We start from the raw sequence: 54,235 nt of genomic DNA, 5'->3' as shown, positions 1-54,235 counted from the left end.
GACAGCACCTCGTCCACCCAGGGGCCGCCGGCATTGACCAGAAGCCGCGCCCTCACCGTTTCGACCGTCCCGCCCGCTTCCACCGTGACCGTCCACACGCCGTCGGCGCGCTCGGCATGGGTGACCTTGGCGCGCGTCCTGATCGTCGCGCCGCGGTCGGCTGCGTCGCGCGCATTGAGAACGACGAAACGCGCATCATTCACCCAGCAGTCGGAATATTCGAAGGCGCGGCGGAAGAGCGGCTTGAGCGGCCGGCCCGCCGGGTCGGAGTGCATATCGAGGGTGCGTGTCGGCGGCAAAAGCCTGCGCCCACCGAGATGGTCGTAGAGAAAAAGCCCCAGACGGAGCATCCAGGCGGGCCGCAGCCCCTTGTGATGCGGCAGCACGAAACGCATCGGCCAGATGATGTGCGGCGCGTTCTTCCAAAGAACCTCACGCTCCATCAGCGCCTCGCGCACGAGGCGGAACTCGTAATATTCCAGATAGCGCAACCCGCCATGGATCAGCTTGGTGGACCCGGATGAGGTCCCGCTGGCTAGGTCGTTCATTTCGGCGAGGAAGACGGAATAGCCGCGGCCGACCGCGTCACGGGCGATCCCGCAGCCATTGATTCCGCCGCCAATGACGAAAATGTCGTGGATTCGTTCGACGCCCAATCGGCCCTCCGAAACTTTCGCAATGCAATATGAACCGTGCAATACGAAAGGATTTCGGAATTATTTCGAAATGAGTTCGAATGTCAAACGAAAACGCGCACGGAATCGGCTTCGCCCCTCGCCGTCTCGACGAGCTCGACTTCGGACTCCTCGCAAATGCGGCGGATCGTTTCGATGTCGCAGCGGTCGGTAATGAAGGTGTCGACCTGCGAAAGCTGCGCGATGCGCACAGGTGCGGTGCGCTCGAATTTCGTCGAATCGGCGACCAGGATGACGTGCCGCGCATTGGCGAGGATCGCCTGGGCGACCTTGACCTCGCGAAAGTCGAAATCGAGCAGTGCCCCGTCGGCATCGATGGCCGAGGTTCCAATGACGGCGTAATCGACCTTGAACTGGCGGATGAAATCCACCGCCGCTTCGCCGACAATGCCTCCGTCGGACCCCCGCACGACGCCGCCGGCAATCACCACCTCGATCGAAGGATAGACGCGCATCCGGTTGGCAACATTGATGTTGTTGGTGATGACCATCAGCCCGTCATGGTCGAGCAGCGCCTTGCCGACGGCCTCTGTCGTGGTCCCTATATTGATGAAGAGCGAGGCGCCATCGGGGATCAGGCGCGCCGCCGCCTTGCCGATCGCGTCCTTTTCGCTCGCCGCGATCTCGCGCCGCGCCTCATATTCGACATTCTCGATTCCGGAGGGGAAGAGCGCCCCGCCATGAATGCGCGTCAGGAGCCGCTGCTGGCATAGATCGTTCAGATCCTTGCGGATCGTCTGCGGCGTGACGCCGAAATGGGCGGCAAGATCGTCGACCAGAACACGCCCCTCCCGCTTGGCGATCTGGATGATCTCGTTGTGCCGCGGCGACAGATACATTCCGGTGTCCCTGCTTTCGTTTTCATTTCCATTACAGGAAAACGAAATCGTGCGGAAGGCGCATGACCGCGGCTGTGCAACCGCGGCCTTGCCCGACAGGTCACTTGCCGGCCAGGGCGGCGGCCGCTTCGACGATCGCGTCATAGGCCGCATCGACGTCGGCCTCGCTCGTGTCGAACTGGCCGACCTGAAAGCGGATGGCGAGTTGGCCGTCGACGCGCGTCTGGGTGAGATAGATCTGCCCCGCATCGTTGATCGCATTGACCAGCGCGAGTGTGTGGTCGTCCGCCGGCCCTCCCTCGGGCGGTCGGTGGCGGAAGGAAAACAGCGACAGCATCGGCTGCGTGACGATCTCGAAACCGGGGGTTTTGGCGAGCCGGCGCGCCAGTTTCTGCGACCAGGCGACGTGGTTGCGGATCCGCTCGCGCAGGCCATCGAGCCCGTATGCGCGCATCAGGAACCACAGCTTCAGCGCCCGGAAGCGGCGGCCGAGCGGAACGGTCCATTCCGAATAGTTGATCACACCGTCGCGGCCATGAGTCTTGAGGAATTCCGGCTGGATCGCCAGCGTCTTCACCAGGCTGTCGGGATCGGCAAGGAAATGCACCGAGCAGTCGAACTGCGCGCCGAGCCATTTATGCGGGTTGAAGACGACCGAATCGGCCTCCTCGATGCCTTTCCAATAGCCGCGGAATTCTTCGCAGATCATCGCAGAGCCGGCCCAGGCCGCATCGACATGGACGTAAAGCCCGTGCTTCTTGGCCACCGCACAGACGGCCGCCACGTCGTCCGTTCCGCCGACGCTGGTGCCGCCAACAGATGCCACGATGCCGGCCGGCAGGCGACCGGCGTCCTTGTCGCGCCGAATGGCTGCCTCGAGTTCGGCCGGGTCCATGGCGCGCAACGGACCGGCCACGGGAATGCGGACAAGGTTCTGCTCGCCGATGCCGGCGACCCAGATGGCGCGGTCGATCGAAGTGTGCACCTGGTCCGAGCAATAGATGCGCACCGGCTTCTGACCGGCAAGGCCCTCGCGATTGCCCTGCCATCCAAGAGCGCGCTCACGCATGACGAGGACGGCGGCAAGCGTCGCCGAGGACGCCGAATCCTGGATGACGCCCGAGAAACGGCCAGGCAGGCCGAGCGCCTGGCGCAGCCAATCAATGACACGCGTTTCGAGCTCAGTTGCCGCCGGCGAGGTCTGCCACAGCATGCATTGGGCGGCCATGGCCGAAACCAGATATTCCGCCACCACAGAAGCCGGCGCGGCATTGGCGGGAAAATAGGCGAAGAAGCGCGGATGCTGCCAATGGGTCATTCCGGGCAGGATGGTCTCTTCGAAGTCGGCGAAGATCGCCTCCATCGGCTCGGCCGTTTCCGGCGCCGAGGAGGCAATGGCTGCCGCGACCGCGCCCGGCGTGGTTTGCGCACGCACGGGGCGCTCGCGCAGCGTGCGTCTATACTCCACGCCCCATTCGGCGGCCTTCATCGACCAGTCGCGAAAGCTCTCCTCGTCCATCCCGTCCTCCTTTGTCGGCCGCGCGCCGCAGATGCGATTAACATGTTAACCAGCGATCGGCAGCCCGATCAACGCCGGTCCGACATGGCAGCTTGCCTCGCACCTGACACCGGAGGCCTTCCGGGCACAGCTGCACCGCCGGCGCAGTTCAAAGGACCGGCAGATCGCCTTTCGTCCAGCCCTCGGTCGCCTCGGCGGCGAAGTCGGCAAACCGCCCGGCCTCGATTGCGTCGCGGATGCCCTGCATGAGGCTCTGGTAATAGGACAGGTTGTTCCAGGTCAAAAGCATGCCGCCCAGCGCCTCGCCCGACTTGACGAGGTGATGCAGATAGGCGCGCGAATAGTCGCGCGCGGCCGGACACCCGCTTTCCTCGTCGAGCGGGCGCGGATCCTCGGCATGGCGCGCATTGCGCAGATTGATCTTGCCGCGGCGCGTATAGGCCAGGCCGTGGCGGCCGGCGCGCGTCGGCATCACGCAGTCGAACATGTCGATGCCGCGGGCGACCGACTTGACGATGTCGTCGGGTGTGCCGACGCCCATCAGGTAGCGGGGCTTGTCCTGCGGCAGGACGGGACAGGTCGCCTCGAGCATGTCGAGCATGACCGCCTGCGGCTCGCCGACAGCCAGTCCGCCGACGGCATAGCCTTTCAGGTCCATCGCCTTGAGCACGCTCGCCGAGCGTTCGCGCAAGACGGGGTTGTCGCCGCCCTGGACGATGCCGAACATCGCCTTGCCCGGCTGATCGCCAAAGGCCGCCTTGCAGCGCTCGGCCCAGCGCAGGGACAGTTCCATCGCCTTCTCGATATCGCCGTCCTTGGCCGGCAGCGCCACGCATTCGTCGAGCTGCATCTGGATGTCGGAATCGAGCAGGCCCTGGATCTCGATCGAGCGTTCGGGCGTCATCTCATGGCGCGCCCCGTCGACATGCGACTTGAAGGTGACGCCCTTCTCGGTGAGCTTGCGCAGTTGCGCCAGCGACATGACCTGAAAACCGCCCGAATCGGTGAGGATCGGCCACGGCCAGCGGGCTAACTCATGCAGGCCGCCAAGCCGCGCCACGCGCTCGGCGCCCGGTCGCAGCATCATGTGATAGGTGTTGCCCAGGATGATGTCGCTGCCAAGCGCCCTCACCTGGTCCATATACATGGCCTTGACCGTGCCGCCCGTGCCGACCGGCATGAAGGCGGGCGTGCGCACCGTTCCGCGCGGCATCGTGATGTCGCCGCGCCGCGCCTTGCCGTCCGTGGCCAGCACGCGAAAGGTGAATTTTTCGGTCATTCGGCGTCGCTCCGGGCGAGCAGGCTGGCATCGCCATAGGAATAGAAGCGGTAGCCCGTCTTTATGGCATGAGTGTAAGCCGCCTTCATGCGTTCCAGTCCGCTGAAGGCGGCGACCAGCATGAACAACGTCGAGCGCGGCAGGTGAAAATTGGTCATCAGCATATCGACGGCACGGAAACGATAACCCGGCGTGATGAAGATGTCGGTCGCGCCCGACCATTCGGCGATCGCACCGTCCTTATCGGCCGCACTTTCGATCAATCGGAGCGATGTCGTGCCGACACAGACAATGCGCCCGCCGCGCGCCTTGACCGCGTTGAGGGCGGCTGCCGTCTTGGCATCGACATGGCCGATCTCGGCGTGCATCCGATGGTCCTTGGTATCGTCGGCCTTGACGGGCAGAAACGTGCCGGCGCCGACATGGAGCGTCACGAAATGGCGCTCGACACCTCGGGCGTCCAGCGCGTCGAAGAGCTCGGGCGTGAAATGCAGGCCGGCCGTCGGAGCCGCCACTGCTCCCTCCTCGCGCGCATAGACGGTCTGGTAGTCGGTCAGGTCGCGCGCGTCGTCGGGCCGCTTCGACGCGATATAGGGCGGCAGTGGAACATGGCCGACAGCGTGCAGCGCCTCGTCCAGCACCGGCCCGGAAAGATCGAAGACAAGCAGTGCCTCGCCGCCCTCGCCTTTTTCCGCCACCGTGGCGTCGAGCGACCCGACAAAGCAGGAATTGTTCGAATGGCCGAAGTGGATGCGATCGCCGACCGCCACGCGCTTGGCCGGGCGCAAGAAAGCCTTCCAGCGGTCGGCGGCCATGCGCATGTGCAGCGTCGCGTCGACCTGGGCGATCGCCTCGCCGCGCCGCCGGATGCCTTCAAGCTGGGCGGGAATAACCCTGGTGTCGTTGAAGACCACCGCGTCGCCCGGCCGGAGAAATACCGGCAGGTCGCGCACGACGCGGTCCTGAAAATCGCCGTGCGGCGGGACGACGAGCATGCGCGCCGCATCACGCGGGCTCGCCGGCCTCAGCGCGATCCGGTCTTCGGGGAGTTGAAAGTCAAAAAGATCGACACGCATGGCAATGGGTGGCGTGAATGGTGAATGGTGAATGGTGAATGGTGAAATTGTATTTCTATATCCGACTACAAAAGAAGTTCTTATTCCATATCAATATTCACCACTTCACCATTCAATGCTTCACTTCTCACGCGTCGGCGGCGACCTTCATCGACACGATCTTGTCGGGATCGGTGACCGGCTCGCCGCGCTTGATCTTGTCGACATTGTCCATCCCCTCGATGACCTGGCCCCAGGCCGTATATTGCCGGTTGAGGAAGGAAGCGTCGTCGAAGCAGATGAAGAACTGCGAATTGGCCGAATGCGGGTTCTGGGCGCGCGCCATCGAGCAGGTGCCGCGGCCGTGGTTCATGTTGGAGAATTCGGCCTTGAGGTCGGGCTTGTCCGAACCGCCCATGCCGGCGCGCGCCGGATTGAACGACGGGCCGTCCGACTTGCCGAACTTGACGTCGCCGGTCTGCGCCATGAAGCCGTCGATCACGCGATGGAAGACGACGCCGTCATAGGCGCCCTCGCGGGCCAGTTCCTTGATGCGCGCGACATGGCCGGGTGCCAGGTCGGGGAAAAGCTCGATGACGACGTTGCCCTGCGTGGTTTCCATCAGGATGGTGTTTTCCGGATCCTTGATCTCGGCCATGGTCTGATCCTTTCCGATCTCTAATTGTACCTGTCCAGCCGCCCAGGGCGGCGGTTTCGCTCAGCCGTCGGACGCGATGCGCGCCCTGACTATACGGTCGGGGTCGCTGACGACACCGTTCGAAGCCTGGTCGCCAAGCTTGATCGCGTCGACATGCTCCATGCCGCTTTCTACTTCGCCGACGACCGTGTAGGCGCCGTCGAGATGCGTTGCCGGCGCAAACATGATGAAGAATTGCGAGTTGGCCGAATCGGGGTTCTGCGAGCGGGCCATGCCGACCGCTCCGCGAACGAAATGGGCGTCGGAGAATTCGGCCGGCAGATCATCGAGCGCCGATCCACCCTTGCCGACCCGGGCCGTGTCGAACCCCTCCTCGAGGTCGCCGAACTGCACGTCGCCGGTCTGCGCCATGAAACCATCGATCACCCGGTGAAAGGCGACATTGTCGTAGGCGCCATCGCGCACCAGCGTCTTGATCTGCGCAACGTGCTTGGGCGCCAGATCGGGCCGCAGCGCGATGGTCACGTCTCCGTCCTTCAACGTCAGGACCAGCGTGTCTTCCGGGTCGGCGGCCAGTGCGCCGAAGGTCAGCCCGAACGTAATGATGCAAGCCGAAGCCAGCCTCGAAAGCAGCATCTTAACTCCTCCAGAAATCGTCAGGAATTGAACTTCTTCTTCAATGCGTCAGCCACGACCGCCGGGACGAACGACGTGACCTCTCCGCCCATCGACGCTATCTGGCGCACAAGTGTGGCAGTAATGGTGCGCACCGACGGGCTTGCCGGCAGGAAGACCGTCTGCAATTCGGGCGCCATCGTCTCGTTCATGCCGGCCATCTGCATCTCGTAGTCGAGGTCCGTGCCGTCGCGCAGGCCGCGGATGATGATGGAAACGCCGAGATTGCGCGCCGCGTCGATCACCAGCCCGTCAAACGACACCACCTTCACCCTTGCGGCATCGGCGCCGAGTTCGTCGCGGGTCGATTCCTCGATCAGGCGCACCCGGTCCTCGTAGGAAAAGACCGGCGTCTTGGATGCTTGAACGCCGATCCCGACATAGATCATGTCGGCCACCGCCAGCGCCGCCTTGAGAACGTCGAGATGGCCATTGGTCAACGGGTCGAAGGACCCCGCATAGATTGCTTTGCGCTCTTTCATGCCGCGCTTCTAGCCTTGCCGGCCGGCAAAGGCAATTCATCGCGGCATCGCCGCACATGTCAGGGCGCGGCAGCAGGCATGAACAGCGGCTGAATGACGCGCTTTAACCCCGTTCAGGCGTACCTATGTAAGAAATGCAACAGAAAGCCGAAACCATTTCTGGTTTGCTTCGTTGAAGGTGCAAGGAGACAGAACATGTTGATTGCGATGCTTGCAGCCGCCATGACGATCGCCATGCTGATCGCCACCGCCTTCGCCATTCACGGAGAAGGCCAGCGACGCAAACAGGAAATCCGCCCCGAGCGGCGGCATCCCTTTGTCGTCAGGCGGCACTGATTACCAATTTCCTCTGTCCCGGCCAAACCGCGCCAGCGGCGTTTCTCCTCCCAAACAGCCGCACCGGGACGCAAAAGGCCGCTGCGTTTCTCAACGCAGCGGCTTTTTGTTTGGGCCAGCAAATCGGATTGGCTTATTCGCCGTCTTCGGACAGTGAGGCCGAACCATCGGCGGCTGCGGCCACTTCGGCCTCGACATCGTCCTGTGGTTCGGAAATGCGTTCGACCGACACCACCTTTTCGCCTTCTGCCGTGTTGAAGATCGTCACGCCCTTGGTCGCGCGGCTGGCGAAGCGGATTCCGCTGACGGGGACACGAATGACCTGGCCGCCGTTCGAGACCAGCATGATCTGGTCCTCGTTGGCGACGGGGAACGTCGCCACAAGCCGCCCGATCTCGCCAGTTTTCGATACGTCGGTGGCGCGAATACCCTTGCCGCCGCGGCTCGTCAGCCTGAAATCATAGGATGAGGAGCGCTTGCCGTAGCCGAACTCGGTGACGGTCAGCACGAACTGCTCATGTGCCTTCAGGAACTCGTAACGCTCATCCGAAAGGGCTTCTTCCTCCGTCACATCCTCATTGGTCAGCGCAACGTCCTCTTCATTCTCCTCGTTGGCGAGCTTGCGCTCGGCCACCGAGCGCTTGAGATAGGCTGCGCGTTCTGCCGGCGTGGCCTCGACGTGCTCGAGGATGGCCATCGAAATGGCACGATCGTCCTCGGTCATCGCGACACCGCGCACGCCGATGGAATTGCGGCCCGCAAAGACACGCACATCGGCGACCGAGAAGCGGATGCACTGGCCGGTATCGGCCGTCAGCAACACATCGTCCCGCTCGGTGCAGGTGGCCACGTTGAGGATCGCATCGCCCTCGTCGAGCTTCATGGCGATCTTGCCATTGCGGTTGACCTGCACGAAATCCGACAGCTTGTTGCGGCGCACCGTGCCGCGCGTGGTGGCGAACATCACATCGAGTTCGCCCCAGCTATCCTCATCCTCCGGCAGCGGCATGATGGCGGTGATACGGTCGCCCTCGTCCAGCGGCAGCAGGTTGCGCAGGAACTTGCCGCGCGATTGCGGCGTGCCGACCGGCAGGCGCCAGACCTTCTCCTTGTAGACGATGCCACGCGAGGAGAAGAACAGGATCGGCGTATGGGTGTTGGCGACGAACAGCCGGGTAACGAAATCCGTATCCTTGGTCGACATGCCCGAGCGGCCCTTGCCGCCGCGCGCCTGGGCCCGGTAGATCGAAAGCGGCACGCGCTTGATGTAGCCCTCATGCGTGACCGTGACGACCATCTCCTCGCGCTGGATGAGATCCTCGTCGTCGAGGTCGCCGCCACCGTCGATGATCTCGGTGCGCCGCGGCGTGCCGAACTCCTCACGCACGGCAGCCAGCTCGTCCTTGACGATCTGCTGAATGCGCGCGCGCGAGGACAGGATGTCCAGATAATCTGTGATCTCGGCGCCGATCGTGTTCAGCTCATCGGCGATCTCGTCGCGCCCGAGCGCCGTCAGGCGCTGCAGCCTCAGCTCGAGAATGGCGCGCGCCTGCTCCTCGGACAGATTGTAGGTGCCGTCCTCGTTGATCCTGTGGCGCGGATCGTCGATCAGCCGGATCAGCTCTTCGACGTCCGAAGCCGGCCAGCGCCGCTCCATGAGCTGCTCGCGCGCCGTCTGCGGGTCGGGTGCGTGACGGATCAGCCGGATGACCTCATCGATGTTGGCTACCGCGATCGCCAGGCCGACCAGCACATGCGCCCGTTCGCGCGCTTTCCTGAGCAGATATTTGGTTCGTCGGCTGACAACGTCCTCGCGGAAGAAGACGAACGCCTTGAGGATATCGTGAAGGTTCAGCAGTTCCGGCTTGCCGCCGTTCAGCGCCACCATGTTGCAGCCGAAAGAGGTCTGCAGCGGCGTGAAGCGATAGAGCTGGTTGAGCACCACGTCGGCGACGGCGTCGCGCTTCAGTTCGACGACGACGCGATAGCCCTGACGGTCGCTCTCGTCGCGAATGTCGGAGATGCCCTCGATACGCTTGTCGCGCACCAGCTCGGCCATCTTCTCGATCATCGTCGCCTTGTTGACCTGATAGGGCACCTCGGTGATGATGATGGCCTCGCGGTCGTTGCGGATCTCCTCGATATCCACCTTGCCGCGCATGAGCACGGAGCCGCGTCCGCCCTGATAGGCGCTGTAAATGCCCGAGCGGCCGAGAATGATGCCGCCGGTCGGGAAGTCCGGGCCCGGAATGATCTCCATCAGAGACGGCAGGTCGATTGCCGGATCGTCGATGATGGCTATGGCCGCATCGATGACCTCGCCCAGATTGTGCGGCGGAATGTTGGTCGCCATGCCGACGGCGATGCCGCCAGAGCCATTGACCAGCAGATTGGGGAAGCGCGCCGGCAGGACGCGCGGTTCGGACGCCGTTCCGTCATAATTGTCCTGGAAGTCGACTGTATCCTTGTCGATATCTTCCAGAAGCTCGTGCGCCGCCTTGGTAAGCCGTGCCTCGGTGTAGCGCATGGCCGCCGGCGGGTCGCCGTCGATGGAGCCGAAATTGCCCTGCCCGTCGATCAGCGGCAGGCGCATGGACCAATGCTGGGCCAGGCGCACCAAGGCGTCATAGATGGAGGCGTCGCCATGGGGATGATATTTACCCATGACGTCGGAGACAGGACGCGCAGACTTCACATATCTGCGGTTCCAGTGATAGCCGCTCTCATGCGAGGCGTAGAGGATGCGCCGGTGCACCGGCTTCAGGCCGTCGCGCACGTCGGGCAGCGCGCGGCTCACGATCACGCTCATGGCGTAATCGAGATAGGAACGCTGCATCTCCTCGATGATGGAAATCGGTTCGATGCCGGAGGGGCCGTCTTCCGGCCCGGGCGGATTGGTCAGGTCAGACAAATTTGATCACGATCGCCTAAGGAATCACTGCGCTCCTTATATAGGAAGCCTGCGCAATTCTCCAATCCGCAAGGCATCTTTTCATGACCATTTTCCCTCACGGAATCAAACAGATATGAGAACCAACGAAAATGTCGCGGCGATGATCGAATGTTTGACGCACGAATGTCACGTTCGCCGGGCCAGCGTGGGTGAAGATCGATTCTCTGCCGCGTTGCACCCGCGCCCCGCACGCCAGGCCCCTGGGCTCTCGCCCATGATATTGCGAAACCGCCTGTTGAAGGTCGAAAGGTCGTTGAAGCCGGCCGCGAATGCCACCGACGACACAGGTTCCTCGCTTGTCCGCAGTCGTACCGCCGCGCGTTGCAGCCGCGTTCTCAAGAGGTATTGATAGGGCGTCGAACCGGTAACGGCTCGAAACACGCGCAAGAAATGATAGGGGCTGAGGCAGGCTTCGTCGGCCAGTTCGGCAAGGCCGAGCGGACTGTCGCTGTCGGCCTCGATCCGGCGGATGGCACGCCCGATGCGCCGCTCCTCACCGGACTTTGGAGCGGCGGGACGATGGCACCCAGCATCCAGCAAGAATGCGGCACCGGCGAGGCGCAGTGCCGTCTCGCCTATCGCTCGCGCGTCGCCTTCGGCACAGCAAACTTCGATGTCGGCCGCCAGCCTTATCGTCTCTGCAACCGCCGGCACGCGAGAGAGACGAAAGCGCTCCTTGCGCGCAGCGGGGCTGATGCCCTCGCCCAGTGCCGCGATGAAGTCGTCGTCGAAGTGAAAGGAAATGCATCGATCTCCCGGTGCGTGTTCGTGACCGCATTCGTAACAAGTGCCGGAATTGCCGAGCAGCAGCGACCCGGAGGACATAAACGCTTGACCCTGGGAACAGGCGTATCCGAACGTGCCCGCCGTCACCAGCGCAACGCAGGTCGCATCGTGGAATTCCTCGTAGGGACGGTCACCGGGGCCGGCAGTGCAGACGATTTCGCTTACCCGCCAGCCGCAGCCGTCCGTCAACAAGCCGGAGGTCACGGTCATGGCGTCAAAATAGCAATATTTCCCAAGCGCCGACAGCGCCCGGCGCGCTAGCCATGCGCTCTCCTGACACCTGTTGGAGGCGCATATGACACAAGGCGACCAATCCGCATTTCCGTCCATGCTCCACTATGCCGGCCCCGCACCGGATCTGGCTGAAAAGCTCGCGCTGTACGGCCGCTTCATCGGCGACTGGACCATGGACGTCCTGGCCTACGACACCGATGGCTCGACCCGCGAGGCGACCGGAAGCATCCATTTCGGATGGGTGCTCCAAGGACGCGCGATCCAGGACATCTGGCGTATTCCCGGGTACCGGCCAGGACAACCGGACGATACGGCGCAAAGCTACATGTTCGGCACCACCTTGCGCGTCTTCGATCCAGCGCTCGACGCCTGGCACATCATCTGGGCCGACCCTGTGCGACAGTTCTATTCAACCCAGATCGGACGCGCCGCCGGCCGGGACATCGTGCAGGAAGGCACGGACGGCAAGGGCGTGGCCAACCGCTGGAGCTTCACCGAAATCACCGATCACTCGTTTCACTGGATCGGCGAACACGCGCCCGGCGGCGAATGGTCGAAGACGGTCGAATTCTTCGTCCGCCGGGCCGGTCTTTCAGCATCCACAACAAAGGAAGGACGCAAGCATGCTTGACCACGTCTCCATTGGGGTCGCCGACCTCTCCCGGGCTAAGGCCTTTTACGATGTCGCCATGCCAGCACTCGGGCATCGCATGCTCTACGAGGACGCATCTTCGCTGGGATACGGGTCGGATTCCATCGGCCTTTGGGTCTTGCAGTCGGCACGGCCGGTGAAACCGGATCTGGCCTCGGGGCTGCATTTTTGCTTCGCCGCCCCGGATCGCGCCGGCGTCGACAGCTTCCATGCCGCGGCCCTGGCGGCGGGCGGAACCAGCAACGGCGCGCCGGGTCTGCGGGCCGACTATGGAGAAAACTATTACGCCGCCTTCGTGATCGACCCCGACGGCTACCGGCTGGAAGCCTACTTTCACAAGGCAGCGGATTGAGGAATGTCGGCTGGCCACATCCCCGGCGCGGCTGTAAGACTGCGGCCGTGACAAGGGGACAGCCATGCCGAGTTTCGACGCGGTCTTCAACGCCTTCGTGACCATACTGGTGACCATCGATCCGCCTGGCCTGGCGCCCGTCTTCCTGGCGTTGACGCGCGGCATGAACCGCGCGGAGCGCCGGCAGACCGGCATGCGCGCCTGCATCATCAGCTTCGGCGTGATTGCGCTGTTCGCGCTCGCCGGCGCGGCGATCCTGGCCGTTTTCGGCATCACCCTGCCCGCCTTCCGGGTCGCCGGCGGGCTTCTGCTCTTCTTCATCGCCTTCGAGATGGTCTTCGAGCGGCGCCAGGAGCGCAAGGAACGCAGCGCCGATGCGGCGATAACCAGGGACCACATCCACAACATCGCCGTCTTCCCGCTGGCCATCCCTCTTATTGCCGGTCCGGGCGCCATATCGGCGACGGTGCTGCTGTCGGGCTCGTTCGCGGGACCGGCCGGCCAGGCGACGCTGGTCGCGGTCATTCTCGCCGCCACCACGACAACCTATCTGGTCTTTCTGCTTGCCGAACGCCTCGACAAGTTCCTCGGCCAGACCGGCCGGTCTATCCTGACCCGTCTGCTGGGCGTCATCCTGGCCGCGCTTGCCGTGCAGTTCGTGGCCGACGGCATCAAGGCGCTGATGGCCGCCGCATAAAGGCCGCACAATGGTCTCCGATCTCAACCGGCATCGCCGCGCCTTCTGGGCCCAATTTGCCAGCGAGCAGCCGGCGCTGGCGGCGCGCATGGAGCGGGGCAGCGAATCGACCCGATGGCTGGCCGTGGGCAACCGCCCGCTGATCCTTGCGCATTACATCTCGGCGAACGCCGTGGGCCTGTTCGTGCGCGGCGATCGCGGCACCAGGACGGGCCACATCAGAGAGTTTCTGTTTCCGCATCACGATTTACTGGCCGCGGCCCTGGGCCAGCCCGATATCAGGCTCGGCGATCAATTCCTGCTCGTCAGCCGCCTGCGAACGGACATGCACGACAAGGCCAACTGGCCGAATGCCATCGACTGGCTGGCCGGCAATTCACCGATCTACGAGCGCGCGCTGCGCGACTTGCAGCGCCTGTGAATTCGACCATCCCGCCCGCGGGATTTCACCATCCACAAGTTGGCCCGTCGTCGGCCCTTCATCGCTCCGGCAGCGCGACGTCCAGTTCCTTGCCGCCGAGGCCGTGCACCTTGTCATGCGCGCGAACCGTCACCGTGTCGACGCCGTCGGGAATCTCGATGCCGCCCTGGCTGCGCGTGAACGGCTGCTCATCGACATGCGGATGCAGCAGCACGCGTTCACCGTAGACAGCGCCGTCCGCGCCGACGAGATCCCAGCGGTCGGCATAGTGATCCCACCCCTCGTCGGAATGGCGCACCGTCACATCGAAACGAAAGGTTCCGCCTGGCTCCGGCGTCACCTCCACCGCCACGACATCGGCTTCGCCGGCCGCCGCCGCGGCAACCGCACAAAGCGCCAGTGCGAGCGAGCCTATCGTTCCTCGGATCATGCGCGCCGCCTCCTTTGCCCGAAGAAGCCATTTCTTGCCGCAAAAGCGGGCAGGCATGTGGCGGCGCGCAAGATCGCGGCGGGGCCTCGCGGCGACTACGGCATCTCAGCCAGGATGGCCTTTACGACGGCGGCGGAATTGACCGAGGCGAGCGCCATGAAGGTTGCCATCTCGTTGGCGCCCTCACCGCCGCCGGCAAGGTCGGAGAGGCTGCGCACGGCGAGAAACGGCACGTCATTGGTATAGGTCACATGGGCGACGGCCGCGCTTTCCATGTCGAGCAGCCTGGCCCCAAAAGTGTCATGCGCATATTCGCGGAACGCAGCATTGTCGACGAAAGCCTGGCCGGAAACGCCGTTGCCGCCGACGACGATCTTCGGCGGGGTGGACAGGCACTTATTCTCTTCGGCGCAGTCGCGCAGGTCGAGGCTTGCAGCAACCTTGCGCGCCGCATTGAGAAGGTCCGGGTCGCTCGGAAACCAGAAGCGTTTCTCCAGTCCTTCGCCGCCCTTTTGCGTCACGCCGACCGATCGCGGCACGATCATGCCGAAGCCGGGAAACTCCGGTTTGCCGAAGAAGGGCGGGATGGCGAAGCCTTCATCCGTCTCGCGGGCGAAGATCGCCTCCAGATACTGGCCCCACTTTTCGGCGATCAGCACGTCGCCGATGTTGAATGCCGGATCGACGCCGCCGGCAATGCCCGAAAAGACGACAGAGGTGATGACGAACTGGTCAAGCGCGGACTGCGTCGTCATTGCCGCATTGACCATGCTCACACCGCTCAGAAACATCACCACGTCCTTTCCGGCAAGCGTGCCGGTCAGATAGGTGCGCCCGTTGATCGTATGTTCCTGGCGGTCGGAAAGATCCTCCTGCAGCGCGATCCATTCCGGCTCGAAGGCCGAAACGACGGCGATCCTCGGCGTGTCGTCGAGCACTTCGGCGGCACGCGCCGCGAGCCCGGAAATCAGGCCCAGCCCAATGGCAAGGCAAAGAATCGTGAAACGGATCCGCATGGTGTGACCTCCTGTCGGTTGCACGTGCCTCAGTCCAAGCAACGGCCGTGCCAATCACCCTCTCATAACCCAATATGCGCCGGTGCAATGCCGCGCATCCAGATCACCGCGATCATCGCTGAGGCGGCCGCCTCGCCTCAATCGATCGGGATCATCAGCCGCAGTTCCGGGGCGGCGTCGAAATCGGCGTCGCGCGGATATTCCTCGCGGTGATGATAGGATCCGGTGTCGCGCGTGTGGCCGAGCGATGCGATCCACTCGATCATGCGGCCGTAATGTCTCACCACGTCGCCGTCGCCCGCAGCATGCCAGGCGGTGGCGCAGGTCGTGGACGGCAGGGCAAGGCGCGTGTCGAAGGCCATCGCCGGATCGGCTTCCTCGGCCGCGATCCCGACGAAAGAGCAAAACCCGTCCGGCCGATCGTTCCAGGAAAGAGCGATTATGGGGCTCGCCCACAAGCCGTTTCCCTGGCCGACGCGCGCCTGGACACCGCTGAGAAGAGCACGAACCGCCCCGGCCCGCGCATCTGCGAAGCTCCCCGCCCACGCGATGCCAGCCAATTGCTCGGCCGGGCGGGTGACCACGCCGAAGCCGGCCGCACCCAATTCGCCGGTTTCACAAAGCTGGCACATATTCAGCGTTCACGCGGCAAGCGCGATCAGAACGGAATCTCGTCGTCGAGGTCGCGCGAGAACCCGCCGCCGGCCGCGCCCCTGTCATTGCCGCCACCGGAATTGTCGTTCGGCCCCGACGAACCGAAGTCCGAGCCGCGGCCGCCGCGGTCATAGCCGACCTGGCCCTCGCCGCCGCCCTGGCCGCGCGAATCGAGCATCTGCAGCTCGCCACGGAATTTTTGCAGCACCACCTCGGTCGAATACCGCTCCTGCCCGCTCTGGTCGGTCCATTTGCGGGTCTGGATCTGGCCCTCGATATAGACCTTCATGCCCTTCTTCAGATACTGCTCGGCCACCTTGGCCAGATTGTCGTTGAAGATCACCACCCTGTGCCATTCGGTGCGCTCCTGGCGCTCGCCGGAATTGCGGTCGCGCCACGATTCGGACGTGGCGACACGCAGATTGACGACCGGATCGCCCGAATTGAGGCGGCGGATCTCGGGATCAGCGCCCAGATTGCCCACCAGAATGACCTTGTTGACGCTGCCCGCCATGTTGCTTCTCCACGCTCGTCCTAAGTTTTACCGTTCTATCGCACACTCTGCCGGTGATTGAGACTCTTCTGTGTCGCGCTACGGCCGAATGCGCGGCACTGTCCACAAATCATTTTGTTCTATTTTTGTTCTTATCGCAACAGCGCTTCGTCGGCAAGCGCTTTCGATCGTATTCAGTCCGGCGCCGCGCCCCGCATTGCAATCACGACGGCGCCGGCTACGGTCGCAGCTTTCGCTAAAACATGTGCCTTTCGCTCAACGGAATCATTTGAGCGAAAGGCACATGTTCCAGCTTATTGATCTGGCGCGCATATCTTTGCTTCAAACGTTGCCGTTTGAAGCAAACGCGCGCTAAAGGGACACCCATGCGATTCTTGGCCATTTCCTCGCGACCATTGCTGCCTCTTGCCGTCGGCGCGCTTATCATTGCCTTGACCGCGTCCATCCTTCTGACCATGGGCCGCGTGCCGATTTGCACCTGCGGCGAGATCAAGTTCTGGGTCGGCGAGGTGAACTCCCCCGACAATTCACAGCATCTGGCCGACTGGTACTCCCTGTCGCACATCATCCACGGCTTCCTGTTCTACTGGGCCCTGGCCGCCGCCGCGCCAAGGCTTGCCGTCGGCTGGCGGGCGACGATCGCCATTCTTGTCGAAGCCGCCTGGGAGATCGTCGAAAACAGCCCCTTGATCATCAACCGCTACCGCGAGGCCACGATGGCCGTCGGCTATGCCGGCGACAGCGTCATCAACTCGGTTGCCGACATAGTGTGGATGCTCGTCGGCTTCTGGCTGGCGCGCGCGCTTCCCGTTTGGATGACGATCGCCCTGGCGATTGCCTTCGAAGTCGTGGCCGCCATTGTGATCAGGGATAATCTGACCTTGAACGTCGTCATGCTCATCTGGCCGATCGATGCGATCCGGGCGTGGCAGTCGGCATTGTAGCGGGAATTGCAACCGGCCAAAAAAACAGGCCTCGCCGCTACCTGTCTCGAGCGCGCGAGGCCTTTTTTGTTTGGACTCCGACCTCTCAGTTCGAAGTCCAATAGCCAGTTCGAACTGGCCGATCTTTGCTTCGCATCACAATGATGCGTGCTTCAAAATCTAGCGATGTCGATGATTAACGGCAGCCTCGGCGGTATCGCCTCAGGCGACCGGCCGGCTCGCCGTGGCCCCGATCAAGCGGAGCCTGGAGGGACTGTCCGGTGGGGTCATACCTCGCTCCATTGTTCGTTGCGTCCAGAATGCCGTTTCACGCTCGAACCTTCGCGTCTGCGGCGCCTCGCAAACGGTCATTCCGGTTGACCTCGAAGGCGATCGCGAAAGACACCGAAACTCTGCGCCGGCCCGGCGCCGCATGTCAACAGAAACCGGGCGCCGGGCCCAAAATGTGATCGCTGCACCGCTGCATGCACCCCCGCGACATGGCTTGTCAGGAACCTGTTTCCTCTTTGTTCTTTTGACTTGCCCTCCTCCCCCAAAGGGGTCTAACTCATGAACCGGATATTGACGCCGGACTCCACATTCCGGCACTGCAACCTATATGAGCGAGGCCGGTGACTGCGGCCGGCAACGCAACAGATTTCGATCACGAGGCGGCAATCCGGCCATGGCCGAGCACAAGTTCATTTCCGTTCGCGGTGCGCGCGAACACAATCTGAAGAATGTCGACATCGACCTGCCGCGCAACAGCCTGACGGTGATGACCGGGCTGTCGGGATCGGGCAAGTCGTCGCTCGCTTTCGACACGATCTATGCCGAGGGCCAGCGGCGCTACGTGGAGAGCCTGTCGTCCTATGCACGCCAGTTTCTCGACATGATGCAGAAGCCGGATGTCGACCAGATCGACGGCCTGTCGCCGGCCATCTCGATCGAGCAGAAGACCACGTCGAAGAACCCGCGCTCGACTGTCGGCACGGTGACGGAAATCTACGATTACATGCGGCTCTTGTTCGCCCGTGTCGGCGTGCCCTACTCGCCGGCAACCGGGCTGCCGATCGAAAGCCAGACGGTCTCGCAGATGGTCGACCGGGTCCTGGCGCTCGAGGAAGGCACCAGGCTCTACATCATGGCGCCGATCGTGCGCGGGCGCAAAGGCGAATACCGCAAGGAACTGGCGGAACTGCAGAAGAAGGGTTTTCAGCGCGTCAAGGTGGACGGCGAGTTCCACGAGATCGCCGACGTGCCGGCGCTCGACAAGAAGTACAAGCACGACATCGACGTGGTGGTCGACCGCGTCGTCGTGCGGCCCGACCTGGCGACGCGGCTGGCCGATTCCATCGAGACCTGCCTAAGACTCGCCGACGGGCTGGCGGTGGCCGAGTTCGCCGACCGGCCGCTTCCCGCCGAAGTGACGGGCGAAGACGCCGTCAACAAGTCGAAGAACGAGACCCATGAGCGGCTTCTGTTTTCGGAAAAGTTCGCTTGCCCGGTCTCCGGCTTCACCATTCCTGAGATCGAGCCGCGGCTGTTCTCCTTCAACAATCCGTTCGGCGCCTGCCCGGCCTGCGACGGGCTGGGCAGCCTGCGCGATATCGACGCCGATCTCGTCGTGCCGGACGAAAACCGCAGCCTGCGCGACGGCGCCATCGCGCCTTGGGCGCGCTCGACCTCGCCTTTCTATACCCAGACCCTGGAAGCGCTGGGCAAAGCCTACGGCTTCAAGATCGGCGACAAATGGAAGGATCTGCCCGAAGAGGCGCGCCAAGCGATCCTCAACGGCACCGGCGAGCACAAGATCACCTTTTCCTACGACGACGGGCTGCGCTCCTACCAGACGACCAAGACGTTCGAGGGCGTGGTCCCCAACCTGCAGCGGCGCTGGAAGGAAACGGACTCGGCCTGGAGCCGGGAAGAAATCGAGCGCTACATGTCGGCCTCCCCCTGCCCGGCCTGCAACGGCTACAGGCTGAAGCCCGAGGCGCTGGCGGTGAAGATCGCCGGCAAGCATATCGGCGAGGTGACGGAACTGTCGATCCGCAATGCCGGGCGCTGGTTCGAGGCCCTGCCCGAAGCCATGACCGGCAAGCAGAACGAGATCGCGACGCGCATTCTCAAGGAGATCCGCGAGCGGCTGACCTTCCTCAACGATGTCGGGCTCGACTATCTGACCCTGTCGCGCAATTCCGGCACACTGTCGGGCGGCGAAAGCCAGCGCATCCGGCTCGCCTCGCAGATCGGCTCAGGCCTGACCGGCGTGCTCTACGTGCTGGACGAGCCGTCGATCGGGCTGCATCAGCGCGACAATGCGCGGCTGCTCGACACGCTGAAACATCTGCGCGACCTCGACAACACGGTGATCGTCGTCGAGCATGACGAGGACGCCATCCTGCACGCCGACCATGTCGTCGACATGGGCCCGGCCGCCGGCATTCATGGCGGGCGCGTGGTCGCCGAGGGCACGCCGGCCGAGATCATGGCCAATCCGAATTCGCTGACCGGCCAGTACCTGTCCGGCCATCTGGCGATCCCGATGCCGGATACGCTCAGGCCGTTCCGCAAAGGAAAGCGCATCAAGGTCGTCGGCGCGCGCGGCAACAATCTGAAGAACGTGACGGCGGAGATCCCGCTCGGCACCTTCACCTGCGTCACCGGCGTTTCCGGCGGCGGCAAGTCGACCTTCCTCATCGAGACGCTCTACAAGGCGGCATCGCGCCGCATCATGGGCTCGCGCGAGCATCCCGCCGACCATGACCGTATCGAGGGGCTGGAATTCCTCGACAAGGTGATCGACATCGACCAGTCGCCCATCGGCCGCACGCCGCGCTCCAACCCGGCCACCTATACCGGCGCCTTCACGCCGATCCGCGACTGGTTCGCCGGCCTGCCGGAGGCAAAGGCACGCGGCTATCAGCCCGGCCGGTTTTCCTTCAACGTCAAGGGCGGGCGCTGCGAGGCCTGCCAGGGCGACGGTGTCATCAAGATCGAGATGCACTTTCTGCCCGACGTCTACGTGACCTGCGACGTCTGCGACGGCAAGCGCTACAACCGCGAGACGCTGGAGGTCACCTTCAAGGGCAAGTCGATCGCCGACGTGCTCGACATGACGGTGGAGGAAGGCGTCGAGTTCTTCGCCGCCGTGCCGGCCGTGCGCGACAAGCTCAAGACACTGGCCAAGGTGGGGCTGGACTATATCCATATCGGCCAGCAGGCGACTACGCTTTCGGGCGGCGAAGCCCAGCGCATCAAGCTGGCCAAGGAGTTGTCGCGCAAGGCGACCGGCAAGACGCTCTACATTCTCGACGAGCCGACGACGGGCCTGCATTTCCACGACATCGCCAAGCTGCTCGAGGTGCTGCACGAGCTGGTTGCCCAGGGCAACACGGTGGTCGTCATCGAGCACAATCTGGAAGTCATCAAGACGGCCGACTGGATCCTCGACCTCGGTCCCGAGGGCGGCGACGGCGGCGGCGAACTGGTGGTCGCCGGCACGCCGGACGACGTCATGGCCGAACCGCGCTCCTATACCGGGCAATTTCTCAAGGAACTGCTGGAGAGAAGGCCGGAGGCGGGCGAGGCGGAAGCGGCGGAATAGGCGTCCAGCACGGGCAGATCATCCATCGACATCGGATCGGTCCGCTCACGCTGCGTCGTCCTGGAAGCCGACCCCGCGCAAGATGGTGAAAAGGGATCGCCGCCGTCCAGGTACAAGGACATTACGGATAGGGTCAGGCCCACACCGGCTCCGCCCCGAGCAGTCTCAACCCCTTGTCGCTCGACACGATCCTTAAGTCCTCGATCGCGGCCTGCGCGACCAGCATGCGGTCGAACGGATCGCGGTGCTGGCGGTCATACGACCCTGCACGGATCGCGTGCCGGGCAGACATCGGCAGAAGGTCAAACCCCTCGGACGCAACCAGTTCTTCGAACGCGCCGACCAGAAGCTCCGCCTCCGGCCAGCGCCCCCGATAATGCTTGTAGGACATTTCGTAGGCGGACACCGCGCTTGCGAACACCTGAATATCCGCGTCGCCAAGAGTTTCGCGAACCTTTGCCGGCAGAAGTTCGGGAAAATAGACCCACCAGAACAATGCATGGGTATCGAGCAGATAGCTCACCGGTCACCATCGCGCGAATATTTGCCTTCCCAGGCATCCAGTTCGTCCTGCTCCAAAGGCTGATCGAACAGGTCGGGCGGCAGGCTGCCGCGCAGATGCGCGAAGCGCCCCGGCACGCGCGGCTTCTTTTCTTCGACCGGCATCACCTTCGCCACCGCCCTGCCCTGCTGCATGATCGTGAATTCCTTCCCCGCCGCCAGCGCCTGGCGCAGTTCGCTCACGTCGAACGCGGCCTGCTTGTCCTCGGCAAACCCGACCCGCTGGATCATGTCGTCCCATTCCTGCGGGAACCGGCGATAGTAGTCCGCGATGTCCTCCTTGCTGATATAATCGTCGGGTGCGTGCTCCCACGGCTCCAGTTCGATCGGCGGCAAGGGTTCGCCCCGCGTCCGCACCGAAACCAGCCTCGCCACCGGCTTGTTGTTGCGCGCGATCACGATCTCTGCGCCTGCTTCAACTTCTGTCAGGAGCCTGGAGAGTTCGGTCTTGGCCTTATGGACATTCACCATCTTCATGCGCCATAACTTAGCTAAGCAATGGACTAAGTTCAAGCGAGAGGGAAGCCAATGACACAGAGCGGAACCATTCGGGCCGGCATCGGCGGCTGGACCTTTCCACCCTGGGAAGGCACCTTCTACCCGTCCGACCTGCCGAAGAAGCAGCAGCTTCACTATGCCAGCCGTCACCTGAAGACGATCGAGATCAACGGCACCTATTATCGCGGCCAGACGCCGCAAACCTTCGCCAAATGGGCCGCCGATGCGCCCGACGGATTTGTCTTTGCGGTCAAGGGCAACCGCTTCGTCACCAACAAGAAGGTGCTCGGCGAAGCCGGTGAATCCATGCAGAAATTCTGGGACACCGGCGTGCACGAGCTCGGCGACCGCCTCGGCCCGATCGTCTGGCAGTTCGCACCGACGAAGAAATTCGACCCGGAGGATTTCGAAGCCTTCCTGAAGCTTCTGCCGGCATCGAGCGGCGGCGTGGCGCTGCGCCATGTGCTGGAGGTTCGCCACGCATCCTTCGGCGTGCCCGAATTCGTGGCGCTGGCACGCGAATACGGCGCGGCGATCTGCTATGCGCACCATCACGACTATCCCGAAATCGCCGACGTGACGGCCGACTTCGTCTATGCGCGGCTGCAAAAGGGCGAAGACGGCATTCCCACCGCCTACGCGCCGGAAGACCTCGACGGCTGGGCCGGGCGCGCCAGGTCATGGGCCGCGGGCGGCCAGCCCGACGACCTGCCGCTTGCCGATCCGGCGACCCGGCCCGACGACACGCCGCGTGACGTCTTCGTCTATTTCATTCACGAGGGGAAAGTACGCGCGCCCCAGGCGGCGCAAGCCCTGCAGCAGCGCGTGGACGGCGCGTAGGACGCTCCCGCCTCTTCCGATCCGCTCCAAAATGGTTCATTTGGAACGAACCCACCCGATATGGCGGGCTGGGCGGATCGGTAACCGCGTCACCGAGAGGCGTACCTCCATGCAAGACGGCAGCTCGTCAAACCGTGTTCTGCGTCAATACACGATGGCGATCGTCGCATTGCTTGCGGTTCTCGCGCTCGGCTACAGTTTTTGGGCCAGCCAGCACTGGATGACGCTGTGCGCCGGTCTGGCGCTGTTTCTGTTCGGCATGCAATGCCTCGAGGAGGGACTGCGCGATCTGGCTGGCGACACGCTCGAACAGATGCTGGCGCGCGGCACCTCGACACGCCTCAGGAGCCTGCTGATCGGCCTTGTCGGCACTACGGCGCTGCAGTCGAGCACACTCGTCTCGCTGATGACGATCGCCTTCATCACCACCGGGCTGATCGGCCTGACGGCGGGTATCGCCATCGTCTTCGGCGCCAATCTCGGCTCGACCACCGGCATCTGGCTGCTTGCGCTCGCCGGGCAGAACTTCTCGCTGTCGCCCTTCGCCCTGCCGCTGATGATCTTCGGCGTCCTGGCGAGCTTCTTCGGCCCCAAGGCCAAGGCGGCCGGCCGCATCCTGCTCGGCATCGCCTTCATCTTTCTCGGCATCGACCAGATCAAGGCCGGCTTTTCGACGGTCACCGAGAACTTCGACATGGCCCAATACCAGCTTGCGGGCTGGTTGGGGCGGCTCGTCTTTGTCGGCATCGGCCTTGCGCTGACGCTGGTGCTGCAATCGACCCATGCGACGCTGATGCTGACACTGGCGGCGTTGGCGCTTGGCCAGGTGGATCTCCTGCAGGCAGCAGCGATCGCGATCGGCGCCAATGTCGGAAGCAGCGTCACGACGGCCGTCGCCGGCGCGCTGGGCGGCAACCGCAGCGGCCAGCGCCTGGCACTGGCGCATGTCCTGTTCAATGTGGTCACGGCGACGCTCGCCCTCTTGATGATGGACGGCCTCGTCTGGCTGACCGAGACGCTCGCCGAATTGATCGGGTTTTCCGACAACGATCTCATCATGCTGGCGATCTTTCATTCCCTGTTCAACGGGCTCGGCGTCCTCATCTTCTGGCCGCTGATCGACCGCTTCGCCCGCCTGCTCGAAACCGTCCTGCCGGACCGGCCGGAGCCGCGTGTGCTGATTGACGAGCCGGCGGCAGCGAAGCCGCAGGAAGAACTGACACGGGCGCGCTATCTCGACCCCCAGGCGCTGAACTCGCTCGATACGGCGGCGGCCGCGGTCGTGCGCGAGCTCGAGCATCTCGGCCGATTGAGCATCGAGGTGATCTGCCACGCCCTTTACCTGCCGGTCAGCGAGCTCAACCGCATCAGCCCCGACGACGCCGTCATGCGGGCACGGCCGGCCGAGACCTATGCCAGCGCCGACCTGCTCTACCGGCGCCACATCAAGGGCGTCTATGCCGATCTCTTGAGCTTCATGGGCCGCATCGACACGACCAAGGACGAAGCGCATCGCGAATTCTGGACAGCCTGCCAGATGGTGGCCCTGCAACTCGTCGAGATCGTCAAGGACGCCAAGCACCTGCAGAAGAATCTCGGCTTCTATCTGCGTCAGCCGGATTCGCCCACCCGCGACGCCTATGTCGCGTTGCGCCGGCACCTGGCCACCGTGCTGCACGATGTCAGGCTCCTGGGCCGCGCCGATGCGCAAAGCGAAGGCTGGGAAAAGCGGCTGCAATCACTCGCCGACACCGTTGCCAGCTTTCAGGAGCAATTTCGCTCGGATCTTTTTGCCGCTCTCAGGGCCGGACGCATCGACGGCATGCAGCTCAGTTCGCTGCTCAACGACCTCGGCTATGCCAACCGCATCGCCAAGGGCCTGCGCACATTGTTGTTGATGCGCCGGCGTGCATCGGGCGATCCGTTGCGCGACCTGCAATTCACCACCGAAGACGAAACGCCGCTGGTCGTGCTCGGCTGAAGCGCCACGTGAAGGGCGATGCCGGCATTCTGGCGGCCTACCCGCTCCCCAGATGTTCGCCCAGGACCTCCGGCAGCAGGCCCGGCAGGTCCTCGGCAATCAGGCCCGGGCCGAAGCGCCGGCCCGCCTCGGCATGCAGCCAGACCGCGGTCGCCGCCGCCTCGAAGGCAGGCATTGCCTGCGCCATCAGCCCGGCGATGATGCCGGCCAGCACGTCGCCCGAACCGGCGGTGGCAAGCCAGGGCGTGCCGTTGGCGTTGATCGCCGCGCGCCCGTCGGGCGAAGCGATCACCGTGTCCGGCCCCTTGTAGACAAGCGTTGCCTCGGCGCGACGAGCAGCCAGACGGGCCCGCTCGACCTTCGAGACCGAATGCTGCGCAGCGATGTCCGGGAACAGGCGGCGGAATTCGCCCTCGTGCGGCGTCAGCACGGTGTCGACGCCCTGCCCTGCGCCAATGGCCGCAAACAATTCGTCGGGTGTGTCGCAAAAACTGGTGATGGCGTCGGCGTCGAACACCAGGCCGGCATGCCGGCCATCGCTGTCCGCGGCATTTGCAAGAATGGCCTTCACGAAGGCACGGCATCTTTCTCCGACGCCGAAAGCCGGACCGATCACCATTGCGGACGGATTGCGATCGCCGACAAACGCAACAAGGTCCTCCGTGTCTTCGATCTTTCGCAGCATGATCGACGTCAGATGAGCGGCATTGACCATGAGGGCGTTGGCCGGCGAAAGCACCGTCACCGCGCCGGCGCCCGCACGCGCGGCGGCAAGTGCGGCGAGCCGCGCAGCACCGGTGTTGGCCGGGCCGCCGGAAAAGACAGCCGCGTGGCCGCGCGCATATTTGTGCGCCTCGACACCCGGCGCCGGCATGGCGCCAGCCCAGAGCGCGGGTGCATTTTCGAAGCATCGCGGCCCGATTTCGTCCAGCACCTCGGCCGCAATGCCGATATCGGCCACCACGGTCGGACCGCAGAGCGAACGCCCCGGCTGGAGCAAATGCCCCGGCTTCCTGCGGAAGAAGGTAACGGTGCGCGCAGCGCGGATCGCCGCAACGTCGGCCTGCCCTGTCTCGCCGGAAACGCCGGACGGCAGGTCGACCGCCACGGTTGCGGCACCCGAGGCGTTGGCGCGGATGATGGCCTGTGCCGCCGGACCGCGCACCGGACCGGACAGGCCGGCGCCGAACAGCGCGTCGACGACGACATCGCCCGGCTTGGCCGAAAAGCGCTCCAGCACCTCAGCCGCAACCGGACAATCCGCTTCTGCCCGCGCCGCATCCGTACCGGGCTTCGGCGGCTTTTCACGCCATATGCGGACAGCGACACCGGCTTCGGCCAGAAGGCGGGCGACGACATAACCGTCGCCGCCATTGTTGCCGCCGCCGCACAATATATGGGCCGCCGCCATTGCGGGATAATGCGCGAGAATGTCGGCTGCCACGGCCTGGCCGGCGCGCAGCATCAATCCGTATCCGTCATGCGGTCCGCGCTCGATGGCTAGCCGGTCGACCGTCGACATCTGCGCCGGTGTTGGAAGTTCGATCATCATGGGCCATCCGGGGTTGAACGCTCGGCAAGACTACAGCGAGCCGCAAAGCGATCGCAATCGGCATTGACTGCTTACAAATATTGCTGAATGCACAATCTTTATGCACAGTGGTGCACAGAATTTGTCGACATGCTGGTACCCAGCGACTGGGCGCATGGCATGAGGCGGCCCAAATCACGGATCGGCTCCATGCGCCACGACAATCGCACCCGACCGCATCGCCCAAAATCGACTTGGCACGGATCGTGCTTAAAGTTCGGCGAAGCGGGAGGGAAATACCCGTTTTAATTCCATCGGAGGCCGCGAGCGGATGAAGAAAATCGAGGCGATCATCAAGCCTTTCAAGCTGGACGAGGTGAAGGAGGCACTGCAGGACGTCGGTCTGCAGGGCATCACGGTGACCGAGGCCAAGGGATTCGGCAGACAGAAGGGCCACACCGAGCTCTATCGTGGGGCGGAGTATGTGGTCGACTTCCTGCCGAAGGTGAAGGTTGAGGTCGTGTTGGCCGACGAATCCGTCGAAGCCGCCCTCGAGGCCATCCGCAAGGCTGCCCAGACCGGCCGTATCGGCGACGGCAAGATCTTCGTCTCGAGCATCGAGGAAGTCGTCCGCATCCGCACCGGCGAGACCGGCGCGGACGCCATCTGACGCGACCGTCCGGGCTCTCTCACAATCAATCGTCACACAGGGATAGACAGCATGACGACAGCCAATGACATCTTGAAGCAGATCAAGGACAACGACGTGAAGTTCGTCGATCTGCGCTTTTCCGACCCGAAGGGCAAGCTGCAGCACGTGACGATGGACGTGGCGGCGGTCGACGAAGACATGTTCGCCGACGGCGTCATGTTCGACGGCTCCTCGATCGGCGGCTGGAAGGCAATCAACGAATCCGACATGGTCCTGATGCCCGACACCGAGACGGCGCACATGGATCCGTTCTTCGCACAGTCGACGATGGCGATCGTCTGCGACATTCTCGATCCGATCTCGGGCGAAGCCTACAACCGCGACCCGCGCGGTACGGCCAAGAAGGCCGAGGCCTACATGAAGTCCGAGGGCATCGGCGACACCGTCTTTGTCGGCCCGGAAGCCGAGTTCTTCGTCTTCGACGACGTCAAGTTCAAGGCCGATCCATACAACACCGGCTTCAAGCTCGACTCCACCGAACTGCCGTCGAACGACGACGCCGAATACGAGACCGGCAACCTCGGCCATCGCCCGCGCACCAAGGGCGGCTATTTCCCGGTTCCGCCGGTCGATTCGCTGCAGGACATGCGTTCCGAGATGCTGACCGTCATGGCCGAAATGGGCGTGGTGGTCGAAAAGCACCACCACGAGGTTGGCGCCGCACAGCATGAGCTCGGCATCAAGTTCGACACGCTGACCCGTAACGCCGACAAGATGCAGATCTACAAGTACGTCATCCACCAGGTCGCCAATGCCTATGGCAAGACCGCCACGTTCATGCCGAAGCCGGTCTATGGCGACAACGGCTCGGGCATGCATGTGCACCAGTCGATCTGGAAGGAAGGCAAGCCGACCTTCGCCGGCAACGAATATGCTGGCCTGTCGGAGAACTGCCTCTATTATATCGGCGGCATCATCAAGCACGCCAAGGCCCTCAACGCCTTCACCAACCCCTCGACCAACTCATACAAGCGTCTGGTTCCGGGTTTCGAGGCGCCGGTCCTGCTCGCCTATTCGGCGCGCAACCGTTCGGCGTCCTGCCGCATCCCCTTCGGCGCCTCGCCGAAGGCCAAGCGCGTTGAGGTCCGCTTCCCGGACCCGGCCGCCAACCCCTATCTCGCCTTCGCAGCGATGCTGATGGCCGGTCTCGACGGGATCAAGAACAAGATCCATCCGGGACAGGCCATGGACAAGGATCTCTACGATCTGCCGGCCAAGGAACTGAAGAAGGTTCCGACCGTCTCCGCTTCGCTGCGCGAGGCGCTGATGAGCCTCGACAAGGACCGCGCCTTCCTCAAGGCCGGCGGCGTGTTCGACGACGACCAGATCGACGCCTATATCGAGCTCAAGATGGCCGAAGTGCTGCGCTTCGAGATGACGCCGCACCCGGTCGAGTTCGACATGTACTATTCCGTCTGAACCGAACGGCCTTCAGGCAAATGAAACCGGCCCGGCGGGTATCCCGCCGGGTCTTCTTCATGCCCCCTCGCGAGGCGATCATGGATCAGTCTGGATTCGCGGCTGCGCTCCAGTCGGCCGCAACAGCGTCCGCGTCGAGGCGGCCAAGATAGTCGGTGCGCACTTCCAGCCAGGCAAACCTGATCGAGTTCTCGACGATTTCGCGGTCATATTTTTTCAGTTCGTCGGCAATCGGCGCCCAGCGTATCAGCGCCTTGGGGCTTTCGACGAAATGCCGTTCGTCGGTTCCGGTCGCCGAAACCCACACCGTTGCCGCCAGCCGCTCGTCGAACGCCTTCAGCCACGCGTCGCGGCGGTCCGGCTTTGCTTCGGCGCAGTTCTCCTCGATGCCCAGCCCGTAGCAACTCCGCGCAAGATCTGCCCTGTCGTCATTTGAAAAAACAGCACCCGTCGTCGCCCGCGCAATGCAGAAGCAGGTGAGATCGGTCAGACTGGCCGCATAAACCTCGAACTTGGCGACGTCGATCGAGCGAACAAAAACCTCGTCGTCGAACATCTTGGGGTACCGCGTACCCATGCGTTCCTTCAGATAGCCGTAGAGCTTCTTCTGGGTGATCAGCGCGGCGCGCGTGCGCGCGAAGTGACGGACGCGCTCGAGCGTATCGATGGGCGCCTTGTCATGTCTGATGGAAAGCCGCGAAGCAGCCTCGCGCAGCCAGCCGGCCGCCTCAAATATCTGTCTGGTCAGTTCTTTCATGCCGTCAGTAGAACCATCCCTGCGTCGAGGGGAATGCTACCATAGCAGTATTTTCGCGAACCATGACTGCCTGTAATCATCGCATGAGCGCTGATTCCGTCTCGGATCGGCGCGGAGGAGTGCAGGCATACCGCCTGCGACAATTGAGGGGAGGACTTTGCATGTCCAGCACTGATGCTGGCGCCAAGGAACGCCATTGGGAGAAGACCAGGAATTTGACATACGTCGTCCTGGCGCTCTGGGCGTTGTTCGCGATCATCATTCCTTGGTTCGCCAATGCACTGAATTCGTTCACTTTCCTGGGCTTCCCACTGGGCTACTACATGTGCGTCCAGGGCTCGCTCATCGCCTTCGTCGTTCTCATCTGGGTCCAGAATTGGCGTCAGGACCAGATTGACGACGAATACGGCGTCAGCGACTGAGGAGGGTCACGCAATGTCAACTCAAAACGGCAAGAGCAGGAGCTTCGTAGACAATCTCGGCAAGGTCTATGCGCTCTACACGCTCGGCTTCCTCGTCTTTTTTGCCTTCATGGCCCTCCTGGAGCGCATGGGGCTGAGCGCGCAGGCCATCGGCATCTGCTTCCTCATGTTCACGATCGCCATCTACGCCATCATCGGCTGGCTGTCGCGCACGGCGGAAGTCGACGCTTACTATGTTGCCGGCCGCGAAGTGCCGGCGCTCTACAACGGCATGGCCACAGCGGCGGACTGGATGTCCGGCGCGTCTTTCGTGGCGCTTGCCGGCGGCGTCTATTTCGGCGGTTATCCGTATCTCGGCTTCATCGTCGGCTGGACGGGCGGCTACGTGCTCGTCAACTCGCTGCTGGCGCCCTATCTGCGCAAGTTCGGCTGCTACACCGTGCCCGACTTCATCGGCACGCGCTATGGCGGCAACACGGCGCGGCTGTGCGCCGTCATCGTGCTCGTGGTGGCATCATTCACCTATGTGACGGCGCAGATCAACGCCACCGGCACTATCGCCGCCCAGACGCTCGGCATCCCGTTCGAGCTCGGCGTCTATCTCGGCCTGCTGGGCATCTTCATCTGCTCCATGCTCGGCGGCATGCGCGGCGTGACCTGGACACAGGTGGCCCAGTACATCGTGCTGATCATCGCCTATCTGGTGCCGATCATCTGGATGTCCAACAAGCAGGGCTTCGGCCTCATCCCGCACTTCTCCTATGGCGAGGCCATCCATCGCATCGCCGAACTGGAGGCGCAATTCGGATTGCAGCCGGCGGCGGAAGCCGTCCCGGGTGTCGCCGTCCTCACCACGCCGCAAAACGAGCCGGCTGGCCAGGGATGGAAGATGGTGTCGCTTGCCATCTGCATGATGGCTGGAACGGCCTCCCTGCCGCATATCCTGATGCGCTACTTCACCACGCCATCCGTGCGCGCGGCACGCCGCTCGGTCGGCTGGTCGCTGTTCTTCATCTTCCTGCTCTACTTCTCGGCGCCGGCACTGGCCACGCTGACGAAGCTGCAGCTTCTTGATCCGAACCTGCCCACGGCGGTCATCGGCAAGGCGTTTGAGGAAGTGTCGAACCTGGCATGGGTGCAGCACTGGAGCTCGGTGGGCATGCTGGCCGTGGTCGACCAGAGCGGCGACGGGATCGTTCAGCTGAACGAGTTCTTCATGCGGCCCGACATCGTCGTGCTCGCCACACCGGAAATCGCGGGCCTGCCTTACGTGATCTCCGGCCTGGTGGCGGCCGGCGGCCTGGCAGCCGCCATGTCGACTGCCGACGGCCTGCTGCTGGCGATCGCCAATGCGCTGTCGCATGATCTTTACTACAAGATCATCGACCCGCGTGCCGATACCGCACGGCGTCTCATCGTCGCCCGCGTCCTGCTGCTCTTCATCGGCCTGGCCGCGGCGTTCATCGCCTCGCTGAAGCTGACGGGCATTCTCGGTGCGGTGGCATGGGCGTTCGACTTCGCCTGTTCCGGCCTCTTCTTCCCGCTCGTTCTCGGCGTGTGGTGGAAACGGGCCAACAGGGCGGGCGCCATTGCCGGCATGATGGGCGGATTCCTGGTCGGCACCTGGTATCTCTACATGGTCTATAACGGCCTGATGGAGCCATGGTTCGGCATCGATCACATCCGCTTCGGCATCATCGGCATGCCGGTCAGCCTGGTTGCCATGGTCGTCGTCAGCCTGCTGACGCCGGCGCCGAGCAAGGAAATCCAGGACATGGTCGACGAAGTGCGCATCCCGCACGGCGCAACCATCCTTGCCGCCGGTCACTGATCGGTATTAAAGCTTGGAAGGGGCGGGCTCGATCCCGCCCCTTTCTTTTTGGGCAAAATGAGATAAGTCGTTTGTCTGCGCGTCATCGCGGCTAAAGCATGTCCCGCTCAAACGGAATCGTTTCAGCGAAAGGCACATGTTCCAGCATATTGATCTGGCGCGCATATCTTTGCTTCAAGCGTTTCCGTTTGAAGCAAACGCGCGCTAAGGCCAGCGGGACGATCCACGCGCCTGGGAGGGGATTCTTGGAAGATCTGATTTTCATACACCCGCTCTGGGTGATCGTGGTGGACTATGTCCTCGGCGTCATCATGTGGACGCTGATCGGGCGCTCGGCCATGAACCTGTTCCTGTCGGAAGATTCCGACTTCTTTTTCATGCGCATCTTCGTCAAGTTCACCAATCCGATCCTGCGCGTCTTCCGGCCGATCACGCCGGGCTTCCTGATCGAGCCGCTGGTGCCGCTCTTCGTCGCCTGGTTCTTCTTCTTGATCCGCTTCTATTTCATGCCCTGGCTTCTCGGCTATTCAGTCATGGGGATGCTGTCCTTCCCGCTGGAAAGCGACATCGCAAAGATACTTTACGACCTGTCGGGCAGCGGCAGATAAGACGCGACGAATTGGACGGCGAGCGACATGGCCCGCCTCTTTGTGCGCGGAACCGTACAATACCGGCCAGCGCGCGTTCGCTTCAAACGGAATCGTTTGAAGCGAAGATATGCGCGCCAGATCAATGTGTTGGAGCATGTGCCTTTCGCTCAAACGATTCCGTTTGAGCGGGACATGTTCTAAGCGCCGAGGAATTGCTTTACTTGGTCAGCGCTTCCAGCAGCGCAGCCGCGGCCCGCATGTCGACCAGCCGTTTGGCGCGACGCGCCGCGGCCTCGGCGTCCTCGCCCCATTGGGCGATGTTCCAATCCTCGTCGACATGGGCGACCGTCCATGCCTCGTCGACGGTCAACAGCCCCTCATCGACGGCGAGCGCCAACAGGGCCGAGCCTGTCAGCGACGTCATGACATGCAGGCCGGCAAGCCGCAAAGGCTCGCTGCGCATGCTGAGATGGACCCCGAGCGCGGCCAGCGCCTCGCGCGGCTGCTCGACATGAATGACGCCTTCGGCCAGAAGGAGCCGTGCGCCCAGCCGATCACGCGCCCAGTCCAGCACCGGGTCCCAGGCCTCGGCCTGCAACTCGACCAGACGCTGCGGCGCCTCAGCCCGATAGCAGATGAGGTCCGACGAGGCATAGCGCAATATATCCTCAAGGACCGCCTGGGTATCGGCCGCAACGCCGTCGATCGCCGTGTTGACGAGACGCGTCACCGGCATCGATACCGGATCCATCTCTTCGCCCTGAGCCGAGAATTCGGCCGCGATCAGTTCTGCCGCCGCGCGCGCAGGCACTGCAAGCACCGCCCTTCCCGGCGTCTTGACCGTCTTGCCGTCCAGCGTCACCGCATGGCCCTCATCGACAGGCGAGACGGCGACCTCCTTGTAGAAACGCCGCGGGCGCGGCTGGCGCATCTGCTTCTGGGCGCGCTTCATCGGATCGGCGTCGGACAGATGTTCGCCATTTTCGAGATCGTTCAGCAGCTCACGCATCGGCAGCTCCGTTTCTTGTTCTTGCCGGCGACGACCGGGACTTGAGGGTTGAAGATAAGGTGGCGGCCGCCGGCTTCAAGGCCGTGGCTTGCGGCGCGGCCGATTGACGACGACAAGGCGATGTCAGCCTTCATCCGTCTCCGTCTCGTCAAATCCCAACAGATTCCAGCTCTGGCGCATATGCGGCGGCAGGGGTGCCGTGACATCGATGCGGCCGCCGTCGGGATGCGGAATGACGATGCGCCGGGCGTGCAGGTGCAGCCGGTTCTGGATACCGCCGGGCAGGTCCCAGTTCTGGTCGGCGAAGAAATATTTCGGATCGCCGATGATCGGATTGCCGATATGGGCAGCATGCACGCGCAACTGATGCGTACGGCCGGTGTGCGGTTCCATTTCCAGCCAGGAAAGCGTCTGGCCGGCCTGTTCGAGAATGCGGTAGTTGGAAATGGCGTGGTCGGCATCCGGTTCGCCGTGGCGGGCGACGCGCATGCGGTCGCCGTCGAGGGTCTGTTCCTTGACCAGCCAGGTGGAAATCCTGTCCTGGCGCTTCCTCGGCACGCCGCGCACGAGCGCCCAATAGGTCTTCTTGGCGTCGCGTCCGCGAAAGGCTTCGGCCAGCCGCATGGCGGCAAGGCGGGTGCGCGCGACGACCAGCACCCCGGAGGTGTCGCGGTCGAGACGGTGCACGAGCCGCGGCTTTTCGCCCTTCTTGCTGCGCCACGCTTCCAGCATCATGTCGACATGGCGCGACACGCCCGAGCCGCCCTGGACGGCCAGGCCGGACGGCTTGTTGAAAACGAAGACCTTGGGGTCCTCGTAAATCAGCATCTTCTGCAGGATGTCGGCATCGTGCTGGTCGCGCATGGTGCGCTGGGTCAGCGGCGCCTCGCCCTTGCGGTCGACGGAAAGCGGCGGCACCCGGACGACCTGGCCCGGCTCGATGCGCGTGTCGGCCTTGACGCGCCCGCCATTGACCCGCACCTGGCCGGAGCGCAACAGCTTCTGCAGATGGCCGAAGCCAAGCCCCGGAAAATGCGTCTTGAACCAGCGGTCGAGCCGCATGCCGGCCTCGTCCGGTTCGACGGTGATCTGTTGTATGCCTGCCATGTCCGATTGTCCTGCTTCGCCCGGGCCCATAGCATCGCACGGGCGGCGTTGCGAGCCTCAATCACGATGAACAGCCTACGGATCAGCGGATTTAACCGCCGCTTTCGCCATATTGCAGGACCTGCACCTTCTCCAGCGTCACCAGTCCGCTCGACATCATCGTATCGAGAACCGGCAGGAAGGCGGCGATCTTGTCCTCGCTGTCGACGATCTCGATGACCAGCGGCAGGTCTTCCGACAAACGCATGATCTTGGTCGTGTGAAGCCGGCTCGACCGGCCGAAGCCGACCGCCCCACGCATGACGGTGGCACCGGCCAGCTGCATTTCACGCGCCTTGAGCACGATCGCTTCATAGAGCGGCCTGTCTTCGGCCCGGTCGTTCTCGCCGATGAAGATGCGCAGGAGTTGCGCCTGTTTTGGTATCGTCGTCATATGTCCTTGCCTCGCAGCCGATTGATCCGCCAGCCCCAAACATGCCCCAGCCAGACTGCGGCAAACCATGCCAGCAGCGACGCCGCGACATAGAACACCGCCGTCGGCCATCGATCTTCAAGGATCAATTGGAACGTCTCAAGGCTGAACAGCGAGAAGGTGGTGAACCCGCCGCAAAAGCCTGCCATGACGAACTGCCTCTGGGCAGAACCGGCGAAGATGCGCCCGCCCGGCTCCGTCAGCGCGGCATACAGACCGATCAGGAAGGAACCCGCGAGGTTGGCGGCGAGCGTCCCCCAGGGGAATGCCGGGCCAAGAAGTTCGAGGCTTGCGATCGATACCAGCGCGCGCGTGACGCCCCCGGCCATGCTGCCGAGCCCCACGGCAGCATAAAGAACGACGGAATTGCGGGCCGCCCTGCCCGGCGCCCAGCGGCGGCTCTTAGCCGCTTTTCCCACTGTAGCGTTGGAACGGGAATGTTCGGCGCTGTCCATATCAGGCTCCATGGATCATCGCCGCTATTGCGGCAAATCCGAGCGCCACCGCGCACAGCCCGAGGACGAGCGAAAGGGTGACGTTGAGCGATGCCAGCAGCCAGTCGCCATCCCGGGCCAGGGCAAGGGTCTGCAGGCTGAACGAGGAAACCGTCGTGTAACAGCCGAGAAATCCGGTCGCGGCAAGGCCCCAGGCGCCCGGTTCGTGCAGGACCACCCCACCCGTTGCCGCCGCCGCGGCGGCACCAATGGCAAAGGCACCTGATACGTTCACCGCCATCGTGCCCCAGGGAAAGGTCTCACCAATGCGGCGGCCGACCAGACCGGAGACGAAGAAGCGGGCCATGCCGCCCAGAGCGCTGCCGACGGCGATCCAGATCAGGCCGAGGAGAAGTTCAGTTCCAACCGCCAATACGCCAAGCGCCTCTCAACGAACGATATACATCCTCCTGTCGCGGCCGCTCCGGATTGTCAAATCCCGACCGCCGCAGCTTTGTGCACTCCCAGCGGAGAAACACCGTGCGGCAGGGATGTTTTGCGCCGCGCTCAAGGGGTCGCCGGGTTGGCCAGTCCGACGCCTCCGACGGGAACCGTCGGCGTGCTGGAATCGAAGCCGGCAATGAGCGGACGGGCGCGGCCAATCGCTTCCTGGACGGCCGGCAGCGAAAGCGACGCCTTGTGGCTTGCCTCGTCAACCCAGGCCTCGGTGATCCAGATTACGTCGGCGTCCGAGGGATCTTCGGCAACGATATAGCTCAGGCATCCAGGCATCGCATCGGTGCTTGCCAGCAGGATTGCGATCAGTTCGTCGCGTTTTCCGGGCTGTGCCCGCATCTTGCCGATCAGTCCGAACATATCCCTCACCTTTCATCGCTTGGCCGCGCCTATCTGCGCCGCTCCGCCCGCAGCTTGGCCCAATAGTCGAGACGCTTCCTGATCTCACGCTCGAAGCCGCGTTCGGGCGGGTCGTAAAAAGTCTGGCGGCCGAGCTTGTCGGGAAAATAGTCCTGACCGGAAAAGGCCTCCGGCGCGTCGTGGTCATATTTGTAGCCGGCGCCGTAGTCCTCCTGCTTCATCAGCTTGGTCGGCGCGTTCAGAATATGCTTGGGCGGCATCAGCGAGCCGTGCTCCTTGGCCGCCCGCGTGGCCGCCTTGAAGGCCGTGTATACCGCATTCGATTTCGGCGCGGTGGCGAGATAGACGCAGGCCTCCGCCAATGCCAGTTCGCCCTCGGGCGAGCCCAGATAATCGTAGGCGTCCTTGGCCGCGTTGGTGATTACCAACGCCTGGGGATCGGCCAGGCCGATATCCTCGCTCGCCATGCGCACCAGCCGGCGGCCAATATAAAGCGGATGCTCGCCGGCATCGAACATGCGCGCCAGATAGTAGAGCGCGGCATCGGGGTCGGAACCGCGGACCGATTTGTGCAGCGCCGATATCAGGTTGTAATGGCCGTCCTGGCCCTTGTCGTAGATCGGCGCGCGGCGCTGCACGATGCGCTGCAGGTCCTCGGCCGAAAACACCTCGTCCACACGCGCGGCGCGCCAAATCTCTTCGCACAGTGTCAGAGCCGCCCGACCGTCACCATCGGACATGCGGATGAGGACCGCGCGCGCCTCGTCGTCAAGCGGCAACCGCTTCTCCTCGGCCTGCTCGGCCCGGGCAAGCAGCTTCGCGATGCTTGCCTCGCCGAGGGCGTGGAAGCTCAGCACACGGGCGCGCGACAGCAATGCGGCGTTCAGCTCGAAGGACGGGTTTTCCGTCGTCGCGCCGACCAGAATGACCGTGCCGTCTTCCATGACCGGCAGGAAACTATCCTGCTGCGCCCGATTGAAGCGGTGGATCTCGTCGACGAAGAGCAGCGTCTGACGACCATTGCCGCGCCGCATGCGCGCCGCCTCAAACACCTTCTTCAGATCGGCGACACCGGAAAAGATGGCCGAGATCTGCTCGAAGGCCAGTCCGGTCTCGCCGGCCAGCAGTCGCGCAACCGTCGTCTTGCCGGTTCCCGGCGGGCCCCAGAAGATCATCGAGCCCACAGAGCCCGAACGGATCATCCGCGTCAGCGTGCCATCCGGCCCAGTCAGATGCTCCTGGCCGACGACATCGTCGAGCACGGCCGGGCGCAGCCGGTCGGCCAGTGGACGCCCGCCATTTCCGGGTTCGGCGGTGGGGTTTTCGAACAGATCAGCCATTGCGTGCGTCAGAAACGGATTGTCTGGCGAATCAGGCGACCGTCGCGTTCGACGATGAAGCGCCACCAGCGCGTATCGTCGGCCGACGCGCTACGCAGGCTTCCTGCCGTGTCGATCTCCCGGCCGTTCACCTGGCGCACGATGTCACGCGGCTTGAGGCCTATATTGGCGGCCGGCGAATTGCGTGCGACGTCGACCACCGCAACGCCGCGCAGGCTGGTCGGCAGGCGCAGGCGCTGCGCCAGGCGCGGCGACAGGTCGGCCACGCGTGCCCCGGCAAACGGGCTCGTCCCGTCAATGACGACCGGCTTGCCGCCGGCATTATCCGGCGCACGAACGAGCCTCACCTCGAGCTCACGTTCCTCGCCCTGGCGCACGACGACAAGACGCGCCGTGCCGCCCACGGACTGCGTGGCCAGCCGGTAGCCGAGCGCATCGACATGCTCGATGGCGGCGTCGTTGAGGCGTATCACGACATCTCCGGGCTTCAATCCGGCCTTGGCGGCCGGCCCATCCTCGTCGACCGAGGAGACGAGCGCCCCGATCGCCCGGTTCATCCCCAATGCCTCCGCGATCTGCGCCGTGACCGGCTCGAAGGCGGCGCCGATATAGGGCCGCTCGAAGTAGTCCTCGCCGCGCTCGGCCGAATCGACAACCGAGCGCACGATATTGGCTGGAATGGCGAAACCGATGCCGTTGGAGCCGCCGGAGCGTGAATAGATCGCGGTGTTGATGCCGACCAGGCGGCCGCTCATGTCGATCAGCGCGCCGCCCGAATTGCCGGGATTGATGGCCGCGTCGGTCTGGATGAAGAAGCCGAAATCGGACACGCCGACATGATTGCGCGCCAGGGCCGAAACGATGCCGCTCGTCGTTGTCTGCCCGACACCGAAGGGATTGCCAATGGCGAGCACCAGGTCGCCCACCTCCAGCGCGTCGGAATCGCCAAAATCGAGCGCCGGAAAATTCTCCTCGCCATCGACCTTGAGCACGGCGATATCCAGCGATTCATCCTTGAGCATCACCCGGCTTTCGAACTCGAGCCCGTCGGATGTCGCGATCTTCACCTCTTCGGCGTCACGGATGACATGATAATTGGTGACGATGATGCCCGAGGGATCGACGATGACGCCGGAGCCGAGCGATGAGCGCACACGCGGCGGCATCTGCCGGCCGAAGAATTGCTCGAAGAACGGATCGCCGGCAAAGGGCGAGCGCGAGCGCACCAATTGCTTGGCATAGACGTTGACGACGGCCGGCGCCGTCTGCTTGACCAACGGTGCGAATGAAAGCTGCATCTCGGCGCGCCCGAGAGGCACGCGTTTGGCGGTTTGATCCCGGGACGGCGCAGCTTTGCCGCCGTCCATGAGCTCCCCGAGGAACCCGCGCAGCCCGGGACCTTGATCTTGCGCGTGAGAAAGACCGACCGGCCCCATGATGACGGCAGCGGCCAAGGCACATAACCAGATGATGGTGTGCGCGCTCTTGCGCATCGGCGATGCCTCCGTCGTCAGTTTGCGTCCATTGTTGCGGCGATTGTGCTATTTAGATGGCGGTTCTGGCGGCGCCAGACAATGCCTTAACGGGCAACCTTTTCAACCATTGCCGCGATCGCGTCAAAGCCGCGCGAGCGGGCATGATCGAGCGGCAGCGTACCTTCGGCATCGGCCAGCGACACGTCGGCTCCAGCATCGAGGAGAAGCCCGACGATCTCTTGATATATAGGCCATCCATCACCCAGGATGACCGCCTCCAGCAGGGCCGTCCAGCCAAGATTGTTGACATGATCGACATCGATATCGGTCTCGAGCAGGATACTCACCGTCTCGGGATGGCCGTGATGGCAGGCCGGAATCAACGCCGTGCCGCCATAGCGGTTCGTATCGGCGAGGTCGGCCCGCCCGCCTGCCAATATCAGCCTCAGGATCTCGTTGCGCCCCTCCGCCCCGGCGTAGAGAAACGGCGTGTCGCGAATGTTGTCCTTGGCGTTGACGTCGGCGCCGGCTTCGATCAACAGCCGCGCGATCTGCACATCGTTCCGCGTGGTCGCAAGGAGAAGCGGTGAGCGCCGCGCGCTATCCCTGATTTCGAGGTCGGCGCCTTCCGAAATGAGCCCGCGCACCAACTCTGCGTCCCCCTGCGCGACGGCCTCCAACAGATTCATCGTTCTTCCTTGCGCCCCAGCCTGGGAAATCGCCAGCGGCTGCACAACACCGCTGAGAAAAAGACCCAATAAATAGCGGCGCCGCATGCCGTTTCCTTCACGCTTTCTCATAATCCGTGGGCCGGAGTCGAAAAAGGGGCCGCGCGGGCCCCTTCCTCAAGAAATGCTTGATAGCGCGCTTACGCCGCTTCGGACTCGCTCGTGGCGTCTTCAGCCTCGGCGCGCGCCCGGTCGGCAGCACCCTTGGCACTCGTGTCGCGGTCGACGAACTCGATCACCGCCATGGCGGCATTGTCGCCGTGACGGAATCCAGCCTTCATGATGCGCAGATAGCCACCATTGCGCTGCGCGTAACGCGGCGCAATCGTGTCGAACAGCCGCTTGACAAGCTGGTCGTCGCCGATCGCCGAAATGGCCTGGCGGCGAGCATGCAGGTCGCCGCGCTTGCCCAGCGTGACGAGCTTTTCGACGATCGGGCGAAGCTCCTTCGCCTTCGGCAGGGTCGTGGTGATCTGCTCATGCTCGATGAGCGAAGCGGCCATATTCGAGAACATGGCCTTGCGGTGGCTTGATGTGCGATTGAGCCGGCGGCCAGAACGTCCATGGCGCATGAGCTTACTCCTTCAAATGTCTCTGCGAGACATGATCTGACGCGAGGCTTGCGCCCCGCGGATCACGCTCAGTACTGATCTTCGTAGCGTTTTGCGAGATCTTCGATGTTGTCTGGCGGCCAGTCCGGAACTTCCATACCGAGATGGAGTCCCATGGCGGCGAGCACTTCCTTGATCTCGTTGAGCGACTTGCGGCCGAAATTCGGCGTGCGCAGCATTTCCGCCTCGGTCTTCTGGATCAGATCGCCGATATAGACAATGTTGTCGTTCTTGAGGCAGTTGGCCGAACGCACCGAAAGCTCGAGCTCGTCCACTTTCTTCAGAAGCGCCGGATTGAAGGCAAGCTCGGTGGCCTGTTCCGCGGCAACTTCCTTCTGCGGCTCCTCGAAATTGACGAAGAGGCCGAGTTGGTCCTGAAGGATGCGTGCGGCAAACGCCACGGCGTCCTCGCCGGTGATGGAGCCGTCGGTATCGATGGACATGGTCAGCTTGTCATAGTCGAGGACCTGACCCTCACGGGTGTTCTCGACCTTGTAGGAGACCTTCTTGACCGGCGAATAAAGGCTGTCGACGGGGATCAGGCCGATCGGCGCATCCTCGGCGCGGTTGCGCTCGGCCGGCACGTAGCCCTTGCCGGAGTCGACGGTGAATTCCATGCGGATTTCCGCGCCCTCGTCGAGCGTGCACAGCACGTGATCGGGATTGAGGATCTCGACATCGCCCACCGTCTGGATATCGCCGGCAATCACCGTGCCCGGGCCCTGCTTGCGCAGGACCATACGCTTCGGCCCCTCGCCTTCCATGCGGATGGCGATTTCCTTGATGTTGAGGATGATGTCGGTGACATCCTCACGCACGCCGGGGATCGAGGAGAACTCGTGCAGAACGCCGTCGATCTGCACCGCCGTAACGGCGGAACCGCGCAGCGACGACAGGAGTACGCGGCGCAGCGCATTGCCGAGCGTGAGGCCAAAGCCACGCTCGAGCGGCTCGGCAACCAGCGTCGTGATAGTGTTGTTCTTGGTCGAGAACTCGATCTTGTTGGGCTTGATGAGTTCTTGCCAGTTCTTCTGGATCATGGTGTTTCCTTCCGTATCCCGCCACCATCCATTCGTGGCGGGCAAGCTGGAAAAGGCCGGCAGGCGGGATCTGCAAGCCTGCGGCCTGAATGCAGTCGTTAGACGCGGCGCTTCTTGCGCGGACGACACCCATTGTGCGGGATCGGCGTCACGTCGCGGATCGACGAAATGGTGAACCCGGCAGCCTGAAGTGCGCGCAAGGCAGATTCACGACCGGAACCGGGGCCGCAAACCTCGACCTCGAGCGTGCGCATGCCGTGCTCCTGCGCCTTCTTTGCACAATCCTCGGCCGCGATCTGAGCGGCGAAGGGAGTCGACTTGCGCGATCCCTTGAACCCCTGGGCACCAGCCGAGGACCAGGCGATGGTATTGCCCTGGGCATCGGTGATGGTGATCATGGTGTTGTTGAAAGTCGAGTTGACGTGAGCAACACCCGACGAAATGTTCTTGCGCTCGCGACGGCGAACACGCGTGGCTTCCTTGGCCATTTCTTTCCTTTCATTCGATATCGACGCCGCCGTAACGCCAGCGGCTACACCTTGGCGAATGGTCAATAGTAAATGGTGAACAGGCGCAGATGGAACGCTCCATCCCTACCATTCACCATTCTACCATTCACCCAATTACTTCTTCTTGCCTGCAATTGCCTTTGCCGGCCCCTTGCGGGTGCGCGCGTTGGTATGCGTGCGCTGGCCGCGGACTGGAAGCGAACGACGGTGGCGAAGGCCGCGATAGCAGCCGAGATCCATCAGCCGCTTGATGTTCATCGACGTCTCGCGCCGCAAATCACCCTCGACCCGGTAGTCGCGGTCGATCGTCTCGCGGATCTGCAAAACCTCGGCGTCGGTCAACTGGTTGACGCGGCGCTCTGCCGGAATGCCGACCTTCTCGACAATATCCTTGGCGAGCTTGGGACCAATACCGTGAATGTACTGAATGGCGATGACGACGCGCTTGTTCGTCGGAATGTTGACGCCTGCTATACGGGCCATGTTCTTCTCCATTTCGGCCGGAACGTCCGGCGCTTCAAGTTGACCCGCGTCCGGTGGAGGCCGGCCCTTGCGGGGGTTCCTTCTCAAATCGGCTGCAACGTCGGTTAGGACCGCACAGCATCAAGACTGACAGGAAGATGGGCCGCACTAATCCAGAACGGCAAAAATGTCAACCGTATAAACCCGTCAATCCCGCACGATATTCGCTAGTGGTTCGATTCCGACATTTGCATCCCACCTGTGTCAAGCCATCAAGCAAATGTCGGAATCAGAAGAACCACTACCAATCCATTGATTCTAGTGGAGTCCCGAATTTGACATTTGATATGGCGGCCGACACAGCCGAGGATTCAAAAGTCAAATTCGCTCCACTAGGACATCTTCGATCTGTCGCGTCACATCGTCAATTTCGGCCATGCCATCGACGACGCTGAGCTTGCCCTTGGCATAATAGTAGCCGATCAGCGGCGAGGTGTCCTTGTAGTAGGCCTGCAGCCTCGTGCGCAGCGTCTCGGCATTGTCATCGGGGCGGCGCTTGAATTCGGTCGAGCCGCAATTGTCGCACACGCCGTCGACTTTCGGCTTGCGGTTGGTTTCGTGATAGCCGGCGCCGCAAACGGCACAGGTATAACGCCCGGATATGCGGTCGACCAGAACATCATCGTCGACCTTGAGTTCGATGACGGCATCGAGCGCCAATCCCTTGCGCTCCAGCATCATGTCGAGCGCATCGGCCTGGGCCAGGGTGCGCGGATAGCCATCGAGAATGAACCCCTTGGCACAATCGTCGGCGTCGATGCGCTCGGACACGATGTCGTTGACGATCTCGTCCGATACGAGCCGGCCGGCATCCATGACCGCCTTGGCGCGCAGCCCCACCTCGGTGCCCTCCTTGACAGCCATGCGCAGCATATCGCCGGTGGACAATTGAGGAATGCCGTGCTTCTCGACCAGCCGCTGTGCCTGTGTTCCCTTCCCCGCCCCCGGCGGTCCGAGCAGTATCAGCCTCATTTCCCTCTCTTTCCTCCGCGGAGCTTCGACTTCTTGATCAGTCCCTCATATTGGTGGGCGATCAGGTGCCCCTGAACCTGGGAGACCGTATCGAGCGTTACACTGACGACGATCAGAAGCGAAGTGCCACCAAGGTAGAACGGAACGCCGGTCGCCGAGATCAGGAACTCCGGCAACAGGCAGACAAGAACGAGATAGATCGCACCGACCACTGTGATGCGCGTCAGCACATAGTCGATATATTCGGCCGTGCGCTCACCCGGACGATAGCCGGGGATGAAGCCCGAATGCTTCTTCAGCTGATCGGCCGTGTCCTTCGGGTTGAAGACGATCGCCGTGTAGAAGAAGGCGAAGAACGCGATCATTCCGGCATAAAGCAGCATGTAAAGCGGCTGGCCGTGACCGAGCGTCGCCAGCAGGCTGTTGGCCCAGCCCGGCAGGGTCGTCGACTGAGAGAAACCCGCAACCGTGGCCGGCAGGAGCAGCAGCGATGAGGCGAAGATCGGCGGGATGACGCCGGCGGTGTTGAGCTTCAGCGGCAGATGCGACGTATCGCCCTGGAACATGCGGTTTCCGACCTGGCGCTTGGGATACTGAATCAAGAGCCGTCGCTGCGCCCGTTCGAAGAACACGATCACGGCGATAACGGCAACCGCCAGCACGATGATGGCCAGGATGATGCCGGTCGACAGCGCGCCGGTCCGCCCGAGCTCCAGCGTCCCGCTGAGAGCACTCGGCAGGCCGGCGACGATGCCGGAGAAAATGATGAGAGAAATACCGTTGCCGATGCCGCGCGCGGTGATCTGTTCACCGAGCCACATCAGGAACATGGTGCCGCCGACGAGCGTGATGACCGCCGACAGCTTGAAGAACCAGCCGGGATCGGCGACGATTCCCGAGCCGCTTTCAAGCCCCACGGCAATGCCGTAGGCCTGGACCGTGGCCAATAGCACGGTACCGTAGCGCGTGTACTGGTTGATGACCTTGCGGCCCTGCTCGCCTTCCTTCTTGAGCTGCTCGAGGGTCGGCACGACCGACGTCATGAGCTGCATGATGATGGAGGCGGAAATATAGGGCATGATGCCGAGCGCGAAGATGGCCATGCGCCCGACCGCGCCGCCGGCGAACATGTTGAACATGCCGAGAACGCCGCCCGACTGCTGCTGGAAGGCCTGGGCAAAGGCGTCGGGGTTGATCCCCGGAATGGGAATATAGGTGCCGAGCCGATAGACGAGCAGCGCGCCGAGGGTGAACCAGATCCGCTTCTTCAGGTCCTCTGCTTTTGCAAAGGCCGAAAAGTTCAGATTGGATGCCAATTGCTCAGCAGCTGACGCCATGAAAAATCTCCGCTCCGTCACGCAGACGAGCCGCCCGGACGGGCGGCGCGCTTCTTGCGAAGCCCCGAAATAGGCTTCACCCGGCCAGGATGCAAGCGGCGGCCGATCGCCGCCGCTTCACAATTGCCGCTTATTCCGCCGCAGCCTTCTCGGGCAGCATGACCGAGCCGCCGGCCTTCTCGACCTTCTCGATTGCCGCCTTGGAGGCGCCGGCCACGTCAAAGCTTACCTTGGCCTTGAGTTCGCCGTCCGAAAGAAGGCGAACGCCATCCTTGGCGCGCCGCACGACACCGGCAGCAATCAGCGCCTCGACCGTGACCGTTGCCTTGGGATCGAGCTTCTTGGCGTCGATCGCCTGCTGAACCCGGCCCACGGACACCGTGTTGAAATCCTTGGCGAAGATATTCTTGAAGCCGCGCTTCGGCAGGCGCCGGTAGAGCGGCATCTGGCCGCCCTCGAAGCCGTTGAGCGACACGCCCGAACGCGAATTCTGGCCCTTGACGCCGCGTCCGCCCGTCTTGCCCGAACCAGAACCGATACCGCGGCCGACGCGCTTGCGGGAATGACTGGCGCCATCCTTGTCACGCAATTCGTTGAGTTTCATGTTTCCGTCTCCCGCGAGGTTCAAGCCTCGTCCACTACGCGGACGAGATGTTGCACTTTCGCGATCATTCCGCGCACGGCTGGAGTATCCTCCAGTGTGCGGCGGCGATGCATCTTGTTCAGACCCAATCCGATCAGCGTCTGGCGCTGGGCGGCGGGACGGCGAATGGGGCTGCCGATCTGCTCGACGGTCACCGTCTGGCCCTTCTTCTTCTCAGCCATTGTCGTCAATCCTCTTCAAGCAGCCGCAATCATTCCTCGGTCGCCACGGCGCCACGGCGCGCCTGTAGCGTCGAGTACTTGATTCCACGATGCGCAGCGACATCCTTGGGATGCATCTGCCGCTTGAGCGCATCGAAAGTAGCACGGACCATGTTGTAGGGATTGGACGTCCCCATCGACTTTGCCACGACGTCATGCACGCCGAGCGTCTCGAACACCGCGCGCATCGGGCCACCGGCGATGATGCCCGTACCGGCCTTGGCAGCGCGCAGCAGAACGCGTCCGGCACCGTGACGGCCCTCGACGTCGTGATGCAGCGTGCGGCCCGAGCGCAGCGGCACGAAGATCATCTCGCGCTTGGCGCTCTCCGTTGCCTTGCGAATGGCCTCCGGCACCTCGCGCGCCTTGCCGTGGCCGAAGCCGACGCGGCCCTTCTGATCGCCAACGACGACGAGCGCGGCAAAGCCGAAACGGCGACCACCCTTCACGACCTTGGCGACGCGGTTGATATGAACGAGCTTATCGACGAATTCGCTGTCGCGCTCGTCACGGTCGCGGCCGCGACCTTCCCTACGATCCTGTGCCATATCCTAGTCCTTGTTCTTTTCCGGTAGCACGGCTGCAAAACAATATCCGCCAAAGACGGCCGGGAGAGCCGTCGTCGACGGACATGCGATTAGAAACTCAGGCCGCCCTCACGCGCGGCTTCCGCCAACGCCTTGACGCGGCCGTGATAGATGTAGGCGCCGCGGTCGAACACGACATCCGTGACACCCTCCTTCACGGCCCGCTCGGCCAGGAGTTTGCCCACGGCGGCAGCCGCAGCGGCATCCGCGCCCGATTTCAGGGATCCCTTGAGATCCTTTTCGAGCGTCGAAGCGGCGGCCAGCGTGTGGCCCTTCGTATCGTCGATGATCTGGGCGTAGATGTTCTTCGACGACCTGTGAACCGAAAGACGCGGGCGGCCATTGGCCACCTTCCTGATCTGACGGCGGACGCGCGCCGCACGGCGCTGGGTGGAATCCTTCGAAGCCATGACTGTACTTCCTTGCCTTGTAAGACGGGTGCGGCCATGTGCGGTAGCCTCTTCGGCTCCCGCGACCGCGCACCGTGGCGTTACTTCTTCTTGCCTTCCTTGCGGACGATGCGTTCGTCCGCATAACGCACACCCTTGCCCTTGTAGGGTTCGGGTCCGCGATACTCGCGAATCTCGGAAGCGACCTGGCCGACCTGCTGCTTGTCGATACCCTTGACCACGATTTCCGTGGGCTTCGGGCAGGCGATCTCGATCCCCGCCGGCGTCTGGTAGACCACATCATGGCTAAAGCCAAGTGCCAGCTGCAGGTTCTTGCCCTGCATGGCAGCACGATAGCCCACGCCGGTGATCTCCAGCCGCTTCTCGAAGCCTTCGGTCACGCCCTGCATGATGTTGACGATCTGCGTGCGCGACATGCCCCATTTGGAGCGTGCGTCCTTGGACTGGTCGCGCGGTTCGACCGACACCCGTCCGTCTTCCAGCTTCACCAGCACTTCATCATTGACCACGAACTTCAGTTCGCCCTTCGGGCCCTTCGCCATGACGGTCTGGCCGTCAATTGTGGCGGTAACGCCCTGGGGAACCTGAACGGGTTTCTTGCCAATACGAGACATTGTCTTGTCCTCGTTCCTTTTCCTGTCTCAAGCCGCCCGATCAGAAGATCTGGCAGAGAACTTCTCCGCCGACATTCTGGTCACGCGCCTCGTGATCGGCCATCACACCCTTCGGCGTGGAAAGAATGGCGATGCCGAGACCGTTGGCGACCTGCGGGATCGACCTGGCCGAAACGTAGACGCGACGGCCCGGCTTGGACACACGGCCGATCTCACGGATGACCGGTACGCCGTCGAAATACTTCAGCTCGATCTCGATCTCCGACTTTCCGTTGTCGAAATCGGTCTGGCTGTAGTCGCGGATGTAGCCTTCGCTCTTCAGAACTTCCAGAACACGCGCCCGCAGCTTCGACGCTGGCGTGGAAACCTTCGTCTTCTTGCGGCCGATCGCGTTGCGAATCCGGGTCAGCATATCGCCGAGAGGATCACTCATGGACATGGGTCAGCCCTCCTTACCAGCTCGACTTGACCAGGCCCGGGATCATGCCCATGGACCCGAGTTCACGCAGCGCGACACGCGACATCTTCAGCTTGCGATAATAGCCGCGCGGACGACCCGTCACTTCGCAGCGATTGCGAATGCGGGTCTTGGACGAATTGCGCGGCAGAGCGGACAGCTTGAGCTGTGCCCGGAAACGCTCCTCGAGAGGCAGTTCCTGGTTCTTGATGATCGCCTTGAGCTCCGCACGCTTTGCAGCGTAGCGGTCGACGAGATTGCGCCGGCGCTTGTTCTTTTCGACTGAGCTGGTCTTGGCCATTTCAGATTCTTCCTTTTCTCGCTGCCGTTACTGCCGGAAGGGGAAGTTGAAGGCCCTGAGCAACGCCCGGGCTTCGTCGTCCGTCTCGGCAGTCGTACAAACGATGATGTCCATTCCCCAGATCTGGTCGACATTGTCGTAATTGATCTCGGGGAACACGATGTGCTCCTTGATGCCCATGGCGAAATTGCCGCGGCCGTCAAAGCTCTTCGGGTTCAGGCCGCGGAAATCGCGAACGCGCGGCAGCGCGATCGTGACCAGGCGGTCCAGGAACTCGTACATGCGGTCCTTGCGCAGCGTCACCTTGGCGCCGATGGGCATGCCCTCGCGCACCTTGAAGCCGGCAATCGAGTTGCGCGCCTTGGTGACCACGGCCTTCTGACCGGAAATCAGCGCCAGATCCTCGGCCGCGTTCGTCGGCTTCTTGGAATCGCCAGTCGCCTCGCCAACGCCCATATTGATGACGATCTTGTCGAGACGCGGAATCTGCATCTCGTTGGCGTAGTTGAACTGTTCCTGCAGCGCCTTGCGAATCTGCTCCCTGTAGAGCGTTTTCAGGCGCGGCTGCTCAGCGGTCTTAGACATCGATTGTAACTCCCGAGCGCTTGGCCACACGCACCTTCTGGCCGTCCTTCACCTCGATGCCGACGCGGGTCGGCTTGCCGTCCTTGGGGTCGGCAACGGCAAGATTGGACAGATGGATCGGGGCTTCCTTCGAAAGGATGCCGCCTTCCTGGGTCTGACTCTGACGCTGATGGCGGCGAACCATATTGACGCCGCGCACGACGGCCTTCTCGTCCTTCGGCATGACGCGAACGACTTCACCGGTGCGGCCCTTGTCCTTGCCGGCGAGCACGACGACCTTGTCGCCCTTGCGAATCTTCTGCATTGGTCCGGCTCCTTAAAGCACTTCCGGCGCGAGCGAAATGATCTTCATGTGGTTCTTCGCGCGCAACTCACGCGGGACCGGGCCGAAGATACGGGTGCCGACCGGCTCTTTTTTATTGTCGACGAGAACGGCTGCGTTCTTGTCGAAACGGATCACGCTGCCGTCCGGACGGCGGATGTCCTTGGCCGTGCGCACCACGACCGCCCTCATCACATCGCCCTTCTTCACGCGGCCGCGCGGAATGGCTTCCTTGACCGACACCACGATGATGTCGCCGACGGAAGCATATTTCCGCTTCGAGCCGCCCAGCACCTTGATGCACATGACACGACGGGCGCCGGAATTATCCGCCACGTCGAGGTTTGTTTGCATCTGAATCATGACTGGCCGCCTTCTTCTTGTCTCAAGGGGACGGGCTCAACGCCCTCCCCGGCTTGTCCATTATTCGCTACTGCGCCTGGTTCTCGGTCACGACGACCCAACGCTTATCCTTGGAGATCGGCTTCGATTCCTGGATGAATACGTTGTCGCCTACCTTGAGCGCGTTGGTTTCGTCATGCGCCTTGTAGTTCTTCGACATGCGCACGGTCTTCTTCATCACAGGATGCGTGAAGCGACGCTCGACCTTGACGACAACCGTCTTCTCGTTCTTGTCGCTGACCACCGTGCCCTGCAGGATGCGCTTTGGCATAATCGTCGTCCTTAAGCCTTGTTGCCGGCCGACTTCTCGGCGGCGATGGTCTTGATGCGCGCGATGTCCCGACGGACTTCCTTCACACGCGACGTCTTCTCGAGCTGCCCTGTCGCCTTCTGGAAGCGCAGGTTGAACTGCTCCTTCTTGAGCGAGGCAAGCTCGTCATTCAGCTGATCGAGCGTCTTGGCCCGAACGTCCGAAGCTTTCATGGCTTGGCCCTTTCCTATTCCGCAATGCGCTGTACGAAGCGCGTTCTGACGGGCAGCTTGGCGGCGCCCAAGCGCAGAGCCTCGCGCGCCACGTCTTCAGGCACGCCGTCGAGCTCGAACATGACGCGACCGGGCTTGACGCGGCAGGCCCAGTAATCGACGGAACCCTTGCCCTTGCCCATGCGGACTTCGGTCGGCTTCGAGGTCACCGGGACATCCGGGAACACGCGAATCCAGACGCGGCCCTGGCGCTTCATCTGGCGCGTGATGGCACGACGAGCGGCCTCGATCTGACGAGCGGTGACCCGCTCCGGCTCCAGTGCCTTCAAACCGTAAGCACCGAAATCCAGGTTCGTCCCGCCCTTCGCAGCGCCGTGAATGCGGCCCTTGAACTGCTTGCGGAACTTTGTGCGCTTAGGCTGCAGCATCGTTCTCTAACTCCAATTCAAATTCGTTCGGCGCGTCGCTTACGCGTTCTCGCGGCGACGACCGCCGCCCTGATGCTCGCCCTCGACCGCGCGGCGCTCCGAAGCCATCGGGTCGTGTTCGAGGATCTCGCCCTTGAACACCCACACCTTGACGCCGCAGATGCCGTAGGCGGTGTGCGCTTCGGCCGCGCCATAGTCGACGTCGGCGCGCAGCGTGTGCAGCGGCACACGGCCCTCACGATACCATTCCATACGCGCGATCTCGGCACCGCCGAGACGGCCGGCGCAGTTGATGCGGATGCCCTCGGCGCCCAGACGCATCGCCGACTGAACGGCGCGCTTCATGGCGCGACGGAAAGCCACGCGGCGCTCAAGCTGCTGTGCGATCGACTGGGCGATCAGCGCAGCATCCGTCTCGGGCTTGCGCACCTCGACGATGTTGAGATGCGTCTCCGACTTCGTCATCTCGGTCAGCTTGCGGCGCAGCTTCTCGATATCCGCACCCTTCTTGCCGATGATGAGACCGGGGCGCGCGGCGTGGATCGTGATGCGGCACTTCTTGTGCGGACGTTCGATCACGACCTTGGAGACCGCGGCCTGCTTCAACTCCTTCATCAGGTAGCTGCGGATGCCGATGTCCTCGTGAAGCAGTTCGCCATACTCGCCGGTATTGGCGTACCAACGCGAGTCCCAGGTCCGGTTGATGCCGAGACGAAGGCCGATCGGATTGACTTTCTGGCCCATCAGGCGGCCTCCACTTCTTCTTCAACTTCGCGCACGACGATCGTCAGGTTCGAGAACGGCTTCTCGATGCGGCTGGCGCGGCCGCGGCCGCGGGCATGGAAGCGCTTCATGACGATCGACTTGCCGACATAGGCCTCGGCCACGACGAGCGCGTCGACATCGAGGTCGTGATTGTTTTCCGCGTTGGCGACCGCCGATTCCAGCGTCTTCCTGACAGTTTCGGCAATGCGCTTGCGCGAGAATTCCAGGTCGGCGAGCGCTGTCGCAACCTTCTTGCCCCGGATCAGGGAGGCAACCAGGTTCAGCTTCTGCGGGCTGACACGGATCGTGCGCAGAACGGCACGCGCCTCGTTGTCAGCAAGCCTGCGCGGAGCTTTGGCCTTGCCCATCGTTATTTCCTCTTCGCCTTCTTGTCCGCACCGTGGCCGTAATAGGTCCGGGTCGGCGCGAACTCACCGAATTTTTGACCGACCATGTCCTCGGACACGGAAACGGGAACGTGTTTCTGGCCGTTGTAGACACCAAAGGTGAGGCCGACGAACTGCGGCAGGATGGTGGAGCGGCGGCTCCACATCTTGATCACCTCGTTGCGGCCGCCTTCGCGCACCTTCTCCGCCTTCTTCAGCAGATAGCCGTCGACAAACGGGCCTTTCCAGACTGAACGGGTCACTTCAGCTTACCTCTCTTAGCTCTTGCGCGCGTGGCGCGAGCGCATGATGAACTTGTCGGTCGACTTGTTGGACCGCGTCCGCTTGCCCTTCGTCGGCTTGCCCCACGGGCTGACCGGGTGACGGCCGCCGGAGGTCCGGCCCTCGCCGCCGCCATGCGGATGGTCGACCGGGTTCATGGTCACGCCGCGATTGTGCGGACGCTTGCCGCGCCAGCGCGTGCGACCCGCCTTGCCGTCATTGATGTTGGCGTGGTCCGGATTGGACACGGCACCCACCGTGGCAAAGCACGAACCGGAGACGAGCCGCTGCTCGCCCGAGTTCAGGCGCAGGATCGCCAGGCCCTGGTCGCGACCGACGAGCTGGGCGTAAGCGCCAGCCGAGCGGGCGATCTGACCACCCTTCTCCGGCTTCAACTCGACATTGTGGACGATCGTGCCCACGGGCATCGCCGAAAGCGGCATCGCATTGCCGGGCTTCACGTCGACCTGCTTGCCGGACACGACCTTGTCGCCGACCGCCAGGCGCTGCGTCGCCAGGATGTAGCTAAGCTCGCCATCCTCGTAACGGATAAGCGCGATGAAGGCCGAACGGTTGGGATCGTATTCAATCCGTTCAACCGTCGCTGCCACATCGAACTTGCGGCGCTTGAAGTCGATGATGCGGTATGTCCGCTTGTGACCACCACCGACAAAACGGGCAGTCACGCGGCCATGATTGTTGCGTCCGCCCGACTTCGTCAGACCCTGCGTCAGGCCCTTGACCGGCTTTCCCTTGTAGAGGCCGGATCGGTCCACGACAACCAGCTGACGCTGGCTCGCCGTCACCGGATTGTATTTCTTGAGTGCCATCTTATTCCCTCAAGCCTCTCAGAGACCGGTTGTCACGTCGATCGCGTGGCCTTCGGCCAGCGTCACGACTGCTTTCTTCACCGCGCTCTGGCGTCCCATTGTGCCGCGGAAGCGCTTGACCTTGCCCTTGCGAACAAGCGTGTTCACAGCCGTGACCTTGACGCCGAAGAGCGCCTCGATCGCCGCCTTGATCTCCGGCTTCGAAGCCGTCGGCGCGACATTGAACACGACCTGGTTGTTCTCCGAAGCCATGGTCGACTTTTCGGTGATCGCCGGGCTGACGATCACGTCATAATGGCGAAGATCTGTCATTTGAAGCGCTCCTCAAGGACCTCGACAGCTGACTTCGACAGGACCAGCTTGCCGCGGCGCAGAATGTCGTAGACGTTGATGCCCTGAACCGGCAGCACATCGATGTTCGGAATGTTCGAAGCCGCGCGCTTGAAATTCTGGTCGATCTCGGCGCCGCCGATAACCAATGCGTTGGAGAGGCCCAGCTTGGCGAGATTCTCCATCAGGGCCTTGGTTTTGCCGTCACCCGCCAGTTCGTCGACAACGATCAGGCTGTCGCTCTTGGCCTTGGCCGACAATGCATGCTTCAGACCGAGCGCACGGACCTTCTTTGGAAGATCGTGCTCGTGGCTGCGCACGACGGGACCATGCGCCTTGCCGCCGCCGCGGAACTGCGGTGCACGGGCCGAAGAGTGACGGGCGCGGCCCGTACCCTTCTGGCGGTACATCTTGGCACCGGTGCGCGCAATCTCGGCACGGCCCTTGGCCTTGTGCGTGCCCTGCTGCTTCTTGGCAAGCTGCCAGCGCACGACACGCTGCAGGATGTCTTCGCGCGGGTCGAGACCAAAGATCTCGTCGGAGAGCTTCACCTTCCCGGCTTCTGCGCCACCAAGCGTGGTGATCTTGATATCCATCATTCGGCTCCCTCAGTCGCCGGAGCGGTTTCTTGCGCCGGAGCGTCGTTCGTCTTGGCGGCGCGGATCGCGGCCGGCTTCGGCGCATTGTCCGGAAGGGCGGCCTTGACCGCGTCACGCACCAGGATCCAGGCTCCCTTGGAGCCGGGAACGGCGCCGCGGATCAGGATGAGACCACGCTCGGCATCGGTCGATACGACTTCGACATTCTGCGTCGTCACGCGCGTCTGGCCCATATGACCGGCCATCTTCTTGCCCTTGAACACGCGGCCGGGGTCCTGGTTCTGACCCGTCGAACCGTGCGCGCGGTGCGAGATCGAGTTGCCGTGCGAGGCGCGGCCACCACCAAAATTGTGGCGCTTCATCACACCCTGGAAACCCTTGCCGACCGACGTACCCGTCACATCGACCTTCTGGCCGGCAACGAAATGATCGACCGTAATCTCCGAACCGACATCGAGCAGGTTGTCCGGCGAAACGCGGAACTCGGCCAGCTTTGCCTTCGGCTCGACGGAGGCGATGGCAAAATGGCCGCGCAGCGCCTTCGACGTATTCTTCACCTTGGCCAGCCCGACACCGAGCTGTACCGCAGTGTAACCATTCTTCTCTTCGGTCCGCTGTGCGACGACCTGACAGTTCTCCATCCGCAGAACCGTCACCGGCACATGCTCGCCCGCATCATCGTAGACGCGTGTCATGCCCAGCTTTTGTGCGATAACACCTGAACGCATCAGTTCCACCTTCCCAAGCTCAAAGCTTGATCTCGACGTCGACACCAGCGGCAAGGTCGAGCTTCATCAGAGCGTCGACAGTCTGCGGCGTCGGGTCCACAATATCGAGCAGCCGCTTGTGCGTGCGCATCTCGAACTGCTCGCGGCTCTTCTTGTCGATGTGCGGCGAGCGGTTGACCGTGAATTTTTCGATCCGCGTCGGCAGCGGAATGGGGCCGCGGACGTTCGCGCCGGTTCGCTTGGCGGTCGACACGATCTCACGGGTCGACGCGTCGAGCACCCGGTGGTCAAACGCCTTTAGGCGGATGCGGATATTCTGGCCGTTCATGCGTCAATTCCTTGTTCTGGCGCGGCGCGGGCCGTACCCGCGCCCGCGACAGATCGACTGGTTCAACTTACTCGGTGATCGAGGCGACGATGCCGGCGCCGACGGTGCGACCGCCCTCACGGATGGCGAAGCGCAGCTTCTCTTCCATCGCGATCGGCACGATCAGTTCCACGTCAACCG

General features: G+C 63.0%; 69 protein-coding genes (1 of these 69 cut by a window edge). 14 read left to right on the top strand and 55 right to left on the bottom strand.

Features of this window, described 5'->3' with window-relative positions; all coding sequences use genetic code 11:
* From glpD to coaD, 8 genes are all read right to left on the bottom strand, one after another.
* A protein-coding gene (glpD, locus tag GM909_RS20115; RefSeq protein ID WP_157019006.1) for a glycerol-3-phosphate dehydrogenase crosses the window boundary here: on the bottom strand, positions 1-656 show its beginning. The gene continues 868 nt to the left of window position 1, outside the view; only the first 656 of its 1,524 coding nucleotides appear in the window; the start codon lies at positions 654-656; its stop codon lies beyond the left edge, outside the window.
* A gap of 83 nt (positions 657-739) precedes the next feature.
* Complete coding sequence (locus GM909_RS20110; RefSeq protein ID WP_157019005.1) at positions 740-1,534, bottom strand: DeoR/GlpR family DNA-binding transcription regulator; 795 nt, start codon at positions 1,532-1,534, stop codon at positions 740-742.
* A gap of 100 nt (positions 1,535-1,634) precedes the next feature.
* Entirely contained in the window at positions 1,635-3,053 is a 1,419-nt protein-coding gene (locus GM909_RS20105; RefSeq protein WP_157019004.1) for a pyridoxal phosphate-dependent decarboxylase family protein, read from the bottom strand.
* A 148-nt stretch (positions 3,054-3,201) separates the two neighbouring features.
* Entirely contained in the window at positions 3,202-4,332 is a 1,131-nt protein-coding gene (gene tgt, locus GM909_RS20100; RefSeq protein WP_157019003.1) for a tRNA guanosine(34) transglycosylase Tgt, read from the bottom strand.
* A complete protein-coding gene (queA, locus tag GM909_RS20095) occupies positions 4,329-5,408 on the bottom strand; it encodes a tRNA preQ1(34) S-adenosylmethionine ribosyltransferase-isomerase QueA (RefSeq protein ID WP_157019002.1) in 1,080 nt (359 codons plus the stop codon). Before queA ends, tgt begins: the two co-directional genes overlap by 4 nt.
* A gap of 127 nt (positions 5,409-5,535) precedes the next feature.
* On the bottom strand, positions 5,536-6,045 hold the full coding sequence (locus tag GM909_RS20090; protein WP_157019001.1) for a peptidylprolyl isomerase: 510 nt from the start codon (positions 6,043-6,045) through the stop codon (positions 5,536-5,538).
* 60 nt (positions 6,046-6,105) lie between these two features.
* Positions 6,106-6,681 carry a peptidylprolyl isomerase gene (locus GM909_RS20085; RefSeq protein WP_157019000.1) on the bottom strand — a complete coding sequence of 192 codons (576 nt, stop codon included), beginning with the start codon at positions 6,679-6,681 and terminating at the stop codon, positions 6,106-6,108.
* A 20-nt stretch (positions 6,682-6,701) separates the two neighbouring features.
* Positions 6,702-7,202 carry a pantetheine-phosphate adenylyltransferase gene (gene coaD / locus GM909_RS20080; protein WP_157018999.1) on the bottom strand — a complete coding sequence of 167 codons (501 nt, stop codon included), beginning with the start codon at positions 7,200-7,202 and terminating at the stop codon, positions 6,702-6,704.
* 195 nt (positions 7,203-7,397) lie between these two features.
* Here coaD and GM909_RS25830 point away from each other — a divergent pair, with 195 nt between their 5' ends.
* Positions 7,398-7,538: a hypothetical protein gene (locus GM909_RS25830; protein WP_198174326.1), complete on the top strand. Its 141-nt coding sequence runs from the start codon at positions 7,398-7,400 to the stop codon at positions 7,536-7,538.
* Between the two features lie 133 nt (positions 7,539-7,671).
* Here the strand turns inward: GM909_RS25830 and gyrA are convergent, their stop codons facing one another.
* On the bottom strand, positions 7,672-10,449 hold the full coding sequence (gyrA, locus tag GM909_RS20075; RefSeq protein WP_157018998.1) for a DNA gyrase subunit A: 2,778 nt from the start codon (positions 10,447-10,449) through the stop codon (positions 7,672-7,674).
* A gap of 168 nt (positions 10,450-10,617) precedes the next feature.
* Entirely contained in the window at positions 10,618-11,487 is an 870-nt protein-coding gene (locus tag GM909_RS20070) for a helix-turn-helix transcriptional regulator (RefSeq protein WP_157018997.1), read from the bottom strand.
* Positions 11,488-11,572: 85 nt separating this feature from the next.
* Here GM909_RS20070 and GM909_RS20065 point away from each other — a divergent pair, with 85 nt between their 5' ends.
* The 4 genes from GM909_RS20065 to GM909_RS20050 all read left to right on the top strand — a co-directional run bounded on the left by GM909_RS20065 (position 11,573) and on the right by GM909_RS20050 (position 13,633).
* The gene (locus GM909_RS20065) at positions 11,573-12,142 is read left to right on the top strand and encodes a hypothetical protein (protein WP_235911989.1); all 570 of its coding nucleotides are present in this window, start codon (positions 11,573-11,575) and stop codon (positions 12,140-12,142) included.
* The gene (locus GM909_RS20060; RefSeq protein WP_157018996.1) at positions 12,135-12,515 is read left to right on the top strand and encodes a VOC family protein; all 381 of its coding nucleotides are present in this window, start codon (positions 12,135-12,137) and stop codon (positions 12,513-12,515) included. Before GM909_RS20065 ends, GM909_RS20060 begins: the two co-directional genes overlap by 8 nt.
* Positions 12,516-12,579: 64 nt before the next feature.
* Complete coding sequence (locus GM909_RS20055) at positions 12,580-13,212, top strand: MarC family protein (RefSeq protein WP_157018995.1); 633 nt, start codon at positions 12,580-12,582, stop codon at positions 13,210-13,212.
* 10 nt (positions 13,213-13,222) lie between these two features.
* Positions 13,223-13,633 (top strand): hypothetical protein, encoded by a 411-nt coding sequence (locus GM909_RS20050; RefSeq protein ID WP_157018994.1) that lies wholly within the window; start codon positions 13,223-13,225, stop codon positions 13,631-13,633.
* Between the two features lie 58 nt (positions 13,634-13,691).
* Here GM909_RS20050 and GM909_RS20045 read toward each other — a convergent pair whose 3' ends face one another.
* The 4 genes from GM909_RS20045 to GM909_RS20030 form a co-directional block, all read right to left on the bottom strand.
* Positions 13,692-14,063, bottom strand: coding sequence for a hypothetical protein (locus GM909_RS20045; RefSeq protein ID WP_157018993.1), 372 nt, complete (start codon positions 14,061-14,063; stop codon positions 13,692-13,694).
* A gap of 95 nt (positions 14,064-14,158) precedes the next feature.
* Entirely contained in the window at positions 14,159-15,079 is a 921-nt protein-coding gene (locus GM909_RS20040; RefSeq protein WP_157018992.1) for a 5'-methylthioadenosine/S-adenosylhomocysteine nucleosidase, read from the bottom strand.
* A 137-nt stretch (positions 15,080-15,216) separates the two neighbouring features.
* Complete coding sequence (locus GM909_RS20035; RefSeq protein ID WP_157018991.1) at positions 15,217-15,711, bottom strand: GyrI-like domain-containing protein; 495 nt, start codon at positions 15,709-15,711, stop codon at positions 15,217-15,219.
* A gap of 26 nt (positions 15,712-15,737) precedes the next feature.
* Positions 15,738-16,247 (bottom strand): single-stranded DNA-binding protein, encoded by a 510-nt coding sequence (locus GM909_RS20030; RefSeq protein WP_157018990.1) that lies wholly within the window; start codon positions 16,245-16,247, stop codon positions 15,738-15,740.
* Between the two features lie 365 nt (positions 16,248-16,612).
* Between GM909_RS20030 and GM909_RS20025 the strand changes: the two genes are divergently transcribed.
* Complete coding sequence (locus GM909_RS20025) at positions 16,613-17,191, top strand: DUF2585 domain-containing protein (RefSeq protein ID WP_157018989.1); 579 nt, start codon at positions 16,613-16,615, stop codon at positions 17,189-17,191.
* Between the two features lie 664 nt (positions 17,192-17,855).
* Positions 17,856-20,780, top strand: coding sequence for an excinuclease ABC subunit UvrA (uvrA, locus tag GM909_RS20020; RefSeq protein WP_157018988.1), 2,925 nt, complete (start codon positions 17,856-17,858; stop codon positions 20,778-20,780).
* Positions 20,781-20,913: 133 nt separating this feature from the next.
* On the opposite strand, the gene GM909_RS20015 is transcribed toward uvrA, so the two are convergent.
* On the bottom strand, positions 20,914-21,303 hold the full coding sequence (locus GM909_RS20015; protein WP_157018987.1) for a type II toxin-antitoxin system VapC family toxin: 390 nt from the start codon (positions 21,301-21,303) through the stop codon (positions 20,914-20,916).
* Complete coding sequence (locus GM909_RS26100) at positions 21,300-21,812, bottom strand: type II toxin-antitoxin system Phd/YefM family antitoxin (RefSeq protein ID WP_235911988.1); 513 nt, start codon at positions 21,810-21,812, stop codon at positions 21,300-21,302. Before GM909_RS26100 ends, GM909_RS20015 begins: the two co-directional genes overlap by 4 nt.
* Positions 21,813-21,869: 57 nt before the next feature.
* Here GM909_RS26100 and GM909_RS20000 point away from each other — a divergent pair, with 57 nt between their 5' ends.
* A complete protein-coding gene (locus GM909_RS20000) occupies positions 21,870-22,679 on the top strand; it encodes a DUF72 domain-containing protein (RefSeq protein WP_157018986.1) in 810 nt (269 codons plus the stop codon).
* A 109-nt stretch (positions 22,680-22,788) separates the two neighbouring features.
* The gene (locus GM909_RS19995; RefSeq protein WP_198174325.1) at positions 22,789-24,660 is read left to right on the top strand and encodes a Na/Pi cotransporter family protein; all 1,872 of its coding nucleotides are present in this window, start codon (positions 22,789-22,791) and stop codon (positions 24,658-24,660) included.
* 37 nt (positions 24,661-24,697) lie between these two features.
* Here GM909_RS19995 and GM909_RS19990 read toward each other — a convergent pair whose 3' ends face one another.
* Positions 24,698-26,212: an NAD(P)H-hydrate dehydratase gene (locus tag GM909_RS19990; RefSeq protein WP_157018985.1), complete on the bottom strand. Its 1,515-nt coding sequence runs from the start codon at positions 26,210-26,212 to the stop codon at positions 24,698-24,700.
* Positions 26,213-26,522: 310 nt separating this feature from the next.
* On the opposite strand from GM909_RS19990, the gene GM909_RS19985 reads away from it, so the two are divergent.
* Together GM909_RS19985 and glnA are read left to right on the top strand one after the other, a co-directional pair.
* Complete coding sequence (locus GM909_RS19985) at positions 26,523-26,861, top strand: P-II family nitrogen regulator (protein ID WP_157018984.1); 339 nt, start codon at positions 26,523-26,525, stop codon at positions 26,859-26,861.
* A 51-nt stretch (positions 26,862-26,912) separates the two neighbouring features.
* The gene (gene glnA, locus GM909_RS19980) at positions 26,913-28,322 is read left to right on the top strand and encodes a type I glutamate--ammonia ligase (RefSeq protein ID WP_157018983.1); all 1,410 of its coding nucleotides are present in this window, start codon (positions 26,913-26,915) and stop codon (positions 28,320-28,322) included.
* Between the two features lie 85 nt (positions 28,323-28,407).
* On the opposite strand, the gene GM909_RS19975 is transcribed toward glnA, so the two are convergent.
* On the bottom strand, positions 28,408-29,079 hold the full coding sequence (locus GM909_RS19975; protein WP_157018982.1) for a hypothetical protein: 672 nt from the start codon (positions 29,077-29,079) through the stop codon (positions 28,408-28,410).
* A 161-nt stretch (positions 29,080-29,240) separates the two neighbouring features.
* Between GM909_RS19975 and GM909_RS19970 the strand changes: the two genes are divergently transcribed.
* From GM909_RS19970 to GM909_RS19960, 3 genes are all read left to right on the top strand, one after another.
* Positions 29,241-29,501: a DUF4212 domain-containing protein gene (locus GM909_RS19970; RefSeq protein ID WP_157018981.1), complete on the top strand. Its 261-nt coding sequence runs from the start codon at positions 29,241-29,243 to the stop codon at positions 29,499-29,501.
* 13 nt (positions 29,502-29,514) lie between these two features.
* Positions 29,515-31,332, top strand: coding sequence for a sodium:solute symporter family protein (locus GM909_RS19965; protein ID WP_157018980.1), 1,818 nt, complete (start codon positions 29,515-29,517; stop codon positions 31,330-31,332).
* Positions 31,333-31,577: 245 nt separating this feature from the next.
* Positions 31,578-31,940 (top strand): YggT family protein, encoded by a 363-nt coding sequence (locus GM909_RS19960; RefSeq protein ID WP_235911987.1) that lies wholly within the window; start codon positions 31,578-31,580, stop codon positions 31,938-31,940.
* Between the two features lie 199 nt (positions 31,941-32,139).
* On the opposite strand, the gene GM909_RS19955 is transcribed toward GM909_RS19960, so the two are convergent.
* From GM909_RS19955 to GM909_RS19775, 37 genes are all read right to left on the bottom strand, one after another.
* Entirely contained in the window at positions 32,140-32,931 is a 792-nt protein-coding gene (locus GM909_RS19955) for an ATP12 family chaperone protein (RefSeq protein WP_157018978.1), read from the bottom strand.
* 123 nt (positions 32,932-33,054) lie between these two features.
* Positions 33,055-34,038 carry an RluA family pseudouridine synthase gene (locus GM909_RS19950; RefSeq protein WP_157018977.1) on the bottom strand — a complete coding sequence of 328 codons (984 nt, stop codon included), beginning with the start codon at positions 34,036-34,038 and terminating at the stop codon, positions 33,055-33,057.
* 91 nt (positions 34,039-34,129) lie between these two features.
* Positions 34,130-34,471, bottom strand: coding sequence for a DUF190 domain-containing protein (locus GM909_RS19945; RefSeq protein WP_157018976.1), 342 nt, complete (start codon positions 34,469-34,471; stop codon positions 34,130-34,132).
* Positions 34,468-34,965, bottom strand: coding sequence for a fluoride efflux transporter FluC (locus tag GM909_RS19940; RefSeq protein ID WP_157018975.1), 498 nt, complete (start codon positions 34,963-34,965; stop codon positions 34,468-34,470). The genes GM909_RS19945 and GM909_RS19940 overlap by 4 nt, the downstream gene beginning before the upstream one ends.
* 1 nt (position 34,966) lies before the next feature.
* Positions 34,967-35,377 carry a fluoride efflux transporter CrcB gene (gene crcB, locus GM909_RS19935; RefSeq protein ID WP_157018974.1) on the bottom strand — a complete coding sequence of 137 codons (411 nt, stop codon included), beginning with the start codon at positions 35,375-35,377 and terminating at the stop codon, positions 34,967-34,969.
* Positions 35,378-35,511: 134 nt separating this feature from the next.
* Positions 35,512-35,820, bottom strand: coding sequence for a putative quinol monooxygenase (locus GM909_RS19930; protein WP_157018973.1), 309 nt, complete (start codon positions 35,818-35,820; stop codon positions 35,512-35,514).
* 29 nt (positions 35,821-35,849) lie between these two features.
* The gene (locus tag GM909_RS19925; RefSeq protein WP_157018972.1) at positions 35,850-37,160 is read right to left on the bottom strand and encodes a replication-associated recombination protein A; all 1,311 of its coding nucleotides are present in this window, start codon (positions 37,158-37,160) and stop codon (positions 35,850-35,852) included.
* Between the two features lie 8 nt (positions 37,161-37,168).
* On the bottom strand, positions 37,169-38,653 hold the full coding sequence (locus GM909_RS19920) for a DegQ family serine endoprotease (protein ID WP_157018971.1): 1,485 nt from the start codon (positions 38,651-38,653) through the stop codon (positions 37,169-37,171).
* Between the two features lie 86 nt (positions 38,654-38,739).
* A complete protein-coding gene (locus tag GM909_RS19915) occupies positions 38,740-39,324 on the bottom strand; it encodes an ankyrin repeat domain-containing protein (protein WP_235911986.1) in 585 nt (194 codons plus the stop codon).
* Positions 39,325-39,503: 179 nt separating this feature from the next.
* The gene (gene rplQ / locus GM909_RS19910; RefSeq protein WP_157018969.1) at positions 39,504-39,935 is read right to left on the bottom strand and encodes a 50S ribosomal protein L17; all 432 of its coding nucleotides are present in this window, start codon (positions 39,933-39,935) and stop codon (positions 39,504-39,506) included.
* 68 nt (positions 39,936-40,003) lie between these two features.
* Positions 40,004-41,014 carry a DNA-directed RNA polymerase subunit alpha gene (locus tag GM909_RS19905; RefSeq protein WP_157018968.1) on the bottom strand — a complete coding sequence of 337 codons (1,011 nt, stop codon included), beginning with the start codon at positions 41,012-41,014 and terminating at the stop codon, positions 40,004-40,006.
* A 98-nt stretch (positions 41,015-41,112) separates the two neighbouring features.
* Complete coding sequence (rpsK, locus tag GM909_RS19900) at positions 41,113-41,502, bottom strand: 30S ribosomal protein S11 (protein ID WP_157018967.1); 390 nt, start codon at positions 41,500-41,502, stop codon at positions 41,113-41,115.
* A 135-nt stretch (positions 41,503-41,637) separates the two neighbouring features.
* Positions 41,638-42,006 carry a 30S ribosomal protein S13 gene (gene rpsM, locus GM909_RS19895; protein WP_157018966.1) on the bottom strand — a complete coding sequence of 123 codons (369 nt, stop codon included), beginning with the start codon at positions 42,004-42,006 and terminating at the stop codon, positions 41,638-41,640.
* Between the two features lie 357 nt (positions 42,007-42,363).
* Positions 42,364-43,017 (bottom strand): adenylate kinase, encoded by a 654-nt coding sequence (locus tag GM909_RS19890; protein WP_157018965.1) that lies wholly within the window; start codon positions 43,015-43,017, stop codon positions 42,364-42,366.
* Positions 43,014-44,354: a preprotein translocase subunit SecY gene (secY, locus tag GM909_RS19885; RefSeq protein WP_157018964.1), complete on the bottom strand. Its 1,341-nt coding sequence runs from the start codon at positions 44,352-44,354 to the stop codon at positions 43,014-43,016. Before secY ends, GM909_RS19890 begins: the two co-directional genes overlap by 4 nt.
* Positions 44,355-44,484: 130 nt before the next feature.
* Positions 44,485-44,958, bottom strand: coding sequence for a 50S ribosomal protein L15 (gene rplO, locus GM909_RS19880; protein ID WP_157018963.1), 474 nt, complete (start codon positions 44,956-44,958; stop codon positions 44,485-44,487).
* A 20-nt stretch (positions 44,959-44,978) separates the two neighbouring features.
* Positions 44,979-45,179, bottom strand: coding sequence for a 50S ribosomal protein L30 (gene rpmD, locus GM909_RS19875; RefSeq protein WP_157018962.1), 201 nt, complete (start codon positions 45,177-45,179; stop codon positions 44,979-44,981).
* Positions 45,180-45,208: 29 nt separating this feature from the next.
* Positions 45,209-45,766 carry a 30S ribosomal protein S5 gene (gene rpsE / locus GM909_RS19870; RefSeq protein WP_157018961.1) on the bottom strand — a complete coding sequence of 186 codons (558 nt, stop codon included), beginning with the start codon at positions 45,764-45,766 and terminating at the stop codon, positions 45,209-45,211.
* 89 nt (positions 45,767-45,855) lie between these two features.
* Positions 45,856-46,215 carry a 50S ribosomal protein L18 gene (gene rplR, locus GM909_RS19865; RefSeq protein ID WP_157018960.1) on the bottom strand — a complete coding sequence of 120 codons (360 nt, stop codon included), beginning with the start codon at positions 46,213-46,215 and terminating at the stop codon, positions 45,856-45,858.
* 80 nt (positions 46,216-46,295) lie between these two features.
* Positions 46,296-46,829: a 50S ribosomal protein L6 gene (rplF, locus tag GM909_RS19860; RefSeq protein WP_157018959.1), complete on the bottom strand. Its 534-nt coding sequence runs from the start codon at positions 46,827-46,829 to the stop codon at positions 46,296-46,298.
* A gap of 40 nt (positions 46,830-46,869) precedes the next feature.
* Positions 46,870-47,268, bottom strand: coding sequence for a 30S ribosomal protein S8 (gene rpsH, locus GM909_RS19855; RefSeq protein ID WP_157018958.1), 399 nt, complete (start codon positions 47,266-47,268; stop codon positions 46,870-46,872).
* Positions 47,269-47,281: 13 nt separating this feature from the next.
* Complete coding sequence (gene rpsN, locus GM909_RS19850) at positions 47,282-47,587, bottom strand: 30S ribosomal protein S14 (protein ID WP_157018957.1); 306 nt, start codon at positions 47,585-47,587, stop codon at positions 47,282-47,284.
* 27 nt (positions 47,588-47,614) lie between these two features.
* On the bottom strand, positions 47,615-48,172 hold the full coding sequence (gene rplE, locus GM909_RS19845; protein WP_157018956.1) for a 50S ribosomal protein L5: 558 nt from the start codon (positions 48,170-48,172) through the stop codon (positions 47,615-47,617).
* Entirely contained in the window at positions 48,165-48,476 is a 312-nt protein-coding gene (rplX, locus tag GM909_RS19840; protein ID WP_157018955.1) for a 50S ribosomal protein L24, read from the bottom strand. The genes rplE and rplX overlap by 8 nt, the downstream gene beginning before the upstream one ends.
* A gap of 12 nt (positions 48,477-48,488) precedes the next feature.
* On the bottom strand, positions 48,489-48,857 hold the full coding sequence (rplN, locus tag GM909_RS19835) for a 50S ribosomal protein L14 (RefSeq protein WP_157018954.1): 369 nt from the start codon (positions 48,855-48,857) through the stop codon (positions 48,489-48,491).
* 67 nt (positions 48,858-48,924) lie between these two features.
* Positions 48,925-49,167, bottom strand: a complete 243-nt coding sequence (rpsQ, locus tag GM909_RS19830) for a 30S ribosomal protein S17 (RefSeq protein ID WP_157018953.1) — start codon at positions 49,165-49,167, stop codon at positions 48,925-48,927.
* 11 nt (positions 49,168-49,178) lie between these two features.
* Entirely contained in the window at positions 49,179-49,379 is a 201-nt protein-coding gene (rpmC, locus tag GM909_RS19825; protein ID WP_157018952.1) for a 50S ribosomal protein L29, read from the bottom strand.
* Between the two features lie 14 nt (positions 49,380-49,393).
* Positions 49,394-49,807, bottom strand: coding sequence for a 50S ribosomal protein L16 (gene rplP / locus GM909_RS19820; protein ID WP_157018951.1), 414 nt, complete (start codon positions 49,805-49,807; stop codon positions 49,394-49,396).
* A gap of 39 nt (positions 49,808-49,846) precedes the next feature.
* On the bottom strand, positions 49,847-50,551 hold the full coding sequence (gene rpsC, locus GM909_RS19815) for a 30S ribosomal protein S3 (RefSeq protein WP_157018950.1): 705 nt from the start codon (positions 50,549-50,551) through the stop codon (positions 49,847-49,849).
* Positions 50,551-50,940, bottom strand: a complete 390-nt coding sequence (rplV, locus tag GM909_RS19810; RefSeq protein WP_157018949.1) for a 50S ribosomal protein L22 — start codon at positions 50,938-50,940, stop codon at positions 50,551-50,553. Before rplV ends, rpsC begins: the two co-directional genes overlap by 1 nt.
* Positions 50,941-50,942: 2 nt before the next feature.
* Complete coding sequence (rpsS, locus tag GM909_RS19805) at positions 50,943-51,221, bottom strand: 30S ribosomal protein S19 (RefSeq protein WP_157018948.1); 279 nt, start codon at positions 51,219-51,221, stop codon at positions 50,943-50,945.
* A 15-nt stretch (positions 51,222-51,236) separates the two neighbouring features.
* Entirely contained in the window at positions 51,237-52,070 is an 834-nt protein-coding gene (gene rplB, locus GM909_RS19800) for a 50S ribosomal protein L2 (protein WP_157018947.1), read from the bottom strand.
* Positions 52,071-52,088: 18 nt separating this feature from the next.
* Positions 52,089-52,382, bottom strand: a complete 294-nt coding sequence (locus tag GM909_RS19795; protein ID WP_157018946.1) for a 50S ribosomal protein L23 — start codon at positions 52,380-52,382, stop codon at positions 52,089-52,091.
* A complete protein-coding gene (gene rplD, locus GM909_RS19790) occupies positions 52,379-52,996 on the bottom strand; it encodes a 50S ribosomal protein L4 (protein WP_157018945.1) in 618 nt (205 codons plus the stop codon). Before rplD ends, GM909_RS19795 begins: the two co-directional genes overlap by 4 nt.
* Positions 52,996-53,727, bottom strand: a complete 732-nt coding sequence (rplC, locus tag GM909_RS19785; protein ID WP_157018944.1) for a 50S ribosomal protein L3 — start codon at positions 53,725-53,727, stop codon at positions 52,996-52,998. The genes rplD and rplC overlap by 1 nt, the downstream gene beginning before the upstream one ends.
* 19 nt (positions 53,728-53,746) lie before the next feature.
* Entirely contained in the window at positions 53,747-54,055 is a 309-nt protein-coding gene (gene rpsJ / locus GM909_RS19780) for a 30S ribosomal protein S10 (RefSeq protein WP_007066362.1), read from the bottom strand.
* 67 nt (positions 54,056-54,122) lie between these two features.
* Positions 54,123-54,235, bottom strand: a 113-nt coding sequence (locus tag GM909_RS19775; RefSeq protein ID WP_456238013.1) for an EF-Tu C-terminal domain-related protein, incomplete at its 5' end; no start/stop codon positions are given.

It is taken from the genome of Mesorhizobium xinjiangense (genome assembly GCF_009749525.1).
GTDB lineage: Bacteria > Pseudomonadota > Alphaproteobacteria > Rhizobiales > Rhizobiaceae > Mangrovimarina > Mangrovimarina xinjiangensis.
This window is presented reverse-complemented; position numbering and strand designations above follow the sequence as displayed.

Coding starts and splice junctions, on each gene's coding strand:
- rplO (WP_157018963.1), bottom strand. CDS start 44,958: ATGAAACTCAACGAATTGCGTGACAAGGATGGCGCCAGTCATTCCCGC.
- rplF (WP_157018959.1), bottom strand. CDS start 46,829: ATGTCTCGTATTGGCAAGAAACCCGTTCAGGTTCCCCAGGGCGTTACC.
- rpmC (WP_157018952.1), bottom strand. CDS start 49,379: ATGAAAGCTTCGGACGTTCGGGCCAAGACGCTCGATCAGCTGAATGAC.
- GM909_RS19795 (WP_157018946.1), bottom strand. CDS start 52,382: ATGACAGATCTTCGCCATTATGACGTGATCGTCAGCCCGGCGATCACC.
- GM909_RS19995 (WP_198174325.1), top strand. CDS start 22,789: ATGCAAGACGGCAGCTCGTCAAACCGTGTTCTGCGTCAATACACGATG.
- rpsJ (WP_007066362.1), bottom strand. CDS start 54,055: ATGAACGGCCAGAATATCCGCATCCGCCTAAAGGCGTTTGACCACCGG.
- GM909_RS20035 (WP_157018991.1), bottom strand. CDS start 15,711: ATGTGCCAGCTTTGTGAAACCGGCGAATTGGGTGCGGCCGGCTTCGGC.
- coaD (WP_157018999.1), bottom strand. CDS start 7,202: ATGAAAGAGCGCAAAGCAATCTATGCGGGGTCCTTCGACCCGTTGACC.
- rpsN (WP_157018957.1), bottom strand. CDS start 47,587: ATGGCCAAGACCAGCTCAGTCGAAAAGAACAAGCGCCGGCGCAATCTC.
- GM909_RS20070 (WP_157018997.1), bottom strand. CDS start 11,487: ATGACCGTGACCTCCGGCTTGTTGACGGACGGCTGCGGCTGGCGGGTA.
- rplB (WP_157018947.1), bottom strand. CDS start 52,070: ATGGCACTCAAGAAATACAATCCGGTGACGGCGAGCCAGCGTCAGCTG.
- rplR (WP_157018960.1), bottom strand. CDS start 46,215: ATGGCTTCGAAGGATTCCACCCAGCGCCGTGCGGCGCGCGTCCGCCGT.
- GM909_RS19915 (WP_235911986.1), bottom strand. CDS start 39,324: ATGAATCTGTTGGAGGCCGTCGCGCAGGGGGACGCAGAGTTGGTGCGC.
- rpsQ (WP_157018953.1), bottom strand. CDS start 49,167: ATGCCAAAGCGCATCCTGCAGGGCACGGTGGTCAGCGACAAGAACGAG.
- rpsC (WP_157018950.1), bottom strand. CDS start 50,551: ATGGGCCAGAAAGTCAATCCGATCGGCCTTCGTCTCGGCATCAACCGG.
- rpsM (WP_157018966.1), bottom strand. CDS start 42,006: ATGGCCCGTATAGCAGGCGTCAACATTCCGACGAACAAGCGCGTCGTC.
- GM909_RS19970 (WP_157018981.1), top strand. CDS start 29,241: ATGTCCAGCACTGATGCTGGCGCCAAGGAACGCCATTGGGAGAAGACC.
- rplX (WP_157018955.1), bottom strand. CDS start 48,476: ATGCAGAAGATTCGCAAGGGCGACAAGGTCGTCGTGCTCGCCGGCAAG.
- queA (WP_157019002.1), bottom strand. CDS start 5,408: ATGCGTGTCGATCTTTTTGACTTTCAACTCCCCGAAGACCGGATCGCG.
- GM909_RS20060 (WP_157018996.1), top strand. CDS start 12,135: ATGCTTGACCACGTCTCCATTGGGGTCGCCGACCTCTCCCGGGCTAAG.
- rplN (WP_157018954.1), bottom strand. CDS start 48,857: ATGATTCAGATGCAAACAAACCTCGACGTGGCGGATAATTCCGGCGCC.
- GM909_RS20030 (WP_157018990.1), bottom strand. CDS start 16,247: ATGGCGGGCAGCGTCAACAAGGTCATTCTGGTGGGCAATCTGGGCGCT.
- GM909_RS20025 (WP_157018989.1), top strand. CDS start 16,613: ATGCGATTCTTGGCCATTTCCTCGCGACCATTGCTGCCTCTTGCCGTC.
- uvrA (WP_157018988.1), top strand. CDS start 17,856: ATGGCCGAGCACAAGTTCATTTCCGTTCGCGGTGCGCGCGAACACAAT.
- rpsH (WP_157018958.1), bottom strand. CDS start 47,268: ATGTCCATGAGTGATCCTCTCGGCGATATGCTGACCCGGATTCGCAAC.
- rpsE (WP_157018961.1), bottom strand. CDS start 45,766: ATGGCACAGGATCGTAGGGAAGGTCGCGGCCGCGACCGTGACGAGCGC.
- GM909_RS19990 (WP_157018985.1), bottom strand. CDS start 26,212: ATGATGATCGAACTTCCAACACCGGCGCAGATGTCGACGGTCGACCGG.
- GM909_RS19930 (WP_157018973.1), bottom strand. CDS start 35,820: ATGTTCGGACTGATCGGCAAGATGCGGGCACAGCCCGGAAAACGCGAC.
- GM909_RS20085 (WP_157019000.1), bottom strand. CDS start 6,681: ATGCTGCTTTCGAGGCTGGCTTCGGCTTGCATCATTACGTTCGGGCTG.
- GM909_RS19965 (WP_157018980.1), top strand. CDS start 29,515: ATGTCAACTCAAAACGGCAAGAGCAGGAGCTTCGTAGACAATCTCGGC.
- tgt (WP_157019003.1), bottom strand. CDS start 4,332: ATGACCGAAAAATTCACCTTTCGCGTGCTGGCCACGGACGGCAAGGCG.
- GM909_RS20000 (WP_157018986.1), top strand. CDS start 21,870: ATGACACAGAGCGGAACCATTCGGGCCGGCATCGGCGGCTGGACCTTT.
- rplV (WP_157018949.1), bottom strand. CDS start 50,940: ATGGGCAAGGCCAAAGCTCCGCGCAGGCTTGCTGACAACGAGGCGCGT.
- GM909_RS26100 (WP_235911988.1), bottom strand. CDS start 21,812: ATGGTGAATGTCCATAAGGCCAAGACCGAACTCTCCAGGCTCCTGACA.
- GM909_RS19920 (WP_157018971.1), bottom strand. CDS start 38,653: ATGCGCAAGAGCGCGCACACCATCATCTGGTTATGTGCCTTGGCCGCT.
- rplD (WP_157018945.1), bottom strand. CDS start 52,996: ATGGATATCAAGATCACCACGCTTGGTGGCGCAGAAGCCGGGAAGGTG.
- GM909_RS20110 (WP_157019005.1), bottom strand. CDS start 1,534: ATGTATCTGTCGCCGCGGCACAACGAGATCATCCAGATCGCCAAGCGG.
- GM909_RS19890 (WP_157018965.1), bottom strand. CDS start 43,017: ATGAGGCTGATACTGCTCGGACCGCCGGGGGCGGGGAAGGGAACACAG.
- rpsK (WP_157018967.1), bottom strand. CDS start 41,502: ATGGCCAAGGAAGCCACGCGTGTTCGCCGTCGCGAGCGCAAGAACATT.
- GM909_RS20090 (WP_157019001.1), bottom strand. CDS start 6,045: ATGGCCGAGATCAAGGATCCGGAAAACACCATCCTGATGGAAACCACG.
- GM909_RS20055 (WP_157018995.1), top strand. CDS start 12,580: ATGCCGAGTTTCGACGCGGTCTTCAACGCCTTCGTGACCATACTGGTG.
- GM909_RS19945 (WP_157018976.1), bottom strand. CDS start 34,471: ATGACGACGATACCAAAACAGGCGCAACTCCTGCGCATCTTCATCGGC.
- GM909_RS19905 (WP_157018968.1), bottom strand. CDS start 41,014: ATGATCCAGAAGAACTGGCAAGAACTCATCAAGCCCAACAAGATCGAG.
- GM909_RS20040 (WP_157018992.1), bottom strand. CDS start 15,079: ATGCGGATCCGTTTCACGATTCTTTGCCTTGCCATTGGGCTGGGCCTG.
- GM909_RS20045 (WP_157018993.1), bottom strand. CDS start 14,063: ATGATCCGAGGAACGATAGGCTCGCTCGCACTGGCGCTTTGTGCGGTT.
- rpmD (WP_157018962.1), bottom strand. CDS start 45,179: ATGGCTGAGAAGAAGAAGGGCCAGACGGTGACCGTCGAGCAGATCGGC.
- secY (WP_157018964.1), bottom strand. CDS start 44,354: ATGGCGTCAGCTGCTGAGCAATTGGCATCCAATCTGAACTTTTCGGCC.
- glnA (WP_157018983.1), top strand. CDS start 26,913: ATGACGACAGCCAATGACATCTTGAAGCAGATCAAGGACAACGACGTG.
- rplE (WP_157018956.1), bottom strand. CDS start 48,172: ATGTCTAAGACCGCTGAGCAGCCGCGCCTGAAAACGCTCTACAGGGAG.
- GM909_RS20050 (WP_157018994.1), top strand. CDS start 13,223: ATGGTCTCCGATCTCAACCGGCATCGCCGCGCCTTCTGGGCCCAATTT.
- GM909_RS19925 (WP_157018972.1), bottom strand. CDS start 37,160: ATGGCTGATCTGTTCGAAAACCCCACCGCCGAACCCGGAAATGGCGGG.
- GM909_RS19975 (WP_157018982.1), bottom strand. CDS start 29,079: ATGAAAGAACTGACCAGACAGATATTTGAGGCGGCCGGCTGGCTGCGC.
- rplC (WP_157018944.1), bottom strand. CDS start 53,727: ATGCGTTCAGGTGTTATCGCACAAAAGCTGGGCATGACACGCGTCTAC.
- GM909_RS20065 (WP_235911989.1), top strand. CDS start 11,573: ATGACACAAGGCGACCAATCCGCATTTCCGTCCATGCTCCACTATGCC.
- GM909_RS19950 (WP_157018977.1), bottom strand. CDS start 34,038: ATGGCAGGCATACAACAGATCACCGTCGAACCGGACGAGGCCGGCATG.
- GM909_RS19955 (WP_157018978.1), bottom strand. CDS start 32,931: ATGCGTGAGCTGCTGAACGATCTCGAAAATGGCGAACATCTGTCCGAC.
- GM909_RS25830 (WP_198174326.1), top strand. CDS start 7,398: ATGTTGATTGCGATGCTTGCAGCCGCCATGACGATCGCCATGCTGATC.
- GM909_RS20105 (WP_157019004.1), bottom strand. CDS start 3,053: ATGGACGAGGAGAGCTTTCGCGACTGGTCGATGAAGGCCGCCGAATGG.
- rplP (WP_157018951.1), bottom strand. CDS start 49,807: ATGCTGCAGCCTAAGCGCACAAAGTTCCGCAAGCAGTTCAAGGGCCGC.
- rplQ (WP_157018969.1), bottom strand. CDS start 39,935: ATGCGCCATGGACGTTCTGGCCGCCGGCTCAATCGCACATCAAGCCAC.
- GM909_RS19940 (WP_157018975.1), bottom strand. CDS start 34,965: ATGGACAGCGCCGAACATTCCCGTTCCAACGCTACAGTGGGAAAAGCG.
- GM909_RS19985 (WP_157018984.1), top strand. CDS start 26,523: ATGAAGAAAATCGAGGCGATCATCAAGCCTTTCAAGCTGGACGAGGTG.